At 37.8% G+C, this 57,671-nt stretch carries 51 protein-coding genes and 3 riboswitches (1 of these 54 only partly in view); of the genes, 14 read left to right on the top strand and 37 right to left on the bottom strand.

What is annotated here, in order from left to right:
* Nucleotides 1–327 carry the final stretch of a methyl-accepting chemotaxis protein gene (locus tag C1726_RS09855; protein ID WP_102272973.1) on the top strand. Its footprint begins 1,209 nt before the window's first position, so 327 of the gene's 1,536 nt are visible here — the last part of the coding sequence; the start codon falls outside the window, past its left edge; its stop codon occupies nt 325–327.
* A 4,444-nt stretch (nt 328–4,771) separates the two neighbouring features.
* Here C1726_RS09855 and C1726_RS09850 read toward each other — a convergent pair.
* From C1726_RS09850 to C1726_RS09820, 7 genes are all read right to left on the bottom strand, one after another.
* Nucleotides 4,772–5,584 carry a GNAT family N-acetyltransferase gene (locus tag C1726_RS09850; protein WP_102272972.1) on the bottom strand — a complete coding sequence of 271 codons (813 nt, stop codon included), beginning with the start codon at nt 5,582–5,584 and terminating at the stop codon, nt 4,772–4,774.
* Between the two features lie 62 nt (nt 5,585–5,646).
* The gene (dnaN, locus tag C1726_RS09845; RefSeq protein ID WP_102272971.1) at nt 5,647–6,777 is read right to left on the bottom strand and encodes a DNA polymerase III subunit beta; all 1,131 of its coding nucleotides are present in this window, start codon (nt 6,775–6,777) and stop codon (nt 5,647–5,649) included.
* Between the two features lie 128 nt (nt 6,778–6,905).
* Nucleotides 6,906–7,811 carry a hypothetical protein gene (locus C1726_RS09840; protein ID WP_102272970.1) on the bottom strand — a complete coding sequence of 302 codons (906 nt, stop codon included), beginning with the start codon at nt 7,809–7,811 and terminating at the stop codon, nt 6,906–6,908.
* Nucleotides 7,792–8,295, bottom strand: coding sequence for an RNA polymerase sigma factor (locus C1726_RS09835; protein ID WP_235822742.1), 504 nt, complete (start codon nt 8,293–8,295; stop codon nt 7,792–7,794). The genes C1726_RS09840 and C1726_RS09835 overlap by 20 nt, the downstream gene beginning before the upstream one ends.
* A 147-nt stretch (nt 8,296–8,442) precedes the next feature.
* Nucleotides 8,443–8,958 carry a DinB family protein gene (locus C1726_RS09830; RefSeq protein WP_102272968.1) on the bottom strand — a complete coding sequence of 172 codons (516 nt, stop codon included), beginning with the start codon at nt 8,956–8,958 and terminating at the stop codon, nt 8,443–8,445.
* Nucleotides 8,959–9,101: 143 nt separating this feature from the next.
* Nucleotides 9,102–10,640: a solute symporter family protein gene (locus C1726_RS09825; protein WP_102272967.1), complete on the bottom strand. Its 1,539-nt coding sequence runs from the start codon at nt 10,638–10,640 to the stop codon at nt 9,102–9,104.
* Nucleotides 10,637–10,984 carry a DUF485 domain-containing protein gene (locus tag C1726_RS09820; RefSeq protein WP_102272966.1) on the bottom strand — a complete coding sequence of 116 codons (348 nt, stop codon included), beginning with the start codon at nt 10,982–10,984 and terminating at the stop codon, nt 10,637–10,639. The genes C1726_RS09825 and C1726_RS09820 overlap by 4 nt, the downstream gene beginning before the upstream one ends.
* A 192-nt stretch (nt 10,985–11,176) precedes the next feature.
* On the opposite strand from C1726_RS09820, the gene C1726_RS09815 reads away from it, so the two are divergent.
* Entirely contained in the window at nt 11,177–12,850 is a 1,674-nt protein-coding gene (locus C1726_RS09815) for a hypothetical protein (protein WP_102272965.1), read from the top strand.
* A 93-nt stretch (nt 12,851–12,943) separates the two neighbouring features.
* On the opposite strand, the gene C1726_RS09810 is transcribed toward C1726_RS09815, so the two are convergent.
* Nucleotides 12,944–13,849, bottom strand: coding sequence for a LysR family transcriptional regulator (locus C1726_RS09810; protein WP_102272964.1), 906 nt, complete (start codon nt 13,847–13,849; stop codon nt 12,944–12,946).
* A 159-nt stretch (nt 13,850–14,008) separates the two neighbouring features.
* Here C1726_RS09810 and gdhA point away from each other — a divergent pair, with 159 nt between their 5' ends.
* On the top strand, nt 14,009–15,391 hold the full coding sequence (gdhA, locus tag C1726_RS09805; RefSeq protein ID WP_102272963.1) for an NADP-specific glutamate dehydrogenase: 1,383 nt from the start codon (nt 14,009–14,011) through the stop codon (nt 15,389–15,391).
* 76 nt (nt 15,392–15,467) lie between these two features.
* On the opposite strand, the gene C1726_RS09800 is transcribed toward gdhA, so the two are convergent.
* The gene (locus C1726_RS09800; RefSeq protein WP_102272962.1) at nt 15,468–16,664 is read right to left on the bottom strand and encodes a class I SAM-dependent rRNA methyltransferase; all 1,197 of its coding nucleotides are present in this window, start codon (nt 16,662–16,664) and stop codon (nt 15,468–15,470) included.
* A gap of 376 nt (nt 16,665–17,040) precedes the next feature.
* Between C1726_RS09800 and putP the strand changes: the two genes are divergently transcribed.
* Nucleotides 17,041–18,522 (top strand): sodium/proline symporter PutP, encoded by a 1,482-nt coding sequence (gene putP, locus C1726_RS09795; RefSeq protein WP_102272961.1) that lies wholly within the window; start codon nt 17,041–17,043, stop codon nt 18,520–18,522.
* A 195-nt stretch (nt 18,523–18,717) separates the two neighbouring features.
* On the opposite strand, the gene C1726_RS09790 is transcribed toward putP, so the two are convergent.
* The 7 genes from C1726_RS09790 to C1726_RS09760 all read right to left on the bottom strand — a co-directional run bounded on the left by C1726_RS09790 (nt 18,718) and on the right by C1726_RS09760 (nt 25,802).
* A complete protein-coding gene (locus tag C1726_RS09790; RefSeq protein WP_102272960.1) occupies nt 18,718–19,584 on the bottom strand; it encodes a peptidylprolyl isomerase in 867 nt (288 codons plus the stop codon).
* A 33-nt stretch (nt 19,585–19,617) separates the two neighbouring features.
* Nucleotides 19,618–20,820, bottom strand: a complete 1,203-nt coding sequence (locus C1726_RS09785; protein ID WP_102272959.1) for a S1C family serine protease — start codon at nt 20,818–20,820, stop codon at nt 19,618–19,620.
* Between the two features lie 171 nt (nt 20,821–20,991).
* Nucleotides 20,992–21,756: a MerR family transcriptional regulator gene (locus tag C1726_RS09780; protein ID WP_102272958.1), complete on the bottom strand. Its 765-nt coding sequence runs from the start codon at nt 21,754–21,756 to the stop codon at nt 20,992–20,994.
* A gap of 151 nt (nt 21,757–21,907) precedes the next feature.
* Nucleotides 21,908–23,326, bottom strand: a complete 1,419-nt coding sequence (locus C1726_RS09775) for a HAMP domain-containing sensor histidine kinase (protein ID WP_235822741.1) — start codon at nt 23,324–23,326, stop codon at nt 21,908–21,910.
* A complete protein-coding gene (locus tag C1726_RS09770) occupies nt 23,307–23,990 on the bottom strand; it encodes a response regulator transcription factor (RefSeq protein WP_102272956.1) in 684 nt (227 codons plus the stop codon). Before C1726_RS09770 ends, C1726_RS09775 begins: the two co-directional genes overlap by 20 nt.
* Before the next feature lie 179 nt (nt 23,991–24,169).
* The gene (locus C1726_RS09765; RefSeq protein WP_102272955.1) at nt 24,170–25,108 is read right to left on the bottom strand and encodes a copper amine oxidase N-terminal domain-containing protein; all 939 of its coding nucleotides are present in this window, start codon (nt 25,106–25,108) and stop codon (nt 24,170–24,172) included.
* An 88-nt stretch (nt 25,109–25,196) separates the two neighbouring features.
* The gene (locus C1726_RS09760) at nt 25,197–25,802 is read right to left on the bottom strand and encodes a transglutaminase-like domain-containing protein (RefSeq protein ID WP_102272954.1); all 606 of its coding nucleotides are present in this window, start codon (nt 25,800–25,802) and stop codon (nt 25,197–25,199) included.
* Between the two features lie 156 nt (nt 25,803–25,958).
* On the opposite strand from C1726_RS09760, the gene C1726_RS09755 reads away from it, so the two are divergent.
* Nucleotides 25,959–26,360: a MerR family transcriptional regulator gene (locus C1726_RS09755; protein ID WP_322090982.1), complete on the top strand. Its 402-nt coding sequence runs from the start codon at nt 25,959–25,961 to the stop codon at nt 26,358–26,360.
* Nucleotides 26,361–26,409: 49 nt separating this feature from the next.
* On the top strand, nt 26,410–27,702 hold the full coding sequence (locus C1726_RS09750) for a hemolysin family protein (protein WP_102272952.1): 1,293 nt from the start codon (nt 26,410–26,412) through the stop codon (nt 27,700–27,702).
* 57 nt (nt 27,703–27,759) lie between these two features.
* On the opposite strand, the gene C1726_RS09745 is transcribed toward C1726_RS09750, so the two are convergent.
* Entirely contained in the window at nt 27,760–29,496 is a 1,737-nt protein-coding gene (locus C1726_RS09745; RefSeq protein WP_102272951.1) for an ABC transporter ATP-binding protein, read from the bottom strand.
* Between the two features lie 205 nt (nt 29,497–29,701).
* On the opposite strand from C1726_RS09745, the gene C1726_RS09740 reads away from it, so the two are divergent.
* The 3 genes from C1726_RS09740 (at nt 29,702) to C1726_RS09730 (ending at nt 34,553) form a co-directional block, all read left to right on the top strand.
* Nucleotides 29,702–31,153, top strand: coding sequence for an ABC transporter permease (locus tag C1726_RS09740; RefSeq protein WP_102272950.1), 1,452 nt, complete (start codon nt 29,702–29,704; stop codon nt 31,151–31,153).
* 13 nt (nt 31,154–31,166) lie between these two features.
* On the top strand, nt 31,167–32,681 hold the full coding sequence (locus C1726_RS09735) for an ABC transporter permease (RefSeq protein WP_102272949.1): 1,515 nt from the start codon (nt 31,167–31,169) through the stop codon (nt 32,679–32,681).
* Nucleotides 32,682–32,783: 102 nt separating this feature from the next.
* Nucleotides 32,784–34,553, top strand: coding sequence for an ABC transporter substrate-binding protein (locus C1726_RS09730; protein ID WP_180968170.1), 1,770 nt, complete (start codon nt 32,784–32,786; stop codon nt 34,551–34,553).
* A gap of 50 nt (nt 34,554–34,603) precedes the next feature.
* Here the strand turns inward: C1726_RS09730 and guaC are convergent, their stop codons facing one another.
* Nucleotides 34,604–35,587 carry a GMP reductase gene (gene guaC, locus C1726_RS09725; protein ID WP_102272947.1) on the bottom strand — a complete coding sequence of 328 codons (984 nt, stop codon included), beginning with the start codon at nt 35,585–35,587 and terminating at the stop codon, nt 34,604–34,606.
* Between the two features lie 266 nt (nt 35,588–35,853).
* On the opposite strand from guaC, the gene C1726_RS09720 reads away from it, so the two are divergent.
* Nucleotides 35,854–36,345 (top strand): SRPBCC family protein, encoded by a 492-nt coding sequence (locus C1726_RS09720; protein ID WP_102272946.1) that lies wholly within the window; start codon nt 35,854–35,856, stop codon nt 36,343–36,345.
* A 50-nt stretch (nt 36,346–36,395) separates the two neighbouring features.
* On the opposite strand, the gene C1726_RS09715 is transcribed toward C1726_RS09720, so the two are convergent.
* The 8 genes from C1726_RS09715 to C1726_RS09680 all read right to left on the bottom strand — a co-directional run bounded on the left by C1726_RS09715 (nt 36,396) and on the right by C1726_RS09680 (nt 42,035).
* Nucleotides 36,396–36,578 (bottom strand): histidine kinase, encoded by a 183-nt coding sequence (locus C1726_RS09715; RefSeq protein WP_235822739.1) that lies wholly within the window; start codon nt 36,576–36,578, stop codon nt 36,396–36,398.
* 136 nt (nt 36,579–36,714) lie between these two features.
* Complete coding sequence (locus tag C1726_RS09710; RefSeq protein WP_102272945.1) at nt 36,715–37,227, bottom strand: CBO0543 family protein; 513 nt, start codon at nt 37,225–37,227, stop codon at nt 36,715–36,717.
* A gap of 139 nt (nt 37,228–37,366) precedes the next feature.
* Complete coding sequence (locus tag C1726_RS09705; protein WP_322090978.1) at nt 37,367–37,762, bottom strand: hypothetical protein; 396 nt, start codon at nt 37,760–37,762, stop codon at nt 37,367–37,369.
* A gap of 187 nt (nt 37,763–37,949) precedes the next feature.
* Nucleotides 37,950–38,894 carry an EamA family transporter gene (locus C1726_RS09700; RefSeq protein ID WP_102272944.1) on the bottom strand — a complete coding sequence of 315 codons (945 nt, stop codon included), beginning with the start codon at nt 38,892–38,894 and terminating at the stop codon, nt 37,950–37,952.
* A 199-nt stretch (nt 38,895–39,093) separates the two neighbouring features.
* Complete coding sequence (locus tag C1726_RS09695; RefSeq protein ID WP_102272943.1) at nt 39,094–39,453, bottom strand: protoglobin domain-containing protein; 360 nt, start codon at nt 39,451–39,453, stop codon at nt 39,094–39,096.
* A 216-nt stretch (nt 39,454–39,669) separates the two neighbouring features.
* Complete coding sequence (locus C1726_RS09690) at nt 39,670–39,867, bottom strand: hypothetical protein (protein WP_102272942.1); 198 nt, start codon at nt 39,865–39,867, stop codon at nt 39,670–39,672.
* A gap of 111 nt (nt 39,868–39,978) precedes the next feature.
* On the bottom strand, nt 39,979–40,653 hold the full coding sequence (locus C1726_RS09685; RefSeq protein ID WP_102272941.1) for a phosphatase PAP2 family protein: 675 nt from the start codon (nt 40,651–40,653) through the stop codon (nt 39,979–39,981).
* 149 nt (nt 40,654–40,802) lie between these two features.
* On the bottom strand, nt 40,803–42,035 hold the full coding sequence (locus tag C1726_RS09680) for an ATP-binding protein (RefSeq protein WP_102272940.1): 1,233 nt from the start codon (nt 42,033–42,035) through the stop codon (nt 40,803–40,805).
* A gap of 162 nt (nt 42,036–42,197) precedes the next feature.
* Nucleotides 42,198–42,297: riboswitch (SAM riboswitch) on the top strand.
* Nucleotides 42,298–42,398: 101 nt separating this feature from the next.
* Between C1726_RS09680 and C1726_RS09675 the strand changes: the two genes are divergently transcribed.
* On the top strand, nt 42,399–43,157 hold the full coding sequence (locus C1726_RS09675; protein ID WP_102272939.1) for a cyclase family protein: 759 nt from the start codon (nt 42,399–42,401) through the stop codon (nt 43,155–43,157).
* Between the two features lie 42 nt (nt 43,158–43,199).
* Here C1726_RS09675 and C1726_RS09670 read toward each other — a convergent pair whose 3' ends face one another.
* Together C1726_RS09670 and C1726_RS09665 are read right to left on the bottom strand one after the other, a co-directional pair.
* Nucleotides 43,200–43,637 (bottom strand): hypothetical protein, encoded by a 438-nt coding sequence (locus C1726_RS09670; RefSeq protein WP_235822738.1) that lies wholly within the window; start codon nt 43,635–43,637, stop codon nt 43,200–43,202.
* A gap of 10 nt (nt 43,638–43,647) precedes the next feature.
* Nucleotides 43,648–44,103: a hypothetical protein gene (locus C1726_RS09665; protein WP_180968155.1), complete on the bottom strand. Its 456-nt coding sequence runs from the start codon at nt 44,101–44,103 to the stop codon at nt 43,648–43,650.
* 177 nt (nt 44,104–44,280) lie between these two features.
* Between C1726_RS09665 and C1726_RS09660 the strand changes: the two genes are divergently transcribed.
* The gene (locus C1726_RS09660; protein WP_102272938.1) at nt 44,281–45,216 is read left to right on the top strand and encodes an MBL fold metallo-hydrolase; all 936 of its coding nucleotides are present in this window, start codon (nt 44,281–44,283) and stop codon (nt 45,214–45,216) included.
* A 66-nt stretch (nt 45,217–45,282) separates the two neighbouring features.
* Here C1726_RS09660 and C1726_RS09655 read toward each other — a convergent pair whose 3' ends face one another.
* From C1726_RS09655 to C1726_RS09635, 5 genes are all read right to left on the bottom strand, one after another.
* On the bottom strand, nt 45,283–45,921 hold the full coding sequence (locus C1726_RS09655; RefSeq protein WP_102272937.1) for a FusB/FusC family EF-G-binding protein: 639 nt from the start codon (nt 45,919–45,921) through the stop codon (nt 45,283–45,285).
* Between the two features lie 131 nt (nt 45,922–46,052).
* Nucleotides 46,053–46,316, bottom strand: a complete 264-nt coding sequence (locus C1726_RS09650) for a CD3324 family protein (protein WP_102272936.1) — start codon at nt 46,314–46,316, stop codon at nt 46,053–46,055.
* Nucleotides 46,317–46,577: 261 nt separating this feature from the next.
* The gene (locus tag C1726_RS09645; RefSeq protein ID WP_102272935.1) at nt 46,578–47,864 is read right to left on the bottom strand and encodes a S41 family peptidase; all 1,287 of its coding nucleotides are present in this window, start codon (nt 47,862–47,864) and stop codon (nt 46,578–46,580) included.
* 118 nt (nt 47,865–47,982) lie between these two features.
* Entirely contained in the window at nt 47,983–48,474 is a 492-nt protein-coding gene (locus tag C1726_RS09640; protein ID WP_102272934.1) for a DinB family protein, read from the bottom strand.
* A 74-nt stretch (nt 48,475–48,548) separates the two neighbouring features.
* Nucleotides 48,549–49,652, bottom strand: coding sequence for a citrate synthase/methylcitrate synthase (locus C1726_RS09635; protein ID WP_102272933.1), 1,104 nt, complete (start codon nt 49,650–49,652; stop codon nt 48,549–48,551).
* 114 nt (nt 49,653–49,766) lie between these two features.
* Here C1726_RS09635 and C1726_RS09630 point away from each other — a divergent pair, with 114 nt between their 5' ends.
* Nucleotides 49,767–50,645 carry a LysR family transcriptional regulator gene (locus C1726_RS09630; protein WP_102272932.1) on the top strand — a complete coding sequence of 293 codons (879 nt, stop codon included), beginning with the start codon at nt 49,767–49,769 and terminating at the stop codon, nt 50,643–50,645.
* Nucleotides 50,646–50,843: 198 nt separating this feature from the next.
* On the opposite strand, the gene C1726_RS09625 is transcribed toward C1726_RS09630, so the two are convergent.
* From C1726_RS09625 to C1726_RS09610, 4 genes are all read right to left on the bottom strand, one after another.
* Entirely contained in the window at nt 50,844–52,661 is a 1,818-nt protein-coding gene (locus C1726_RS09625) for an ABC transporter ATP-binding protein (RefSeq protein WP_102273255.1), read from the bottom strand.
* Nucleotides 52,648–54,393 (bottom strand): ABC transporter ATP-binding protein, encoded by a 1,746-nt coding sequence (locus C1726_RS09620; RefSeq protein ID WP_102272931.1) that lies wholly within the window; start codon nt 54,391–54,393, stop codon nt 52,648–52,650. The genes C1726_RS09625 and C1726_RS09620 overlap by 14 nt, the downstream gene beginning before the upstream one ends.
* Before the next feature lie 437 nt (nt 54,394–54,830).
* Nucleotides 54,831–55,604 carry a TerC family protein gene (locus C1726_RS09615; RefSeq protein ID WP_102272930.1) on the bottom strand — a complete coding sequence of 258 codons (774 nt, stop codon included), beginning with the start codon at nt 55,602–55,604 and terminating at the stop codon, nt 54,831–54,833.
* 337 nt (nt 55,605–55,941) lie between these two features.
* Nucleotides 55,942–56,085, bottom strand: a complete 144-nt coding sequence (locus C1726_RS09610; protein ID WP_180968154.1) for an FbpB family small basic protein — start codon at nt 56,083–56,085, stop codon at nt 55,942–55,944.
* 190 nt (nt 56,086–56,275) lie between these two features.
* Nucleotides 56,276–56,377, bottom strand: a riboswitch (glycine riboswitch).
* A 155-nt stretch (nt 56,378–56,532) separates the two neighbouring features.
* Nucleotides 56,533–56,577: riboswitch (PreQ1 riboswitch) on the top strand.
* An 8-nt stretch (nt 56,578–56,585) separates the two neighbouring features.
* On the opposite strand from C1726_RS09610, the gene C1726_RS09605 reads away from it, so the two are divergent.
* A complete protein-coding gene (locus C1726_RS09605; protein ID WP_102272929.1) occupies nt 56,586–57,071 on the top strand; it encodes a QueT transporter family protein in 486 nt (161 codons plus the stop codon).
* Nucleotides 57,072–57,671 lie beyond the last annotated feature (600 nt).

Genomic DNA, 57,671 nt, shown 5'->3' with positions numbered 1-57,671 from the left:
GTAATACATTCCGTAGGAGCCGGATTGGAGATTATCCACAATTCAAATACCCTATTCGGCGGTATATCTGAGGTGTCCAAAGAAGTTGCAGCTCAAATACAAGAAATATCTTCTCTTGCCATGGAACTGACAACATTTTCTGAAAAAGTTAACGCTTCAATGACTGACATGAGAGCATTCGCTGACCAATCGGCAACAATTACCCAGCAAGTAGCAGAAACTACCGATAAACAATATAAAATTACCGAAAGCTCTTATGCGGTATCCAATGATTTAAACAATTTAACAGCTGAATTGGACGACGTGATAACAAAGCTTAGAGAATAGATATATCCATACATGCAAAAAGCGATCCCCTTTTGGGTTCGCTTTTGTTTTGCTGAAGTTTAAGGTGACTTGAGTTATTCATGGCTACCAGTTTTTTCGTTCACTCATCATTTCGGGATTCATGAACCCTTCATGGCTACCAGTTTTTATGTTCACTCATCATTTCGGGCTCCATGAACCCTTCATGGCTACCGTTTTTATCGTTCACTCATCATTTCGGGATTCATGAACCCTTCATGGCTACCAGTTTTTCTGTTCACCTATCATTTCGGGATTCATAACCGCTTCATGGCTACCGGTTTTTTCGTTCACTCATCATTTCGGGCTCCATGAACCCTTCATGGCTACCGTTTTTATCGTTCACTCATCATTTCGGGATTCATGAACCCTTCATGGCTACCAGTTTTTTCGTTCACTCATCATTTCGGGATTCATGAGCGCTTCATGGCTACCGGTTTTTTCGTTCACTCATCATTTCGGGATTCATGAACCCTTCATGGCTACCAGTTTTTATGTTCACTCATCATTTCGGGCTTCATGAACCCTTCATGGCTACCAGTTTTTTCGTTCACTCATCATTTCGGGATTCATGAACCCTTCATGGCTACCAGTTTTTATGTTCACTCATCATTTCGGGCTCCATGAACCCTTCATGGCTACCGTTTTTATCGTTCACTCATCATTTCGGGATTCATGAACCCTTCATGGCTACCAGTTTTTCTGTTCACCTATCATTTCGGGATTCATAACCGCTTCATGGCTACCGGTTTTTTCGTTCACTCATCATTTCGGGCTCCATGAACCCTTCATGGCTACCGTTTTTATCGTTCACTCATCATTTCGGGATTCATGAACCCTTCATGGCTACCAGTTTTTTCGTTCACTCATCATTTCGGGATTCATGAGCGCTTCATGGCTACCGGTTTTTTCGTTCACTCATCATTTCGGGATTCATGAACCCTTCATGGCTACCAGTTTTTATGTTCACTCATCATTTCGGGCTTCATGAACCCTTCATGGCTACCAGTTTTTTCGTTCACTCATCATTTCGGGATTCATGAACCCTTCATGGCTACCAGTTTTTATGTTCACTCATCATTTCGGGCTCCATGAACCCTTCATGGCTACCGTTTTTATCGTTCACTCATCATTTCGGGATTCATGAACCCTTCATGGCTACCAGTTTTTCTGTTCACCTATCATTTCGGGATTCATAACCGCTTCATGGCTACCGGTTTTTTCGTTCACTCATCATTTCGGGCTCCATGAACCCTTCATGGCTACCGTTTTTATCGTTCACTCATCATTTCGGGATTCATGAACCCTTCATGGCTACCAGTTTTTTCGTTCACTCATCATTTCGGGATTCATGAGCGCTTCATGGCTACCGGTTTTTTCGTTCACTCATCATTTCGGGATTCATGAACCCTTCATGGCTACCAGTTTTTATGTTCACTCATCATTTCGGGCTTCATGAACCCTTCATGGCTACCAGTTTTTTCGTTCACTCATCATTTCGGGATTCATGAACCCTTCATGGCTACCAGTTTTTATGTTCACTCATCATTTCGGGCTCCATGAACCCTTCATGGCTACCGTTTTTATCGTTCACTCATCATTTCGGGATTCATGAACCCTTCATGGCTACCAGTTTTTCTGTTCACCTATCATTTCGGGATTCATAACCGCTTCATGGCTACCGGTTTTTTCGTTCACTCATCATTTCGGGCTCCATGAACCCTTCATGGCTACCGTTTTTATCGTTCACTCATCATTTCGGGATTCATGAACCCTTCATGGCTACCAGTTTTTTCGTTCACTCATCATTTCGGGATTCATGAGCGCTTCATGGCTACCGGTTTTTTCGTTCACTCATCATTTCGGGATTCATGAACCCTTCATGGCTACCAGTTTTTATGTTCACTCATCATTTCGGGCTTCATGAACCCTTCATGGCTACCAGTTTTTTCGTTCACTCATCATTTCGGGATTCATGAACCCTTCATGGCTACCAGTTTTTATGTTCACTCATCATTTCGGGCTCCATGAACCCTTCATGGCTACCGTTTTTATCGTTCACTCATCATTTCGGGATTCATGAACCCTTCATGGCTACCAGTTTTTCTGTTCACCTATCATTTCGGGATTCATAACCGCTTCATGGCTACCGGTTTTTTCGTTCACTCATCATTTCGGGCTCCATGAACCCTTCATGGCTACCGTTTTTATCGTTCACTCATCATTTCGGGATTCATGAACCCTTCATGGCTACCAGTTTTTTCGTTCACTCATCATTTCGGGATTCATGAGCGCTTCATGGCTACCGGTTTTTTCGTTCACTCATCATTTCGGGATTCATGAACCCTTCATGGCTACCAGTTTTTATGTTCACTCATCATTTCGGGCTTCATGAACCCTTCATGGCTACCAGTTTTTTCGTTCACTCATCATTTCGGGATTCATGAACCCTTCATGGCTACCAGTTTTTATGTTCACTCATCATTTCGGGCTCCATGAACCCTTCATGGCTACCGTTTTTATCGTTCACTCATCATTTCGGGATTCATGAACCCTTCATGGCTACCAGTTTTTCTGTTCACCTATCATTTCGGGATTCATAACCGCTTCATGGCTACCGGTTTTTTCGTTCACTCATCATTTCGGGCTCCATGAACCCTTCATGGCTACCGTTTTTATCGTTCACTCATCATTTCGGGATTCATGAACCCTTCATGGCTACCAGTTTTTTCGTTCACTCATCATTTCGGGATTCATGAGCGCTTCATGGCTACCGGTTTTTTCGTTCACTCATCATTTCGGGATTCATGAACCCTTCATGGCTACCAGTTTTTATGTTCACTCATCATTTCGGGCTTCATGAACCCTTCATGGCTACCAGTTTTTTCGTTCACTCATCATTTCGGGATTCATGAACCCTTCATGGCTACCAGTTTTTATGTTCACTCATCATTTCGGGCTCCATGAACCCTTCATGGCTACCGTTTTTATCGTTCACTCATCATTTCGGGATTCATGAACCCTTCATGGCTACCAGTTTTTCTGTTCACCTATCATTTCGGGATTCATAACCGCTTCATGGCTACCGGTTTTTTCGTTCACTCATCATTTCGGGCTCCATGAACCCTTCATGGCTACCGTTTTTATCGTTCACTCATCATTTCGGGATTCATGAACCCTTCATGGCTACCAGTTTTTTCGTTCACTCATCATTTCGGGATTCATGAGCGCTTCATGGCTACCGGTTTTTTCGTTCACTCATCATTTCGGGATTCATGAACCCTTCATGGCTACCAGTTTTTATGTTCACTCATCATTTCGGGCTTCATGAACCCTTCATGGCTACCAGTTTTTTCGTTCACTCATCATTTCGGGATTCATGAACCCTTCATGGCTACCAGTTTTTATGTTCACTCATCATTTCGGGCTCCATGAACCCTTCATGGCTACCGTTTTTATCGTTCACTCATCATTTCGGGATTCATGAACCCTTCATGGCTACCAGTTTTTCTGTTCACCTATCATTTCGGGATTCATAACCGCTTCATGGCTACCGGTTTTTTCGTTCACTCATCATTTCGGGCTCCATGAACCCTTCATGGCTACCGTTTTTATCGTTCACTCATCATTTCGGGATTCATGAACCCTTCATGGCTACCAGTTTTTTCGTTCACTCATCATTTCGGGATTCATGAGCGCTTCATGGCTACCGGTTTTTTCGTTCACTCATCATTTCGGGATTCATGAACCCTTCATGGCTACCAGTTTTTATGTTCACTCATCATTTCGGGCTTCATGAACCCTTCATGGCTACCAGTTTTTTCGTTCACTCATCATTTCGGGATTCATGAACCCTTCATGGCTACCAGTTTTTATGTTCACTCATCATTTCGGGCTCCATGAACCCTTCATGGCTACCGTTTTTATCGTTCACTCATCATTTCGGGCTTCATGACCGCTTCATGGCTACCGGTTTTTTCGTTCACTCATCATTTCGGGATTCATGACCGCTTCATGGCTACCGTTTTTTTCGTTCACTCATCATTTCGGGATTCATGACCGCTTCATGGCTACCAGTTTTTATGTTCACTCATCATTTCGGGCTTCATGAACCCTTCATGGCTACCAGTTTTTATGTTCACTCATCATTTCGGGCTTCATGAACCCTTCATGGCTACCAGTTTTTTCGTTCACTCATCATTTCGGGCTCCATGACCCCTTCATGGCTACCGGTTTTTTCGTTCACTCATCATTTCGGGATTCATGAACCCTTCATGGCTACCGTTTTTATCGTTCACTCATCACTTCGGTCTCCATGACCCCTCCATGGCTACCAGTTTTTTGTTAACCTATCATTTCGGGCTCCATGAACCCTTCATGGCTACAATTTTTTCGTTCTTCTTAGATTTCAAGTTTCATACCCAAACTACGATTCTCTCTGCACCCATATTGCTTTAGTATATGCTATCTTCATTCCGGCTCTTTCCATATTATTTTGGCTAATGCTTGCATACTTTGCTTGACCAACAGCTAGATCGCACGTTTGAAAAGCTGCATGTTGAAGGCATTTATGAATTAGAGCCTGATGCACTCCTTTATTTCTAAATTGCGGAATAGTTGCCGCTGCTGCGAGAGTAGAAATTTTATCCTGCACAAAAATGACCCCAATGCCTGCAGGCTCATCTTCAACCGCAGCAAGATAAAAGGTCCAATTATCAAACCCATAAAGAACAGCATTGTTTTGAGCGATTCCTTCCTTAACGAAATCTGGGAGACCAAAGCTCTTTATATAAATGTCAGCGAAAAGATCAAACTCATTTTTATTTAGCCTACGAATAGCTATATCCGTTGCTTCAGGTTCCTGATCAGGCAAAGCTGATGTATATAAACTTGAATGAAAATCCTTTTGGTAAAATCCCTTTTCCGAAAGGATGGTTAATAACTCCGGAGATACATTTGCAGGGGTTAGTTCAAACCGCGCTGGAATATTCCTTTTATTATAGAAATCTATGATATCATCAATATACCTCTCATCCCCATCAGCTAGTCCCTTCACCGTATTGAAAGATGGTCCAGGTATCATTTTCACAGTAAACGCGGTTGCATTTCCAAATTTCTCAATTTGAACATCCATCGGATTATTAAAAATCCCTTGCACCGCACTTAATCTAGAATGTAGAGCATCTATTTCTGATTGCTCAATTCGATGGGCTAAGTTTTCATTCAAAACTACTGTCATCTTTATCACTCCCTAGTCAAATTTATCACTTTACTATTTCAATTAATCAGTGCCCATTTAACTTAATAAGTCCGCACTGGTGAAATCAGATGAAGATGAAAAGGATTATTTACAGGCTCAATTAAAACTGGTCTCATCGGACCGCCAAAGCTTATTCTGATCTCTTCTTCTTTTATTGCCTTTAAAGCATCAATGAAAAAGCTTCCATCAAGCGAGATACTTAAATCTGTCTCTCCCTTAATCATCTTAATCGTTTGTGTTTCTTCTATTTTCCCTATTTCTGTTGAGTTAGAAGAAATTTTCATTATAGAGCCATCTATGATTTCAAGATTTACATTGTTATTTTTCCATTCATTTGCAAAAAGACAGGCTCTATCAATCCCTTTCAATAGCTGATTAGTGTCCATAATGATTATTGTCTTTGATTCCTTTGGCAATAAGCCTGAAACGTTAGGATAGTTCCCTTCGATGAGCCTTGAAAAAAGTGAGATAGTATTTGACTTAAACACGATATAATTATCTGTTATATAAATATGTATTGGACCTGCTTCATTTTTAAATAGCTTGGTTAACTCGTTTAGGCTAGAACTCGGAACAATGAAGGAACCATTTACATCTGTCCTTATAGGAATTTCTCTAAATGCTAACCGTTGGGAATTAGTTGCTGCACAGGAAAGATGTTTTTCATTGAATGACAAATTTACTCCTGTAAGGACGGGTCTCGACTCACTTTTAGAAACTGCAAATGACGTCTGATTGATTATTTCTATTAATTCCATGCTTGAGATTTTAATACATGTAGTCTCATCAATTTGAGGAAGTCTTGGATACTCTTCAGAATGAAAGCCGTTTAGGGTGGTAATAATCTCATCAGACTGAATGGTAACTAATTGTTTTTCGTTTACTTTTAAATGGATATCTTTAGGCAGCTTTCTGGCAATTTCACTTAAATATTTTGCCGATACTACAACACTGCCTGTATCATAAACTTCCAATACTTTTTCATCATCCATCATTAAAGGAATAATTTTTTCAATAACAATATCAGAATTGCTTCCGACAAGAATTAAGCAATTACTATTGGCAACGATTTTAATACCTGACAAAATAGATAAAGTTGTTTTTAGTGAAATTGCTTTACTGACATCTGTAATTGCTTTGTTAAAACATTCATTATTTATTACAAATTCCATAGTCCACCTCATAAAATTAATTAGTAAACTAATTCGACAAAATGTCTGAAAATTCCTGTTCTTCCTTCCTCATTATAAATGCGTCTCTACGATTTGTAGAAACGCATTTATTCGTTCATGCTTTTACACTATTCTTCTTCTCTATTCGGATAATCAAACTCATAAATTAATTCTCTTCCTGCCCATCTGATACTTATCTCTACATTCCCATCTAATGAAACGAATGTATGTCTTTGTCCATCTGATGCTGTCTTTTTCCAGCCGGATGCAAGAATGGTTTCTATATATTTCGAATACGCCTTATTAGACCCTTCATCCCAATAATAGATTTCCTTATATGAGGTAATTGAGTATGGCTTCAATCCAACTGGAAATGGCATGCTTCCATAACCGTGGTTGACATATAGCTGCTCATCATGACTGTATGGCTTCTTGCCCTCAAATGCCAGCGTTGACATCGCATGAAAAATTTCTGCATATTCAAGCTTCGGATAATCAAAAGTGAAGTAAATCCATTTATCCTTATTCGGAATGAAAAAATGGTATCTTAGTGCCGTATCCATCATTTTCACATGCTCAATATACATCGTTGTTGGATAGGGGAATTGTTCCAGCTCCTCCTCAACAAACATTGGCAATTGTTCCGTGATAGTTTTCATCTCTTCTTCGGTTACTTCCTGCACTGTTCCGACGGGGACTGATTGCTTTTCTTGAAAAAGCTCCAAACCTTCGTCTGCTTTCTTGCTATAGACATCCTCAAGCGCCCAACTAAATTTCTCATAATCGATAGAGGGATTTGCAGCTGTTTGCGGCTCTCCACTTTCCTGAAAAATCAGCCAAAAGAAGCTTCCACTAATTAGAACAAGAAGACAAGCCGTTATTATTTCTTTCAGCGGAAGAAACATGTTAGGTGATTTTTGTGCATGTTCCTCTTGAATCGTTTGCCAAATTCTTTTCTTTATTTGATCTTTTTCATGACTTGGAGGTTTAAATTGCTGGAGCTGCTTCCATTGGTCATCTAAATGTTTGCTCAATTCGCCCACCTCCTTCTTCCTTCCTGTTCATTATTCTAAGTGAATGCATTGCTCTTGATAACGTTTTGCGCACCTTTGCTTCAGACCAATCTAGAATGTCTGAGATTTCTTTTGTGGAGCAATCCTCAACCATTTTTAAAATGATTACCATCCGATAGTTCGGCTTTAATTTTTGAATATCACTCATCAGTTCAAGCACAGCTTCTTTATGCTCAAACAGCTGCTCCACATTTAAAGAAGATGGGATATCCTTTTCAAATGGGAATAATTTTCTCCGCTTTCGTTTACGGATTTCGTCTAAAACTAAATGCCTGGCAATGCTAAAAAGCCATGTTTTTACACTGGAGCGCTGATCGAATCGTTCCATTGCTGTATATGCACGAACAAACGTATCATGTACGAAATCCTCACAAAGCTGTTTATCACCGAGCATATATAAGATAAAACGGTAAACATCATCATAATAGGATTCATACCATTCCATCACGAGATGCCTTCTCTTATTATCCAAATCTCACTCACCTACTTTTAACTGTCATACCGATTAGTCGCATAGGACACATTTTTGTGACACTTTTTTCTTAACAAAAAAACTGCCAAAGCAAGTTTAGCAGTTTTTCGTTCATAACAATTATAATAAATAGCGCTCTTTCAACAATTGACGGTGATGTCGCTCATGTCCAGCTATAATATATGCAAGTGCACGGACTGAAACATCTACATCATTTGCACTCCCTATTCTAGCCCATACTTGATTATCCAGCCCCTTCAGCAATTGAATCGTTGATTGCCGAACTGCCCTTAAATTTTCAATATGCTCTTTAATAGGCAAGCGATCAAAGGATGCATTAATTACATAGGGATTTTCATCAAAACCAGGCAGCGATAAAGTTTCCCCACGGGCAATGCAAAGTAAACGATATGCCATAATCCGCTCTGTATCTGCTACATGCCCAATGACTTCCTTTACACTCCATTTTCCATCCGCATATCGAAATAGGCTCTGTTTTTCAGAGATGTCTTGCAGAAGCTGAATCGTTTCCTCCACTTGCTCCATTAATATATGTATGATGTCTCCATCCGGAACTAAACCAACATATCCGGAATAATAAGGGGCATATTCATTTGCTTCTGGTCTAGACTGCATGTAAACCATCCTCTCATTAAAAAAATTTACTGTCTAGTATTATCTCATTCTCTTACTTCTTACTCTTTTCCTTCTTAATATAGATAAATTTTTTGAAATAAAAAAAGGCAAGGTACAAAATTTCTGTACTTGCCCCTCTTTTTTTAATTTAATGGTGCACGGTAACCAGTATTTGCTTTGACCTTTACCTCTGCATATCGTTTTGCATCCTGTTTGCTGGAAACGAGGGTACCAATAACTGAACCGATAAAACCAATTGGAACAGACAGCAAGGCAGGATTTGTTAATGGAAAAATAGGATTACCTGTAAATAATGCTGCCCCCTCAACTGGAGAGATAACACTTGGACTAATCGCTACAAGAATAAGAGCAGATACAAGACCCGAGATCATTCCTGTCATTGCCCCAGCTGTATTAAAACGCTTCCAATAAATTGTGAAAATGATAACAGGCAGGTTTGCACTGGCAGCCACACAAAAGGCTAGTGAGACGAGAAAGGCAACATTTAAATTTTGTGCAAAAAGTGCTAACAAAATAGAAAACACAGAAACACCCAATGAGGCATATTTAGCAGCTAGCATCTGTTCCCTTTCCGTTGCTTTTCCTCTTTTAATGATTTGTCCATAAATATCATGAGCAAATGCTGAAGCACCTGATAAAACTAAGCCAGCAACTACAGCCAAAATCGTTGCAAATGCTACTGCAGAAACAAATGACATGAGGATATCTCCGCCTAACACCTTCGCAAGTAATGGGGCAGCCATATTCCCAGCTGCATTACTCGCTTGAATAACATCCGCACCAACAAATGCTGCAGCACCAAAACCTAAGAATATTGTCATGACATAAAATATGCCAACGATCCAAGTCGCCCAAATAACGGAGCTTCTTGCTGTTTTTGCATCTCTTACAGTGAAAAATCTCATTAGTATATGTGGGAGTCCCGCTGTTCCAAACACAAGCGCGATCATGAGGGAAATTGTATCTAGTGGCACCTTGTATTTTACACCTGGATTTAAGTAGGCTTCGCCTAACGGTGTCGCTGTTTTCATGGTGGTAAACATTTCGAATATATTGAAGTTGAAACGAGAAAGTACCAAAAAAGAAATAATAATTGTACCAAGCATTAACAGAACAGCCTTAATAATTTGCACCCAGCTTGTTGCTGTCATGCCTCCAAATAAAACATAAACTGTCATCATGATTCCAACAATTAATACTGCCAGCCAATAATCAATCCCGAATAATAGCTTGATTAAAGCACCTGCACCAACTAATTGGGCAATCATATAAAAAATAACAATTGTAATCGTATTTAAAGCGGCAGTTGCTCTTACTTTTTTAGCATCAAAACGGGAGTTAATCATATCCGCTAAGGTATATTTTCCAAGATTTCGCAGCGGTTCCGCTACAATAAATAAAACGACTAAGTATGCAACAAGATAACCTATACTAAATAAGAACCCATCAAATCCGCTTAATGCAATCGCTCCAGCAATTCCAAGGAAAGAAGCAGCAGATAAATAGTCTCCTGAAATAGCCAGACCATTTTGCCAGCCTGTTAATCCTCCCCCAGCCGTATAAAATTCATTTGCTGTATTTGTCCTTTTCGCAGCATAGTAAGTAATGGCTAGTGTCATGGCAACTATTAATAAAAATAAAACAACTACCGTAATATTCACTTTGCTTCTCTCCTATCCAACTCATCTTCCTTCCAGACCTTTTCCGCCATACGATCAAACACAGCTGATTTTTTCATATATATCGTTGCCATTACCCAGGTCATAACGAATAACAGCAGTGCATATATCCATGCCCATGATATGTCCCCAATTGCAGCGTTGTCCAGTGCATTTGTATAGGAAATTAAAATTGGAAATAATAAATACAGTCCTAGAAATACAATAATTGATGGAACTAAAAATTTTTTCTTAGCAGCCATCAGTTCCTGAAAATGACTTGTATGAACAAGTTTCTCAAAATCCTCCCCCTTTTTTGAATTGCTTTTTTGAACCGATTTCCCCATTATTCCATCCCCTTTGTTTCAATTATATTCTAAATAATTAGAATATAAATAAAATTTAATAAAATATAGGACAACTGTCAATTTTTATTTCATATTTATGTCTAAAGTAATGGCACTACTAATCTAAAGATGAAACTTTACTAGTATCCTATCCGTATATAAGGCAATGAAAAATCTTAAAAGGGTGATCAAATGGGACATATGTTATTATTTTCACTAATAATTGGATTAGCCTCTGCACTTGTGCTAATCCCATTTTCAAAAAGTAAAACCGAGGATAAAAAACAGCCAAAGACTAAGTTTCTTCTCGCAGCCATTCTCCTCTTAATCCTAGGCGTTTTTGTCTTCTATTATGCAACAAATCTTGATCGGAATTTGTCTTCGCTATGGATATTAGCAGTCATCATTACTGCCGCTGGCGCAGTGCTTTCCGCTGGGAAAGAAAGAATGATTAAAGCAGTCTTGTTTTTAGCAAGCCTAGCCGTTGCAATTTTTTTCCTTTCCGCCTTTTTATTTAACGCGGATGAAAAATATGAAATGGCCAAAATGAATGTAAAATCAGAAATTGAAACATTTGACGAAAATGAAACACCAGCAAGTGTTCCTCCACAGTTTGCAAGGAATAAAATGAAGAAGGCATTTGGACAAGTTCCAAATACAAGCTATTATGAGCTCGGAAATCTCCAAATTCAAAAAGTAAATGGAGAATATGTCTATATTGCTCCTGTTGAATTTTCCGGCTTTTTCAAATGGCTGAATGGAGATGAAACACCAGGCTATTTTACAATCAGTGCAACTGATTCCTCCGCAAATCCCAAATTCATGAAAGCAGAGATGATTTATACTCCATCCTCCTATTTTAGTAAAAATATTGAACGCCATATTCGGATGCAGTATCCAGAGTATATCTTTCATGGAGATGTTCAATTAGAAATTGATGATGAAGGGAAACCTCATTATATTCGTTCATACGGGGAATTTGTTTCAGCGCGTAATGGATTTGATGTGAAAGGAATCGTTGCTGTTGATCCAAAATCGGGAGAAACAAGGGACTATCCATTAAAAGATGTACCGTCATTCATTGACGGAGCTGTTTCTCCAGAAGTAGTCAGTCTGCAAAATAGCTATTTTGGCAATTATATTCACGGATTTTGGAATAGTAAGTTTGGCAAAAAAGATGTTAAGCTTCCATCAGATGAAGGAACCGAAGCAAATGTCAGCCCCATTTTTGATGAAAATGGAGAAATGTTCTACTTCACAGATTTTACTAGCCCGAAAGAGGGGGTAGACTCGATGCTTGGCTACTCGTTAACAAACTCAAGAACAGGGGAAGCCATTTATTACACAGGAAACCTTGAAGAGTCCTACATGGATTCACAAGGTACACTGCAAATTATCGAGAAAAAGTTTATTGAAAAGAAATGGAGTGGCGAAATGCCTGTTCTCTATAATTTCTACGGAGAAGCTAGCTGGCTAACACCGGTATTGGATGCAAATGGATTTCTGCAAAATTACTTTATTGTTTCTGCTTCTAACCCAGAAATTTCCGTTTATGCATCGACTCCAAATGAAGCATTGAAGATGTATAAAACCGCATTGCAAAGAGGCGGCGGAACGGTCGATGGCAGCTCTAAGGCAGAGGAAAAAGAAATAAGCGGAACAGTCGTAAGGGTATATAAAGAAAAAAATGGCGATTTCACAACAATTTCTTTCTTATTAAATAACAGTAAAAGCTATGTGATTTCTTCTGAAATAAGCCCAATGGCAATTTACTTGCAGGAGGGCGATCCAGTAAAAGTTAAATACCTAGATACAGGTGAATCATTTTTGCCTGCAAAAGAATTAGTGATTGAAGGATTGGAATAATTTATTAAGAAAAACACGATGGTGCTCTATTAGCCAGCCATCGTGTTTTTTACTGTCCACTGGAAAAATGTCCATAAATGCACTTGACCTTGTTTAGTTTTGGAAGCTCCCCAGCATATGGAAAAATTCAATTGTAAATTCATGAAATAGCTTAGCTGTCGGCAGCATTTCCCTGTCGGTTGGGATAATTACGCCAACCGTTCGAGTAACTTGAGGGTCAGTAACTGGAATTTTCACTGTTTGGCGCGGCAAGCTATCGATTAATGTAATTTCTGGAATAACGGTCACTCCGAGTCCAGCAGAAACCAAGCCTTTAATTGCGTCAATGTCTTCTCCTTCAAACGAAACATTGGGCTGAAAGCCTTGCTGCTGACAGGCATTCATAATGATCTCACGCAGAATATACCCGTTAGGAAATAGAACGAAAGAATCGTCTCTCAGCTGGCTTAAATTTAATGACTTTTTATCTGCATGTTTATGCCTATTCGGCAGCAGGGCAACCATTTTTTCAGTAAATAAAATATGCCCATGCACCTTCTTTTCTTCCTTCGGCACTGGGCCAAGAAGGGCCATATCCATTTCCCCTTTAATTACCCCATCAATAAGAGAATGGTAGGAACCTTGACGAAGCTGATATTTCACATCGGGATGCTTCCTGCTAAATGCAGAAATAACAGTCGGCAATGTATAAGCAGCCAAACTGCTCGGAAAGCCAATGCGAATCGTCCCCTTTTCAGGATCTAAATATTCGTCTACTTCACGCCTGGCATTCTCGATCACAGTCATTGCTTCTTCCATATGCTCCAAAAATATTTTTCCTATCGGGGTTAGACGAACATTTCTCCCCTCACGAAAAAATAAATCAACCCCTAATTCCATTTCTAAATTAAAGATTTGCCTGCTGACAGCTGATTGTGCAACGTGTAAGGCTACTGCTGCCTCTGTCACATGCTCTCTTTTTGCAACCTCCATAAAATATTGAATCTGCCGTAATTCCAATACGTTCCCCTCTTTCGCTATTCATCTCATACAGGCATTAGTCTTATCTATTATTCATATTGTTCAGATTATTTTCCTATTATAAAATTTTCTTATTAGAAAATCCAACTTTTTGAGTAATTATACAGTTTCATTTCTATATAGGGGGCTTGATCAGCTATGCAAACATTGGAAGAAGTGAAGAACAGTGAAACAAATACGGCTCTGGAATATGTAAATAATGTGTTTGAAGTAGTCAAATTGCGTAATCCATTCGAATACGAATTTCATCAAGCAGTTGAGGAGATTTTTGACTCCCTCGTACCTGTCTTTTCCAAACACCCCAAATACATGAATCATGGAATCCTTGAAAGAATCGTAGAGCCGGAAAGAGTCATTACCTTTCGTGTACCTTGGACAGATGATACCGGTAAAGTTCAGGTAAACCGCGGATTTAGAGTTCAATACAGCAGCACAATTGGTCCATATAAAGGAGGCATTCGCTTCCATCCTTCCGTAAATGCCAGCATTATTAAATTCCTCGGTTTTGAACAAATCTTCAAAAACTCCTTAACTGGTCAGCCAATAGGCGGTGGAAAAGGAGGAGCTGATTTTGATCCTAAGGGAAAGTCTGACGGTGAAATCATGCGTTTTACACAAAGCTTTATGACAGAATTAAGTAAATATATCGGTCCTGATATCGATGTTCCTGCAGGTGACATCGGTGTCGGCGCAAAAGAGATCGGATATATGTTCGGACAGTACAAGAGACTTCGCGGTGCATATGAAGCTGGTGTCTTAACAGGTAAAGGAGTCGGTTATGGAGGCAGTTTAGGACGAAAAGAAGCAACAGGCTATGGCACAGTTTATTTCGTTGAAGAGATGCTGGCAGATAAAGGTCTTAGCTTCGAAGGAAGCACCGTTATTGTTTCAGGATCAGGCAATGTCTCTATTTATGCGATGGAAAAGGCCATTCACTTAGGTGCAAAGGTTGTTGCCTGCAGTGACTCAAACGGCTATGTTTATGATGAAAATGGGATTGATCTTGAAACGGTGAAACGATTAAAGGAACAGGAAGGAAAACGTATTTACGAGTATATCCATGAGCATCCGCATGCCCAATATGTCGAAGGCTGTTCTGGAATTTGGTCCATTCCATGTGACATTGCTCTGCCTTGTGCTACGCAAAATGAAATTGATGACTGCTCGGCAAAAGTCCTTGTTGCCAATGGAATAAAGGCTGTTGGTGAAGGGGCAAATATGCCGTCCACATTGGCAGCCATTAACGTGTTTCTGAAAAGTGATATTCTTTTTGCACCTGCAAAAGCAGCCAACGCTGGCGGTGTCGCTGTGTCCTCCTTAGAAATGGCGCAAAATAGCGCAAGATTATCCTGGACATTTGAGGAAGTAGATGAAAAACTTCGTGAAATTATGACTGCTATTTACCGCAATAGTATGAAGGCTGCGGAAGAATATGGCTATCCCGGCAATCTTGTTGTCGGTGCGAATATTGCAGGCTTCATCCGAGTGGCTGACGCGATGATCGTACAAGGGGTTGTATAGAAATGCGCAAGACTTTTATAATAGCAGAAAGAAAGGTGTATGCTTTTAAGCTTGCACCTTTTTTCTTGCTTATACATTATGAAAGTTTCTTGATAATAGCTACTTTAAGATAATTTCCTTCTTTAAATTCCTTCATTACCTTAAAATCCTCAGGAAGGCTGTATTCCTCAAGAATTTTATATTTTCCGCCTGTTTCTCTAAAAGCTTTATCAATAAACTCTTTAAATTTTTGCATATTAAAGGTACTGCAATTAGATGAAGCAACGATAATCCCATTCTTAGCTGTAATTTGAATGGCTTGCTCAAGGAGTGCCGGATAATCCTTTCCCGCACTAAATGTATGCTTTTTCGAACGGGCGAAGCTTGGCGGGTCAAGAATAACCATGTCAAACGATAAATGCTTTCGAACAGCATATTTAAAATAATTGAAAACATCCTCAACAATAATGTCTTGCGCTTCATAATCAATCCCATTGATACTAAACTGTTCAATGGTCTTGCTTTTGCTGCGATTAGCGAGATCAACACTTGTGGTTTTCGCAGCACCTCCTAGAGCTGCTGCTACGGAGAAGGCTCCTGTATATGAAAATGTGTTTAATACTGTTTTTCCTTCCGCATACTTATCTCGAATAATCTTTCTTACATCCCTCTGATCCAAGAATACGCCGACCATCGCTCCATCATTTAAATAAACAGCATAATTGATGCCATTTTCCTTTACAATCAACGGGAAGTTAGCCCGCTCCCCTGTCACGAAGTCATCATCATCAATATATGTACCCTTAACAGCAAAACGTTTCTTCTCATAAATCCCTTTCACATCAGCCACGTTTATTAATGCTTGAATAATAGCATCCTTAAAATGATAAATTCCTTCACTATACCAGGTCACTAAGTAAAACCCAGTAAAGTAATCAATCGTTAGACCGCCAACTCCATCGCCCTCACCATTAAAAATCCGGAATGCGGTTGTTTCTTCATTTTCAAATAGAATCCTCCGGTTATCTATCGCCATTTTAATCTTCTTTTCAAAAAAATGCTGATCAATCACTTCCTGCTGATTTCTGCTTAAAATCCAGCCTCTTCCTTTATTTTGTTTCCCATAATACCCTTTTGCAAGGAAACGATTCTTCTCGTCAATAAGATCAATAAGTGTTCCTTCTTTTACTCCATTCGGAAATTCTTCGATTGCATTCTCAGTCACAAGCGGAAATCCAGCTTGAAACTTTTTACTTTGTGAAGATTTTACTTTTATTTGGATTGCTCTATACATACGTTCACCCGATCTACTATTTTTATCGATAAAGTCTTACCCATCATATCAATAAACACCATGAGAGTAAAAATTTCTTAATAAAAGGATTGTCTAATTATTATATAAAAATAATAATAACTCTCGAATTTTATGTGGTATTATATTTTCTATTTATAAAATTTTAATGTTTAATAACATAAAATTATGCATAATAAAACATATATTCTAATACTAAAATCAAGGAAATTAAGTTAATCAAGGCTTTTTTTAAAAAAAATATGTATTTTTTATTAACTTTTACCATCGCATTTTTCGACAGGGGATGTTAGAATATTTATAGTTTTAATTCTATTCTATTTATAGTTTATCTTTTTATTTAAAGGAGGAAATGCAAATGACAGATTCGGGCCTTCAATTAATCTCTATCGGAATTTATATGGTCGCTATGTTATTAATCGGCTGGTATGCATACCGAAAAACAAGCAATTTAACTGATTACATGCTCGGAGGACGTTCACTGGGACCTGCAGTAACTGCCTTGAGTGCTGGGGCAGCCGATATGAGCGGATGGCTATTAATGGGGTTACCTGGCGGAATCTATGTAAGCGGTTTAGCTGATGCTTGGATCGCTATTGGTTTAACACTTGGTGCTTATGCAAACTGGTTTTTTGTTGCACCTCGTCTGCGAAGCTATACTCAAGTCGCAAACGACTCCATCACCATTCCAGGGTATTTAGAAAACCGTTTTAAAGATTCAACAAAATTATTAAGAATTGTTTCCGGAATCGTCATTCTAGTTTTCTTTACGTTCTATGTTTCTTCAGGAATGGTGTCAGGAGCAGTATTCTTTGAAAGTTCATTTAATGTTAACTATCATCTTGGTCTGTTGATTGTTTCAGGTGTTGTTGTTGCCTATACATTGTTTGGCGGTTTCCTTGCTGTTAGTTACACAGATTTCATACAAGGCCTAATGATGCTGCTCGCCTTAATTCTCGTACCAGCATTGGCACTTTCTCATACAGGCGGGTTCAGCGGTACTTTTGAATCGATTCGGGCAATTGATCCAACATTGCTTGATTTCTTCAAAGGAACGACAACATTAGGAATTATCTCTGCCATGGCATGGGGACTTGGCTATTTTGGTCAGCCGCATATTATTGTTCGCTTTATGGCGATTACATCGGTTAAAGAAACAAAAAGCGCTCGCCGTATAGGGATGGGCTGGATGATCTTCTCTTTATTAGGTGCAGTATTTATGGCTTTAATCGGACTTGCTTTTTTCCACCAGAATACGCAGTATACATTGGATAATCCAGAGGCAGTCTTCCTAGTATTAGGGCAAATCGTATTCCATCCATTATTTGCCGGATTCTTACTAGCTGCAGTACTTGCTGCTATTATGAGCACTGTATCTTCACAATTAATTGTTACTTCAAGCGCATTAACAGAAGACTTATACAAAACGTTATTTAAGAAAAACGCTTCAGATAAAGAGCTTGTATTCTTTGGCAGAATGGCTGTTTTAGTAGTTGCAATCGTTGCAGCACTACTAGCATTAGAGCAAGATAATACGATTTTAAGCCTTGTGGCATATGCTTGGGCAGGATTTGGAGCTTCTTTTGGTCCTGTTATTCTTCTAAGCTTATTCTGGAAGAGGATGACCAATTGGGGTGCACTTGTAGGAATGATTGCTGGTGCAGTGACTGTTATCATTTGGAAGCAGGTTGGACTTGGCGACACACTTTATGAAATTGTGCCTGGCTTTGCAATCAACTTAATTCTCTCTGTCATTGTCAGCTTAATCACTTATCGTCACAATCCAACTATTGAAAAAGAATTTGATGAAAGTGTTCGACTGCTAAAAAGTGAATCCTAAAGGATTAAGAAAGAGCATGGGGAAAATCATTCTCCATGCTCTTCTTCTGTGTGAAAAATAAATGGTCGGTCTGATTAATTGAACAAGCCTTTATATACGAAGTAAAACCCGTACAGTTGAAATTAGGCAGACCGACATTTACATACCTGGTTGTGAGCAGATACTCATGTATGTTTTTTTGTATGCTATAGTCCATTAGACTTCTAAAAAGTTTTCAATTTCATACTCTTCAAACTTCTCATCCAGCCAGGCTGTATATTCTGTTTCCATTTTTGAGTCAAACAATGCTGTTTTGATATCCTCTTTTACATCCTCAAAGACAGCTTCTTTCGCTTCTTTTTTATCAGAAACCTTAATGATGTGGTATCCATGCTCTGTCTTGACTGGATGACTGATTTTTCCTACTTCTAAAGCGAAGGCAGCGTCCTCAAACTCTTGAACCATTTCTCCGCGTGCAAAATAGCCTAGATCCCCGCCTGACTCACTGTTAGATGCATCCGTTGAATATTCGGCAGCTAATTCAGCGAAATCTTCCCCTTCTTCAAGTTTTTTATGAACCTCATTAGCGGCAGCTTCATCTTCTACTAGAATATGGCTTGCCTGAACCTGTTCAGCCTGTGCATAACTTTCCTTGTTATCTTCAAAGTACTCTTTCATTTCCTCATCAGAAATATCGATTCTTGGTTCTAGCAATTTCTTTGTTATTAAGTACTTCTCAATATCTTTTTCAACAGCAGCCATTTTCACGCCACTGTTTGCAAGTATTTCCTGAAATGCGTCTTTCCCGCCATATGACTCCATATACGCAGTCATTTCTTTATCAAGCTCTTCCTTGCTTACTTTAATCTTTTCCTTTTTCTTTTCTTGATTTATTATTTTCTCTGTTATTAATGAATCTAGTGCTTGAGATCCGTACTGAGAAACAAGCAGCTCATTTAGCTCTTTTTCACTTATTTTCTCCCCATTTACACTAGCAACATTCTTTTCTGACATAGAAAGGAATGTCACTAAAAGGGCAATGGCAAAAATAGCTGCTCCCGAAATCCAAAGTATTTTCTTCATTCTCTTCTCCTTTACTTGGTAGATTTGCTCGATTTATTGATTACTAGTTAACGTTGCCTCCACGGTTTCCAGCTTTCCTTTACGGTAAAACTCAATTTTCACTTTATCGCAAACTGAATATTTAGTGTATAAATATTTCCGTAGATCATTGGCACTGGCAATTTTATTCCCGCCTATGGAAACAAGAATATCTTCTTCTTGTAGTCCTGCTTTCCCAGCTGCTGAATCTGGATCAACAGTTGTTACAATGGCTCCTTTTGTAACATCGTTCGGTAAATTTTGCAAATAAAACGATGGGATTTCTTCAAGGTCTGCTAACCCCACTCCTAAATAAGGGCGAATCACTTTCCCGTTTTTTATCAGTTCGTTAATAATCGTTTGTACATCATTGATTGGTATTGCAAACCCTAATCCCTCAACACCACTTTCAGAAATCTTTAAACTATTAATCCCCACTAATTCACCTGATCCATTTATTAGTGCTCCGCCGCTGTTGCCGGGATTGATGGCTGCATCTGTTTGAATAACTTCTAAATCCCATTCCCCTGCAGATGTTGATACAGCAATCGTTCGATCAACCGCACTTACGATTCCTTGTGTAACCGTTCTTGATAAATCAAGACCAAGCGGATTTCCAATCGCTAATACTTGATCACCTGCCCGCAGTGATGAGGAATCTCCAAACGCTAATGTTTCCACATTTATATCACCAGTTATTTTCAAGACAGCAATGTCTGTTAACGGATCAGTTCCAATTAATTCAGCCTTTACCTTTTTCCCATCATGGAGAGATACTTCAATTTCATTGGCATTTTCAATGACATGATTATTTGTGACAATGTATGCAGCATCACTCGTCTTCTTAAAAATTACTCCTGAGCCGGTACCTCCTCCTACAGCACTCGTTTGATTAAACCGGTTGGTTTGCTGCTGCATATTCTCAATGCCAACAATCGCCTTTGATGCCTGTTCAACCATATCTGCGATGGAATTTGCAGATACCTGCTGTACATTTAATTTACCGCTTGTTTGCGTGTCGGTATGCTCTTCTGAAACGATTGCTTTTGGCGCTGCCTCGCTCGCATTTGAATTTGGCAAGTACGGCAGGGCTGTCAGTGTTAAAGCAGATCCAATCACTCCAGCCAAAACAGTTGATACAACACCCTTTAATTTGGACCTCTTCACCTGTTTCACTTCCATACGGTTTCCTTCATTAAATCGGTCTTGATCATTCATCGTGAACCCTTCTTTCATTTGTATTTAATCAAGTTTTTCAACTTTCGAAGAATATGTTTTATATGTCTTACAAGACATACTTTAAGGGATCAATGTGTCAGGAAGATGTCAGGATTTTTTCGAACAAAAAAAAACGACTGGATATTTCTATCCAATCGTTTTTTTGTGCTTCTATTTTTTCATGCCAGTGTAAATATGAATGGCATCTCTTAAAAACTCCGCCGTCCCTGGCTGTTCCTTATCATAATAGGCAGTAAATCTTTCATCATCCACATACATTTGTGCAAGACCTGCATGTGCCTCCTTGCTGTATTCATTCCAATAGAAGCATAGCCACTGCTTATGCAGCTCAGCCGCCTTTTGAGCAATATCACTGGCAGGATCGCCTAATGCAAATGCTTGAGCTAAACTTTCTTTGACTTGCTTCTCAAGGCTTGTAACTTTTTCATAGTCCTCCTGTGACATGTTCATCACTTTTGCATTTGATTTTTCTACCGTATCTTCCCCATACTTTTCACGAATTTCTTTCCCATATTTCTTTTCATTTTCATCGATCATTTTCTTCTTAAACCCTTCAAACTTTTCTTTATCAGACATTTTCATTCTCCCTTCTGTTAAAGCAATTGTTTTATCTACATTAGCAATTAATATATCCAGTTGTTCTTTCTTTTCCAGGAGTTTTTCGCGATGCTCCTTAAGTGCCTTAGCTCCATCAAACGAAGGTGCCGTGACGATGTTTTTGATGCTGTCTAGATCAACACCTAATTCCCTGTAAAATAAAATTTGCTGCAATCGATCGACTTCTGCTTGCCCATATATCCGGTATCCCGATGAATTAATTCTTGCCGGCTTAAGAATATCGATTTCATCGTAATACCTAAGGGTTCTCGCACTTACTCCTGCTAGTTGAGCTAATTTCTGCACGGTATATTCCATTCGCTCACCTCCATGAATTAACCTTACACCTTTACGCAACGTGAAGGTCAATGGTTTTTTTATTATTTTTAAGTATTTAAAGAAAACTATTAATAAAAAAAGATGCCCGCTCAAGTAGAGCAAAGGCATCAAAATTTTACATTATTTTTCACTAACTCATCAAAGGCAAGGTTATGCGAAATGTTGTACCTGACGAAGTGCTTTCAATGAGCACCAGATCTCCTCCATGTGATTGAGCGATCATCTTGCTGAATGGCAATCCTAGCCCAAGCCCTCTAATCTTATACTTTTTCCCTTCTCCTCTAAAAAATCGTTCAAAGATTAGGTCTTGTTCAGCAACAGGAATTCCGCTGCCCGAGTCCTTTATATCAATGGTAAGCTCGTTGTTCATTTCAGCAAGGGTTACTATTATCTTTCCCTTTCCATCAATAGCATGTCCCGCATTATTCAGCAGGTTTGTAATAATCTGCTGAAGTCGAATGGGATCAATCTGTACCACTCGGTCCTTCTTAAGAGGAGTAAAGATCAAATCAACCAATTCATCCTCCTGAATAACTTCCCATTGATGAATAAAATCAGCCATAAACTCGTTGATTGAATGATTCTCTTTATTGATCGGGATTGCATTCGCTGCAAATGAATTAAAAGCTAGTAAATCTTCTACCATTTTTTTCATTTTTGTCGTTTCATTTAATGACAGCGCCAAAAATTCCTTTGCATCCTCTCCTGTAACGACTTCATCATTAAGTGCCTGCAATAGCCCGCTAATTGATGTAACAGGTGTTTTCAATTCATGTGTCACCCCTGCCAGCAATTCTGTACGGAGAGTTTCCAATGTTTGCAGACGGTTAGACATTTCCTTGAATGATTGAACAAGGTCATATACTTCCTGCTCCCTCATATCATCCGGAAGATGAATATTATAATCGCCTGCTTGAACTTGTTTGGCGGCTCTTGCCACATCTTTAATCGGATTGGCAAGCCTGCGTGAGAGAAAATAAATCGCTGCCCAGCCTAACAGAGCAAGGCTTATAATCATGATTGCCAACTGTCTGTATTCTTGATTGACACGCGTTAAGTTATCCTCTAATTCAATAATGACAACCCAGCCAAATGAATAATCCTGTGTGACAATCGGTGCCTTCACCACATAAAAATCCCGCCCAGTTTCCTCCAATCTCAGCTTCTGAACATTCTCTTCATTCTGCAAGATGACACGGGGAAACTGCTGAAATACTTGCTTAGACGATCGATTACTCGAAAGAATGGTACCTGCTGTATCAACGATATAAATGGATGGATCACTTTCAATATTCATAAACCTTCCGCGGTCGGTAAGGGATCCTGGCACATCTCCTTTAGACGGACGACCTTCACTAATATCAACAAACCGATCTGCAATTTCCTCTGCCATCAGCTTAGTCATATCTAACCGATTTTCAAGCGTTGTATGCCGAATCCATAAAGCTGAAATGATGGCAATAACAACCAAACCAATACAAAGCGTGATTAAATAACGGCTCGTCCAATATCGCAGCAACGAGATTCGCTTATTGTTTTTTATTAACACAAAATTGATACCCCAATCCTCGAAGTGTTTTAATTTCACCATCTGACTCTGGCCATTTATAAAGTGATTTTCTCAATCTCTTAATTGCTAAATCAACAGCACGGTCACTTCCCTCATACTCCCAGCCCCACACATGCTCAATCAGCTGATCTCTTGTAAACGTTTGATTAGGGTTATCTGCTAAAAACAGGAGCAAGGATAAGTCACGCGGCGTCAATTCAATCTCTTCTTCATTTATGGTTACCCGATGTGACTTGAGATCAATTTGTAATTGACCAAAGCTCTTCACTGGTCCATCATCCGTTTGCGAGCGTCTTAGAACGGCGTTTACTCTCGCAACGACCTCCTCCGCAATAAAAGGTTTGGAAATGTAATCGTCTGCCCCTTCATTTAATCCTGTTAGCCGGTAATTGACGTCACCAAGTGCAGTTAGCATGATGACGGGACAATTACTTTGCTGGCGAATTTCTTTTAATATCGTCCAGCCATCCTTCCCAGGAAGCATCACATCTAATAGAACAAGTGCTGGTTTATGTTCATAAAATTTCTCTATCGCTTCATTTCCATTAAAAGCCTGTATTGTCTTGAAATTTGCCTTTTTTAAATATACTTTTAGCACTTGGCTAATCGGGATTTCATCTTCTACTATTAAAATGGTTTTCACATTCTCATCTCCCCACATAAAAAAGTGAAGTTTGTAAATATATTATTTATGATAACGCCTGCAATTAACTATTGTCTATGAACCCTTTCCTTTTATCATAGCGAGTATATAAGTCAGTCAAATGTCAGCGCATAAAAAAAGACCGTCATCCGACGATCTTTTTGGTTTAGCTATATTGCTTATTGATTATTTAATAATATTTCAAGAATTTCTTCAGAAACAAAAGGCTCATCATTAATAACAGCAGGTACAACTTCAAATGATCTTAAGCTGCGATTAAGGCTATATTTCTCTTTTCCGATAAAGATTTGAATAGTCTGGTTCTGTATACTTAATTCTACCGCAGCGTTTTTGCTGTCCCATTTTACTTTATATCCTAAGTGCTCTGCGACCTTTTTAATTGGCAATAGCTTCATTCCATCTTTTATATAGTAATCATCGCCAACAACCTCTTGCACTTGTTCGAACAATTGGTCTCGATTATCCCATGCGATTATTTTCTTTGGTGTTGTTTGCGCTGGAATGCTTTTAGTTGAGATGTCATAAAAGACGATTAGCTCTTTACCCTGAAGTTTTTCCTTCTTCACTTTATCCCCTTGTTTATTCAAGAGAATCGTCTCTTCATCAATATTCAGTTTAAGTTCATTATCAAGACTAATATACTGATCATCGAACTTTGAAACCTTTACCTGTCCCATTTCTTTCCCATTTACTACAATAATTTCAGGGGTAACCCTTGGTGGATAAATCATGATCATCGGCTTATTTTTATCATAGTAAGCAGTGATCGTTAATCCTTTAACTAAATCATCTTTGTCAAAAGCATCTGTTGTATCACTATTGAACAAAAGAACCTTATCAGATAGCGGGAAATGCATCTCTAAAGAATCATCTTTATTTTCCACAATCAATGTAAGAGATTCTTTATCCTTTTTCACATCTGTAATTAGTCCTGAAAATTTCATGAAATCAGTCGAATCAACAGATTGAATATCCTTTTGCTTTGCAAAGTCATTTTGAGTTTCTTTTAACAAATGACTAGATGCAACCGCAGAATTTGTACTTATCACTAATCCAGTGATTAAAGTTGCTGTTACTAGCGCTGATAGTTTTTTCATTTTTTACCACCTTCATTTATTTAGTTTCATTAAAGTAGGCGAATAAAAAAAGAAAAAGTTACACTTTTTGTTAGATTTTATCAAGATTTCAAATAGATTCAGGGCGCTTATAAAAAAGTTCCCTGCAATCTAGGGAGTTTTTCATAGATTGAATCACACTATCAAGGGGATGACCATATATGTAAGGATAATCAAATTCATCTAATTCACTGCGGATTGGGTAAGCAAGTTTTTCAGGGCTTATGCTAAATTCTGAATACACTCCAGCTTTATTGCCGCGGGGATCCACACGAAACCATTGATCCACATCCTCCAAATAAAGAGCATTTAAACCATGCAAAGCATAACCAGATTCACTTGTGCCTTTTCTAGTCACACGCTGATAGCAAAAACCAGCTGGTATATTCATTCCTCTTAATAATGCCGCAAGCAAATGTGCCTTAGCAAAGCATATGCCCTCTGATTTCTCCAATGTTTCCGATGCTGTTATAGTAATCTCCATACTTTCAATATCAAAGGAATGCTGAATAGAATCCCTCACAAAATGAAATGCCATTTCTGCCCTTTCACTTTTTGTTTTTCCTGCATGCTGAAATTCTGCAATCTTCTTCTGAATTAGCGGATGGCGAAAGTTTATAACCCCAGTTTCGTCTAAATATACCTTTTGATCATCTTCGGTAATGATTAGATGCATACAGATCCCCCCATTATTTTTCGTTCATTATATATTGAAAGAATGAAAACTTCTGTGATTAGCATCAAACACAGCCCGATGCATATTAGTTGAAAACTGTTAATTTAACTAGTAATATAACCCTATAACCATAACGTTACAGTTTGGAGGGTTCATATTGGGAATGCGAAATTAAAAATTGGTGAGTTAGCTGAGATCACTAATGTGACAAAGAGAACAATCGACCATTATACAAACCTCGGCTTGTTGAAAGCAGAACGTTCCAGCTCAAATTATCGTTATTATGATCATTCGTCAATTGAACGCTTAAACTTTATTGAACAATGTAAAAAGGAAGGCATGCCATTAGTTGAGATTAGGAAAAAAATCTTAGAAAAAGACGCTGAGGAAATTGATATTCAAGAACTCAGATTGAAAATGAAAGGGCTAGAAAAAGATGTTTCTGAGGTTTTAGCCTCCCTTGATAAAGGGGATATACAGAAACTTGAATTTGTCAAAAAAAATATTTCACACGAAAGTCTGTCATTGATTCAGACATTGCTTTTACTCTTAAACTAACTTTTTAAAATACTGGGAGGTGTACGTCTTACAAAGGTAAGACTACATATTGACAACTATTAATCTACTTTTAATTATCATTTTAATTGCGTTAACCGCGTTTTTCGTAGCAACTGAATTTGCTATGGTAAAAGTACGTGCTTCAAGATTGGATCAGCTTATTGCTGAAGGAAACAAAGGAGCAATAGCCGCCAAAAAAGTTGTTACTCATCTGGATGAATATTTATCTGCATGCCAGTTAGGAATCACGGTTACAGCACTTGGGATTGGCTGGCTGGGTGAACCTACAGTACAAAAGCTATTGCATCCGGTTTTCGAACAATTACACCTGAACGAATCTGTTTCACATATTTTATCCTTTGTCATTGCCTTTGCTATCGTAACATTTTTGCATGTAGTTGTAGGGGAACTAGCTCCTAAAACCTTTGCCATTCAGAAGGCTGAAACCATTACGATACTTTTTGCTTCTCCAATCATTTGGTTTTACCGAATCATGTATCCATTCATTTGGTTCTTAAATGGCTCTGCTCGTGTGCTGGTTGGAATTTTTGGTTTAAAGCCTGCTTCAGAACATGAAGTAGCCCATTCGGAAGAAGAACTGCGCATTTTGTTATCTGAAAGCTATAAAAGCGGAGAAATTAATAAGAACGAGTTAAAGTATGTGAATAACATCTTTGAATTCGATGAAAGAATTGCAAAAGAAATTATGGTTCCACGTACTGAAATCGTGACTATTTCGATTAATGATTCGATTGATGAAGTTGTAAATATTATTACTACAGAAAACTATACACGCTACCCAGTCATTGATGGGGATAAGGATAATATTCTTGGATTTATGAATGTGAAGGAATTATTATCATCTATCATGAAAAATAAAGATCTTCATTTAAAGAAGGAATCATTTATCAATCCCATCATCCGAGTAATTGAGACAATTCCAATCCATGACTTATTAGTAAAAATGCAAAAAGAACGTATCCATATTGCCATCCTTATGGATGAATATGGCGGTACATCTGGATTAGTTACAGTTGAAGATATTATCGAAGAAATCGTCGGAGAAATCCGAGATGAATTCGATGAAGATGAAGTTCCTAACATTCGTAAATTAAAGGAAAATCATTATATCATCGGTGCGAAACTACTTATTAATGATGTAAATCATTTGCTTGGTACAGCAATGTCCAATGAAGAAATTGATACAATTGGAGGCTGGTTTCTGACCCAAAACATTGAGGCAAAATTGGGAACAGAAATAGAAACAGAGGGTTATGTATTTAAAGTTCATGAAATCGATGGTCATCATATTCAATATTTAGAAGTGAAGAAAATAATATAATAAAAATCCGATTGAACGAATTTCAGCTGTTCAATCGGATTTTTTAGTTTTTTTGCTTCACACCGGAATAGCCACCCAATGTCCCTTCGAAACTTCTACTAACTTAGAATTTTTCAATTGATATTTGTCTTCCTCCGTTTGTTCTTCCATTAGTACCCTTTTCTTCAGCTTCTCAACCTTAGGATCAGGGATAGGTATCGCAGAAAGCAGTGATTTCGTATAGGCATGCTGCGGGTTTGCATACAGCTCTTCACTTTCTGCAAGCTCCACAATTTTGCCTGCATACATAACCGCTACACGGTCACTAATATGTTTAACCATTGAAAGATCATGGGCAATAAATAAGTAAGTCAGCCCTAAACGATGCTGTAAATCCTCTAACAGCTTGACTACTTGCGATTGAATAGAAACATCGAGTGCAGACAATGGCTCGTCACAAACAATAAATTTCGGTTCCACTGCAAGCGCACGGGCAATGCCAATCCGCTGACGCTGACCGCCTGAAAATTCATGTGGATACCGTTCGGCATGAGCCGCCTCAAGCCCAACCATTTCAAGCAATTCTTCTACTCTCCTCTTCCGTTCTTCCTTGCTGCTGCTTAGCTTATGAACATCCAATGCCTGACCAATAATATCAAGTACCTTAAAGCGTGGATTGAGTGAAGCATATGGATCCTGGAAGATCATCTGCATATGGCGGCGCATTAATTTCATCTCGTTTTTTGACAAACGGTTTACAGGCATTCCCTGATATAATACATCTCCGCCTGTTGGCTCATGAAGCCGCAAAATCGCACGCCCTGTCGTTGACTTACCAGAACCCGACTCCCCAACAAGACCTAGGGTTTCCCCTGCTCGAATGTGGAAACTGATATCATCTACTGCTTTTAACACAGTTCCTTTCCCCATATTAAAGTGCTGCTTTAATGATTTTACCTCAAGAAGAGGCTCGTTCGAATCTCTTCCTGACAAAATAAGCGGGGCAGGCTTTTGCTTTTTCTTCTCATCAAGACGCGGCAATGCATGCAAGAGCTTCATTGTATATGGATGCTTCGGATTTTCAAAGATTTCTTCCGTTGTTCCAGTTTCAACAATTTCTCCCTCCTTCATGACTGCTACCCGATCACACATGCCAGCAACAACACCAAGATCATGTGTAATTAAGATGATGGAAGTGCCAAAGCGCTCCTGCATATCCTTCATCAAATTTAATATTTGCGCTTGAATAGTCACGTCAAGTGCAGTTGTCGGTTCATCCGCAATCAGTAGTGTTGGACGGCAGGCAAGTGCAATCGCAATCATCACCCGCTGCCTCATGCCACCAGAAAATTCATGCGGATATTGATTATAGCGCACCTCGCTGTTACGAATCCCAACAAGTCTTAGAATGTCAATCGCTTGTTTTTTCGCCTCTTTCTTAGACAGCTTTTGATGCTTCATTAGGCTTTCAGCTATTTGCTTGCCGATTCGGATTGTCGGATTAAGAGAGGTCATTGGGTCCTGGAAAATCATCCCGATATCCCGGCCGCGAATCCCTTCCATCTCCTTTTCCGTTTTATTTGCAAGATTATCACCAAGAAAAGTAATTTCCCCTCCTTTTAAATAGGAAGGAGGGGATGGAAGCAGGCGCATAATTGAACGAGCGGTTACACTTTTCCCGCTGCCCGATTCCCCGACAATTCCTAACGTCTCTCCCTTTTTCACTTCAAAACTCACTCCACGAACAGCCTCAAACTCATGATCTCGAGAAAGAAAGGATACACGTAAATCTTTCACCTGTAAAATAGTTTCCAAAACTCACACCTGCCAATTATTTATATTTATCGGAAATAATTGAATTTCATCATGCATATATTTTCTTAAAATAAGCTTGGTTAAATATATTATGAAATATTTTCAATTAAAACTACTTATTGACTTTTATATTATCCTAGAAATAAAATATACTATACAGGTCGGAATAATGCAATTTAAAATGAGAGGAGGAAATTAGCAGCTTATGGATGCAGTTAACACTAGCCAGTCTCAAAAAAGATTCAATCTGTCAGCAGCCATTTGCCAGTCATATAGTAAAATACAGCAGCATCCATCCTATAAATATTTGATTTTACTATTGGGATTACCAGTTCATTTGATTGTCTTGTTAGTCTATCTTTCTAAGAAAAAAAATGATTCTTACACTTCAATACTTATAGAAATGAAGAAATCCCTGCTGATATCTGGCTATAAAGAAGAATTGATGCTGGAATATAAAGAGCAAATACGAAGAAAACAGGCTTTTTTTGGAGAGAAAGCAGGAGAAAAGGATTCTGACAAAATAGCAAAGCAATGGGCAGAAGAGCAGTTCCAAAAAACTCTAGTTGAAAAGACGAATTCACAGCTTGAACAGTTAGGCGAGAAAAAAGTCACCTTTGAAGATACCTTTCAAGCTCTCGTACGAAACCCGCTTTTCTTAGTTATTACTTTTATACCGGGATTGCCTATGTATCTATTTATTCTTTTGTATAGCAACGCTTACCTAAAATACATTTTCGATCGGCTAATTATGAGTCTGTTTGTCATTATTGGGGTTGTATTTCTTGTATTTACAATCTTGCACTTATCGCCATTTGATCCTGCAGCAAACATTCTTGGCGAAACAGCAACAAAAGAACAAATAGCTGCCTTTAATCATTTATATGGTCTTGATCAGTCTTATTTTTCTCAATTATGGAATGCGTTGAAAGGAATTGCAACATTTGATCTTGGAACATCCTTTACAGGAAACGAAGATGTTGCCTCAAGTATTGCAAGGAAATTCCCGATCACGCTGACTCTTGCAGTGATCTCACTCGCTATGGCAATCATAATTGCCATTCCAGTTGGGATTATTTCCGCAACTAAGCCAAATTCGTTTTTAGATTATACATTTATGTTTATTGCTCTTATTGGATTATCGATACCAAACTTTTGGCAGGGACTTATATTCATTTTAAACTTCTCCATTAAACTAAAATGGCTTCCGGCAACCTTTAGCCCTGAAAATTGGTTATCTATTATTATGCCAGCAGTCGTATTAGGCACGGGATTAACAGCATCGATTGCACGAATGATGCGTTCATCCACACTTGAGGTAATTAATGAAGATTATATTATCACGGCTAAAGCAAAAGGGCTCAGCCAGCGCCAAGTTCTTTGGAAACATGCAGTGGGCAATGCAATGATACCTGTCATCACCGTCATTGGTCTCCTGTTTGGAGGGATGCTCGGAGGCGCAGCTGTAACCGAGAAAGTCTTTAATATTAGCGGGATTGGAAGTTACATTGTTGATAAGCAATTTATACCTGATATTCCTAGTATTTTGGGCGGAGTTGTCTATATTGCGATTACCATTTCATTAGTCAATTTATTCGTTGATATCTTGTATGCCTTCTTCGATCCTCGCATCCGTTCGAAAATGAAACAATATTAAAGCAGGTGGAATGATGTCCAAGATAAAGGAATTACCTAGTTATCAAAAAAAACATGCACTAAAGTTATCATCCGAATATATGCAGGCAAGCTTTACTTCGATTGTTTCACTTGTACTCACAGTGATTTTACTGCTATCATGCTATGATTTTTCAGCACAAACAATGAAACCTTTTGTTTTCAGCGCGTTTGCAGTATATGCACTTTTTACTTGCATACAGGTTGTCATCACCTTTTTGATAAAAAAGGATCTTCAACAATTTGGCTATCTGCAAACCAGAACAAGAAAATGGGGGTATATTCAGCTGCTAAGTATAGCAACTGGGAATATCTTCATTGTAACCTCAGCCGCTCAATTGATTAAGGAGAAAAAGACAACCGAATATACGATAGCCGTATATATGTTAGTTACACAAATCTTTATTATTGGTGTTTCAGCCCTTAATCTATTTAAGCCCTATGTAGCAGATACGTTTTTATTTGGAATGTTTTCACTTAGTGGAATCACTATTTTCCAGCTGATCGTTCTTATCCTAGTGATCAAATTTATTACTGAAGGGAATCCGATCCCACGCCAGATGGTGTATATCGCGTTTCCGCTTATGCTAACCGCTCTAACCGGAAACCTCTTTGGTCTTTTGCTGGGATGGAACCTAATAAGCAAAATTCGGAATAGCAACAAAGAAAGCACTGGGCAATGGATTATCATTTGGGAGAAAATCTCAAGGAATACAACATCAATGCTAAGTCTCTTTTTTATAGTTTTTGTATTTTCTATTTCTGTGTGCAGCTATCTAACTTTTGATTACTCAATGGCAGTGGAGAATAATTACAGCGCAACACTCCAATCTCCAAGTCTAGCATACCCGCTTGGTACTGATAATTTCGGAAGAGATTTATTTTCAAGAATCATCTTCGGAGCCCGAATCTCCCTGATTGTAGGAGTGATTTCTACGGCAATCCCTTTCATTATCGGCGGAATACTTGGAGCCATTTCCGGTTATTATGGTCAGCGCACAGATAATATCATAATGCGTTTGCTTGATGTTTTGTACGCCATTCCAGGCATTTTATTGGCAATCGTTATAATCGCTGCTTTTGGATCAAACACGATCACTTTAATTCTAGCACTTAGTGTAGGTTCAATCCCAACTTATGCGAGAACGATGCGCGCAAACGTCTTAATGGTATCAAACTATGAATATGTTGATTCCGCCCGTGCACTTGGAACGAGCACCTTATCCATCATTTTTAAGCATATTGTGCCAAATTCAATGGCGCCAATGATTGTTAAATCCACTCTGACGATTGGAAGTGCAGTCATCGCCACGAGCAGCTTAAGCTACCTCGGTCTAGGAATTGAGCCTCATATACCAGAGTGGGGAAATATTTTAAAACTAGGAAGCACGTATCTTGAGTCCCATTCCTATCTAGCAATCTATCCGGGTCTTGCCATTATTGCACTCGTTCTTTCCTTTAACTTTTTAGGAGATGGATTACGAGATGCCCTTGATCCAAAAATAGACTAAATAAGAACAAAGCTATATTAGCTTTTAAATATTAATAGAACCATATAGGAGGAACCTATTGTGAAAAAAACATTTATTCCCCTTCTGTTTGCTTTCATACTAATGTTAGCAGGCTGTGTGAACACAAAGTCAGATGTAGAAGAAGGAAAGAAGTCTAAAAATGATGGTGTCACAAATGATGAAAAGGTTGAAATTGAGATTCTTGGAATGAGCAGCAGTGAAGATGATATAAACATTGTCCGAGACCAGCTTGTGAAAAATGGCTTCAATGTTAAGCTAAATATGCAGCCAGACTACGGCAGCTTTAAAGCACAGCAGGATGCAGGAAACTATGATGTTGCTTTATCCAGCTGGACAACGGTAACAGGAAACCCTGATTATGCCGTCCGCTCTCTTTTCAAATCTGGCGGTGATTACAGTATCATGGCAGATGAAGAAGTAGACAAACTAATTGATTTAGCAAGCACTCAAACACCTGAAGAGTATGCTGATACTTACAAGCAATTAGAACAGCGCCTAGTCTTTGATAAGGCATATATTGCTCCATTATATATTTCCTATAAGGCACAAGGAATAAACAAAGATGTTTTAAATGTGGATACTGTACGTCTTTCAAAATCACGTGCGCTTGCATGGGAAACAATCGATTTTAAAGATACTGCGAAGCGCGATACTGATCCGCTGATTTTACAGCAATCGATCTCCACCCTAACATCGCTTGACCCGATCAAAGGAAATGATGGCTCAATCAATACGCTTAATACAAATATGTATGTACGCCTAATTAATCTGACAGATGATGATAAAATTACATCTGAAGGGTCTTTATCACATAACCATAGCATCGCAGAAGGAAACTCAGAATATTACTTCCTATTAAGGGATGATATAAATTTTGCAAAAATTACTGATAAAAAAGCAGTTGATACTGGAGAACGTGTCGGTGCAGATGATGTTATCTTCTCATTAAATCGCGCTAAAGATAAGGACTCTGTTCCAGATCACCGCACATACAGTCTGCACGAGCATATTAAGGATGCTGAAGTCGTTACAGATCTTAGTGCACTTGATGTGAAGACATCAGGCGGTGACAAAACTGTAAAAGAGGCACTTGAGGATGGACTTGATGTGAAGATATCTGAGCTTGTAGCTGATAAAACACAAGCAAATAATAAAGAAGGTAAATACCAAGTTGTTAAAATGACTACAACAGAACCATTCCCGCAAGTACTAAACTATCTAGCACACCAATCTGCAGGGATTGTTTCCAAGAAACAGGTTGAAAGCATCAATACGTATGATGTCGCTTCATTTGATGTAAACAAAGACATTCCATATGGCGACCAAAACACGGTGACTGAAGGCGATAAATACAATAATACACTGTATGCAAGCGGTCCATACATCTTATCTTATAAAAACGATTATGAAGCTGTTTTCTATAAGAACCCAGGTTATATGAAAGGCACAGAAAACGAGCCGAAAATTTCAAATATAACTGTTCGTTTTATCCAAGATGCAGATAGTGCACTTTCCGCACTGCGCAACGGAGAAATTCATATGTACTATGGAGTTCCTGAAACAAAATACGATGTAGTAGAGAATGACAGCAAGCTGCATCTGCAGCGAATTGAAAGCAACGGAGTCAGCTACTTGCTCTTTAACACAGCAAATCGTGAAGTCGCAAAAAGTGATGATTTAAGAAAAGCTGTACTATACTCCATCAACCAAGATGAAATTCTAAGCTATTATCAAAACAATAAAATTAAAGCTGTATCTACTGTAAGCCCAATCGTAAATACAGGAAATGAGCTTAAAGCTGATCCTGCGAAAGCAGAGGAGTTTTTAAATAAGTATAAAGCAAGCAAATAATACGAAGAAAGAGCAGCCGATATGGCTGCCCTTTTCTTGTTATAGATCAATTAATATACCTTATCTCCGTTAAAGATGGAATTCTTCACAACTACATAGTCAACATTGCGGATGGCATCCAGCTTATTTCCTCCAGCATAAGAGATAGAAGATTGGAGATCCTGTTCCATTTCAATCAATGTATCTTCTAATAAACCTTTATGCTCTACATACATTTTCTTGCCTTCTACATTCTTCTTTTCACCTTTTTGGAATTCAGAAGCCGAACCAAAATATTCTTTGTACAGCTTGCCATCTTTTTCAATCGTCTCACCTGGAGATTCTTCATGTCCAGCAAATAAAGACCCGATCATGACCATCGTCGCACCAAATCTTACTGATTTTGCGATATCTCCATGTGTACGAATGCCGCCGTCAGCAATAATTGGTTTACTAGCAGCTTTTGCACACCAGCGAAGCGCAGCTAACTGCCAGCCGCCAGTTCCGAATCCTGTTTTAATTTTTGTAATGCATACCTTTCCTGGCCCAATGCCAACCTTTGTTGCATCTGCCCCAGCATGCTCTAATTCTCTTACTGCTTCAGGTGTTCCCACATTACCAGCAATAACAAAGCTTTCTGGCAAATGATTCTTAATATGTTTAATCATCTCAATCACTGCATTTGAATGACCATGAGCAATATCGATTGTAATATAATCTGGTACAAGCTGTTCTTCAGCTAATTGTTGGATAAAGCGGTATTCTTCTTCTTTAACACCAACACTAATAGATGCAATAAGTCCACGTGATTTCATATCTTGAATAAATGATATTCTTTTTTCCGGTTCAAAACGGTGCATGACATAAAAATAACCATTTTCAGCTAAGTAAACTGAAATTTTTTCGTCAATAATCGTTTGCATATTAGCAGGCACGACTGGCAGCTTAAATGTATGCTTGCCCAGCTTAACAGTTGTATCACATTCAGAACGGCTATTTACAATACACTTCGCCGGAATTAATTGAATATCTTCGTAATCAAACACATTTTCCATCTATTACACCCCTAAACACGAATATTATATTTAATTGGAATAAAAAACGTTCGTACAATAGGTAATTTACATGATTATTATTCGTATGTCAAAGCTTTTTTATGTTTGCTATGAGGATAATGTTTCCTAGCAGCTTTAAATCAGTCTATTTCTCCATATCAAAGAGATTAACTAACCATAAATACATGTTAATTCAGAATATTCTTTCTAGTTTTTCTAACAAATGGTAAAATAAAATGTGAATATTTTTATAGGGGGAGTCCAAATTGAAGACTATTTCCAATGAGGTTGGCATCACTAATACGATTATTATTCATGTACCATTAAGTTTAGTTTGGCATGCATGGACTATTTCTGAACGTGTTTCACTGTGGTTTGCACCAGAAACAATTATAGAAGCTAAAGAAGGCGGAGCGTTTGAGCTATATTTTGTTCCCGGAAATCGAACAGGAATGAATACTAGAGGATGTAAGGTTATTAAGTTGGTTGATCAGGAAGAGCTGCAGTTCACGTGGAAAGGACCAGATCAATTCGAAGAGGTAATGAATAAAGAAGAAGAATTAACGTCTGTAAAAGTGAATCTTGGAGCGATTGATGAAGGATCTACAAAAGTCATTATTGAACATACCGGATTTAAGAATGAAGATCGTTGGGCGGAAGCAATCAAATGGCATCAAACGGCTTGGTCAGGGGTCCTCAGCAGCTTAAAATCAGCTCTTGAAAAAGGCGAAGGAGAATTATGCTGTCAGCCTAATTAGAATAAAAGTCAACTATAGAATCCCAGCTTAGCTGGGATTCCCTTGCGTAATCAATTCTTCTCTTTATCTACATTAAATAAGAAATAGGAGATTCCTCCAGATAATATGGCAGCACCTGCAGAGATTAGTATTCTAATTTGGAGATCAATCTCGGAATAATCCTTCCCTAGCATCCACATAGCTAGAACAGCTACAAGAATCATAATCGGGATGACAAACGTTAACTTATTCAAAATGAAAACTTCCTTTCGCTTTTTATACTACATTAAGCATACTCCACTGTTATATTATAATAAAATAATCCGATTACGACTTGTTTTACTATAATTTAAAAATGCGATCTTCATTATTGAAGAAACGCATTTTCATCTATTTACATCTTGTTTGTTCATTCATTTCTTTATTATCTGCAGGGACCCTGAAAAACCAATTGTGAAAAACACGTGAAATATAATAAGTAACCCATATCGATGAAAAACTCCAATACCATCCCCATTTTTTGTATGTAATCAATTTTGTATACTTCTCAATAAAAAATTCAAGAACGGTAAGTATAGATGTATTTGCGAAATAGTAGAGAAATTTAATCCTTCTATTTCTATTCACAGGATAATATAAATTAAACAATGCACATAAAGATGGATAAACGAAATACTCAAAAGTAAAGCTCGACTTAGTGGCATTTTTAAAGAAAAGCCGGAATGGATATTTTATTTTACCTGTTTGGACAACCAGGAGCCCGAAAAGCCAAGTCATTAATTGTTTAAATAAAAAGGGTGGAATTGCCTCGCGAAGTCTTTTTCTTGGCAAAAATAGAAGCAATAATATTGAAGTGATTACCCATGTTGATATTTCCAGTCTCTTCTCGATTTTATACCCCATAACGGTCCCTCCCATTATGGTTAATTTCCCCAATAATGCTCCCTTCATGTATAAAACACAAATCCTTAAAATAAAAAATATCAGTCCAAACAGATTTTTTTTGGACTGATCACTCTCTTATAGTTCAAGTTACATTCTATTACTCCACTCGTTTTACGTAAATCGCCTGTGAAGAGCTAGTTTTAATACAGCCTTCTAAATCTGACACTTTTAACAATCCTAGATTTATTGCTGACTTTATTTTCTCCTCATCCGGCTTCTTTTGAATTAAATCAAGGAAATTCAATTCTTCGAGCCGATTAACCGTGTCCTCTTGTACATACTTTTCTGTCACTCTTACTTGCCTTTGTAATTTATAATCGCCGATAGATATGTCCCCTCTTGCATCCTTGCCGACTGCCATGTCAAAGTATTGATTAAATACTTTCTTTAGCTCATTTAATTCTGTTTCAATTTCCTTTTTCTTAAGATTTAACTCATGGTAATTAGCAAGCATCTCTCTCGTAATTAAAGATCCAACATTATTTTTCAGCACGATCCCCTCATTCCATTAATGATAGTTCATCATATTGTGAAATAAGAAAAAATATTCCCCTTAATTAGTCCCATGTATCATGCAATGTGATATTAGCGCTAGTTTATGCGGTACCGTGAAAACGCCTTTTACTAAGCACAAAAAAACTACCTTTCCACGATTAGGTAGTTTTTTTAAAATTACATGCCTATGCACTCAATGATGTCACATTCGAATCTTCTTTATTTTTCACAAAAGATAATATGATAATTGTGCTTATAATACATACTGTCCCAAGCCACTCTTCTAATCCAAAGGATATATGGAGCCACACAACAGATAAAAATGCGGCTGATAACGGTTCAACGCTGGCTAATATACTTGTTTCTGAAGCGCTTATATATTTAAGGCTTTCTAAATAGCAATAAAAAGCAATAATTGTTCCAAAAATGATGATAAAGAGAACAGCTAAGAGGGCATTAAACGACCATTGACCAACAAATTTCCAAGGCGGATGAATGAGGCTAAAAGATAATCCCCCTATCAGCATCCCCCATCCAATGACAATGGCTGATCCCCATCTAGCAAGAAGCCTAAGAGGCTGCAAAGTATAGTAAGCTAATGCCACAGCAGAAGTTAGTCCCCAAAATAAGGCAATGCCTGAAATGGATAGACTGCTCATGCTCCCCTTTGTCACGAGTAAGAAGGTTCCTAAAAGAGCCAAAATAACTGCAATTAATTCTTTTATAGTCGGAAGTCTCTTTGCTTTGATAGCAATGAAGCATGAAATCATCGCAGGAGCTAAATACTGCAGGACAGTAGCTGTTGCCGCATTAGAATGTTTAATAGCCGCAAAAAAGGTGTACTGAACGGCGAGCATTCCAAAAATACTAAATAGTATTAGGCTTGACACATCCTTTTTATCTTTCCAGATGTCCCATATTTTCTTTTCACTCTTTAAACTTGCCAAGAATAAGAGAATGGTTCCGGAAATGAGCAATCGTACAACAACCAGCCATTCTGGGCTAAATCCACTGTATTGAAACAGATATTGGGCAACTGTACCAGATATCCCCCATAATACTGCCCCAATCAAAACCATCATGATTCCCTTTGTCCTCATAGAAGCGACCACCAATTTTTGCGCATACATAAGCTTCCCTCTAATAAATGACTTTTTAACTTTCAGTTTAATTAATATGTAGTATATCACATCTTCATATTTCAGCTACCTCATTTTCAAGTAAATCCATGCCACAAAGAAAAAACAAATTTCATACGCTGCAAGCAAGCACTAACCTTCCTTATAAAATGAAAAAGCCAGAAGAATCTTCCTTCTGGCAAAGGTTGAATTATTTATTAATTAAATGATTCATTAATCCCCTAATTTTCTCCACTAAGATCAGCTTTATCGAGTCTTCTATTTCCAATTCATTTATTGTTTCTTCCATTGTACGCATCCAGATTCCAGCTCGCTCTGGTGTTGTTTGGAATGGGTGTCTTTCATTTACTTGTTTGATATTTTTTTCATCATCCGCCGGTGAATCATCTGTAACCAATCGGCTAATAAATGAACGCTGTCTGCTTTTAAGAAGTTCAATATCTACCCCTCTTTCAGCGAACATTGCACTGTAATACGAATCCTTTATTAACTTACTATAAAAACGGTCAACTAATTCATCAATTTTCTCTTGATCTAAAGTGTTCGCCATATATAATACTCCCCTATTCTTATTCATATTTTCAATATTATTATAGTGAATATATAAAAATTATACTGTGAGATAAAACACACCATATTTAATTGAATGCTATTGATTTCCGCTTACAATCAACATATAGGATAATCAACATGCAGCTTTAACAATTAAAATAAAAAGACCCTTTGCTTCTCTGCAAAGAGTCTGAATAGAAATCAACGAGAATGATTACTCCCCGATTTTCTTAAGTTCTAATTTACATTTTCTGCAATTAATTGAATGAATGTCTTTAAAAAGAATAGACCTATATAATTCTTTCCGATTCGTTAGCGTATCATCTCGATATTGTGCTCCGCAAATACAGGCAGATTCATTCATAACACCATGAACTTTTCCCTTTTTACATATAACAGTCGGATATATCATTATTACCCCTTCTTTATTCCAATCTACTGGCTACAATATTAGACGTGGATTAAGAGTAAAAGGTTTCCTTCGAAAATTATTAGCAGAAATTGGTTGTATTAATTATTACTTTCAACCTCTGCTAGTCGAGCTTTTATAGCTAAGTCTTCTACTGTGACTGTCTTGATACTTCTGAAAGATCCAAATAGCCATTCCCAGCCAGCATCCGCTTGCAAAATAACCAGCTACAATATCACTCGGATAATGAACTCCTAAATAAATACGGCTTATTCCAATAGTAAATATCATTAATGCACTGATAATGATTAATACTGTTCGACCAGCCCTTGAAGGGATATGCCGCCACAGAAGAAAAGATATTACTGTATATACTGTAAAGGCATTCATCGCGTGCCCGCTCGGAAAACTGTAGCTTTCGATCTCAATCAGCCGGTGCAGCTCAGGACGAGCCCGCTGAAAGGTGTATTTTAATAGTTGATTGAGAAGGGCGGATCCAATAATTGCAGTAATAAATAAGATTAATTCTATTCTATGTTTAAGAACTACGTATAAGAAAATAATGACAAGTATCGCTAAAACAATAACCGATTTCGTGTCGCCGATAAAAGTAAAAATCTTCATAGCGACGGTTAAGGATGGATTTTCCATTCCTTGAACAAAAGAAATAACCACACTGTCAAAATGAACAATTTTATTGGTACTAACAATAAATGCCATGAAGCTGAACGCCAAAAGAAAGATTATACTTATAATAATAGGGATCGAAAGCTGTGATTTATCAGTCATCCTAACCAGTCACCTCAAATATTTATTTGTTCATATATAGGGTGACAATTATCAGTTCTTTTATTTATGCCAGCAGCTTAAAATGAACTAAAAAAGTGCGCTAGCCCTAATAGATTTAACAAACAATTTTATTTCCATAAATAAATCAATCATTGAACAATAGGCAATATCACTTTCACCGTTGTCCCCTTATTTAATACACTATCAATTTTTAGTTCTCCTTGATGGTCTTCTATAATTTTTTTCGTAACGATAAGCCCAAGACCTGTTCCATCATCTTTTGTTGTATAAAATGGAATAAATAGCTTATCCAACTCTGATTGATCGATGCCACACCCTTGATCAATAAAACTGATCGAGATTTCATTCTTTGATTCATGCTTTAAAAGAATCTTGAACATTCCACCAATATTCATTGAATCGAGGCCATTTTTTATAAGGTTAATAAACACCTGCTTTATCTGATTTTCCACACACTCAATTAGAGGAATCGAATCGTCCATTTCTACTGAAAACGAAATATTTTTTTCAGTAGCCTGTTGTTTCGTTATCGATATCACATAGGAGATAATATCTTTAACACAGCTCTTTTGGAACTGAGTAGATTTGGGTTTTCCAAGTACTAAGAGATCATTTACAATTAAATCTATCCGTTCAATTTCCTGTTCCATAATTGAGAAATATTTTTGATCCTGAATATATTTTTCTTTTTGAAGCTGAGTGAATCCCTTTAATGAAGCAAGGGGATTTCTTATTTCATGCCCAATTGAGGTTGCCATCTGTCCGATAAATGCAAGCTTTTCCTTATGCCTTAATTCCTCGTTTGCAGAGGTTAATGCATGAATATAAGAAAAAAAACGATTTAATAAAATGTAGGCAATCACTGAAAAGGTAATAATTAAAGCAACAGGAATAACCACTACCAATGAATGAATAACTATGCCAACAACTAAATACCTTAAAATAGAAACGACAGTAACAATCCAATAGAAACATTTATTAATAAAAATGGGCGAAAATAAAATGAGAATTAGCTCAGCAGCATTCCCGCTTCGATACACGCCATATTCAGCTGAATACATAATAATATCACTTATTGCTGTAAGTATCATATAAACAAAAATGTAAATATACTTAATTGCTTGCTGCTTTTCCATCCTAACTAAATAATAGGCAACAGGGATTAACCCAAAGATAACCACATAATTCCAATAGCCGAATGGGATATTTAATCCTGGAGCTGAATGCATAATATACTTTGGATACAAATAGTAGTAAAAAAAGTCATATAAAACTAAGGTTATATAAAAGGTTAATAAATAAACTTTTAGTGCACGCTTCTCTTCATGAAGCAGCCAAGTATTGATATTCTGTTTTTTCATACTTATCCTCACAAAAATAGATTATATTTATTATAACCCTTAGGTATAAAAAATCGACAAATTCCTACTTTTATCCTACTTTTTATCTATTCGGAAGATTCTATTTTTTGCTTGACATTATTAATTGTTAGATGTAGGGTATTTATAAATAAATATGCATTTTTCTTATCCAGAGAGGTGGAGGGACTGGCCCATTGATACCTCAGCAACAGACTAGAATGTACTGTGCTAATTCCAGAAGCGTCATGCTTGAAGATAAGAAGAGCCGTAAGCGTGAAAGCCAAACCTCTTCTTGTTTAAAGAAGGGGTTTTTGTAATTTTACATAAAAAACCCCTTAATACAAATTTAATGAGGTGATCTGTATGTCAAATGAGTTAACTAAAGTAACAAACGAACTGCACCAAGCCATTCTGCTGCTTAAGAAAAAAGAATGGGTTGATTTAACCCACACATTCGGTCCTAGCTCCCCACATTTTTCAGCCTTTGATTCGGCTGAATTTCAGACATTATTTAATCATGATGATGGTTTTTTCGCACAAAGCTTTAAATTTGCTGGACAGTACGGGACACATATAGATGCACCGATTCATTTCGTCCGGAATACAAGGTATCTAGATGAATTGGGATTAAAAGAATTGGTTCTGCCGCTTGTTGTCATTGATCGATCAAAGGAAGCTGCTTTAAATAACGACTTTACTTTAACTGTCGATGATATTTATGATTTTGAAGAGGTGCACGGAAAGATCGAGGAAGGTTCATTTGTAGCCCTCCGTACAGATTGGAGCAAACGCTGGCCAGATAAAGAAGCATTCGAAAATAAAGATGCCGAAGGCCAAAATCATGCCCCTGGCTGGTCAGTCGATGCACTCCGATTCTTAATAGAGGAAAGAAATATCAAAGCTGTTGGTCATGAAACATTTGATACTGATTCAAGCATAGACTTTCAAAGAAACGGAAAACTTTTAGCAGAATATTACATTCTTGAGCAGGATACGTATCAAATAGAATTATTAGCAAACTTAGACAAAGTACCTGCAAAAGGTGCAGTCATCTTTAATATTGTCCCAAAACCGGAAAAAGCCTCTGGATTTCCTGTTAGGTCTTTTGCAATCTTGCCATAATAGGAAATGTAAAAAGGCAATGCTTTTGATAGGCATTGCCCTTTAAGTTTTCTTTTTATTTATTCGGAGCATTATTATAATTGCTCCAACAATCAATACAACAAAGAACAGAACGATAATGACATTCTCCATCCAATAATTTGGTGCTTTATGAATAAATACTGCTTTATGCCATACATTTTCTCCTACTTCAACAGCGATGGCTATTTTTGGGGAAATGCCTGTAACTTCATAATACTTCGTGCCTTTTGGATACATATTTGATGCATCGCCAAAATATTCTCCGGTCATATCGTTCGTGCCTCTTCTCACTTTTCCTATGACGTCTCCGATATCACCTACCTTTTCATCAGTTACTTCATATACATTTCCGTTCCATACAACAAAAGGATATGCCCAGTCCAATGCTTGAACAGATAATGGACCTGTATAAATGAAACACAAAAGAAATAAGATGATTTTTTCACAAATAGATTTCATCTTTCTTCTCCTATTCAACCTCCAAAGCAAATGCATAAAAAGCATCGCCATTGGATACATTTTCTTGCTTCTCATCCATCCACCATACCCCATATGAATAATAATATATCCCCTTTTGCGCAGGCGCTGTAAACCCATAATCCTCAACAAAAACCTCTACTTCTTCCAATTCCTCATTTATTTGCAGGAGATGAATACTATTTGGCAATGGTTTGTAATCCATTACAAGTTTTATCCTCTCACCAGGTTTTACTTTAACAGGCACTTCTCCCTCTAACATTTCCACTGGTCCAGCCGTGTCGACGCACGAATTTCCCCAGCAGTATGTGCCTAGTTTTGTATCATATTCCTCTTTAGCAACTTCAATGAAGACTTCCGGAGGTTTAGATGAAAAAAAAACACCGTTCGAACAGCCTGTGAGAGTAAATAGCGGTATGCAAAAAGTAACAAATATCCATTTTTTCACATTGATTCCTCCTGTTTAATAAATAGACGTTTTTTTCTAAAGAAAGTTGCTTATTCACAATAAAAACAACCCATGCTAAACTTCTATTGTCAGAATTTAACGAATAATTAACATGGATCCATGTCAGAAATTAGCTGTCGATTCAAAATAGGCCATATCGTAAGGGAGGGAATTGAAATGAATGGAATTTTCCAAAGCAAACACTTTAAACTTGAAAAGTTGAGAGCTAATGTTTATGCTGCAATAGCAAAAGAAGGCGGAGGAGCTGCAGCAAATGCAGGGTTTGTGGATTTAGGAGAAAAAGTGATCGTTTTTGATACATTTAATACACAACAAGCGTCACAAGATTTAAAGCACCTTGCGGAATCAATCACAAATCACCCTGTTACATGGGTAATTAATAGTCATTGGCATGGTGACCATATTAGAGGGAACCAAACATTTAAAGATCGGATTATTATTTCAAGCGAATCCACATACACAAAAATGAAAGACATTTACCCTTCAAGGATTGCTGCCCAGAAAAATGATATAGATGGACTTACAAATTACATCCAATCATTAAAGGACCATTTTATTCAAAACACAGAGACTCAATTACAATATCAAATTAATTTCTTAAGCGAACTAAAAAGCTCTTTGCCTACTCTGGAATTATCTTTACCTAACCAAACGTTTATTGATGAAATAACTTTTCACGGACAAAAACAGAGTGCAACACTTTTCACATTAGGCGGGGGACATTCTTTATGTGATGCAATGCTATACATTCCAGATGAGAAAGTAATATTTATGGGAGATCTATTATTTGTAAATTGTCATCCGACCTTTTTTGAGGAAACGGATCTTGCTCATTGGATCAATATATTAAAAAAGGTTGATTTTATGGAATTTGATGTGGCAGTTCCGGGACACGGTTCAGCAGGTACAAAAGAGGATATCCTAAAGGTCATCCATTATATATCTGATTTAACTGCCCTAGTTAGAGAAGGTCACCCGATTGAAGAAATTAAAATTCCTGCTAAGTATAGTAATTGGGGTTCATCAGAGGTTTTTCAGCAAAATATAAAAATAGTAGAGGCTTTATTAAACAAGGGAACTTCTATAATGTGAAGTTCCCTTGTTTTAATCACTAAAAGACAATACCTTCCTAGTAAACGAAAGAATCATTTAACTTATTTAACCTTTCATCCCTTTGATAAAATCCTCTAACTTGTCTAGCGATTTAATATTTTGATTGCATTTTTGACTATCTTGGCAAATATAGTTTCCTCTTCTTATATATGTTCCTTGCTCTGAGCCCTTTGTTTCCATAATAAACATGCCTAATTCTTCGTGGCCATGACAAATCGCGCATATGCCTTTTTTGCTAATATTTTTAAAAGAACCATGAAGTCCAACGATTTTCTCGTTTTGCACGGCTACGATATACTTTTTAGTTGAGCCTGTATCATTCCATCCAATATAAGATATTTCCTTTCGATCCATCTGATCTATCGGAGGTACTTTTAACTTCTTAGCCTTAGGAAATAACTTTTTTATTGATTGTTCACTCATATCTTTAAAAGGGATCACATACTGATTTAGTTGTGATAAAAATACCTCTGCTTGCTCTTTCTCTCTAATTTCAACGATCGGATTGAATACTTGTCTTTGCTCTTCACTAAGATCATCGAACAAATGGATTATCTTTTCATCAGTGAGGGTTTTCAATGCCTTAAGAACCCCTTTATCATTGACGGTCGTAAATCCATTAATGAGTATTTGTAATTGATTTTTAATATAGTTAAATTGATCACTTCTAATGAAGGGCTCCATTCTTTTCCACTCCTGTTCAAAAACATATTTCTATTTAACTTTAAAAGGTACACAACAAGCATTCAATGGAAAAATTGATTAGGAAATAAAAACGCCATAGAAAAAAGCACTGATGATAGGATATCAGTGCTTCATTTAGAGTATACAATTTTTTTTATTGTTTCGGATGAAAGATAATATTCTTCAGCTAATTGATCAATGGGTATTCCACCTTTAAACGCAGTTCTAATGGCAGAATTTCTTTCATCAATGGCCTTTCTCGTACCAGAACGCGTTCCCCATTTACGATGGGATGCTTTCTTTTTCGGAATATAAATCGTCTCACCTTGAATATATTTTTGTATTTCTATAATTAAACTTTCAGGTAAAATTGCGTTTGCTTTTACATTTTTCATTTCTGGTTAGCCCCTCATTTATTTTTTTCAAAATAAGGTGCAAAGCCAAATGAATTAGAAAAGCGTACTTGGGCGATTTTTGAATTCAAAGTCTACCCCATGCAAAGTATCGCCTTTCCAAAATTAGGCTTTGCATGAGATGCTGCAGAATCTGGCCATCTTATCGCCAATTCGATCACCTCCTAGTGTAGATTTTAATTATATTATAATAAAAGAACACTCCTCATTGCTAATGGAACATTTTGATCCAAACTCTTCTGCCTAATTTTCCTTGATCAGTTCAATTACTTTCTCTAACTGAATATCTTTATTTGAAACAATTGATTCCCTTGTTTTAGGGACTAAATAGTCTGGATAAATCGCTTCTTTGTAGGTCGTGGAAAGGATAAATTCTTTTGTTGATAAAGACAATTTTATCTGACTATTTGGAAGGACTGTACCGTACCCTTCTCCAAATGAAGAAGGTGCATTTCCTGTAGGTTCACCAACAAGTATACCGATATTATTGTCTTGTATGACACTCGCAAACATATTAGCTGAACTAAATGTATTATTACTTATAAGTACAAAAGTGTTTCCTGTAAAATTCGAGAAATTATTAATCTTTGAAGAATGTATATGATTTATAAAGGCATCAATAACTGCAGAATCCCCCCCTGGATTTTTCCGTAAATCAATAACAATATTCTCTATTCCATCCCTTTTAACTTCTTTAAAAAAGAGACTTACACTTTTCCGGTACTCCCTTGTATCATCACATGCATGTAAATAATAGTATCCAAGATCATTTTCGTGGTCTAAGGACCAGCCAAATGTATTTGAATCGTTGAACCGTTTATACGAACTATACCAGTTATCCTCTGCATCACTTATTTGCACATCTGCTACATCTTTATTTACAAGGGGAATTCTTACCTTCCTTTTTTTTCCCTGAATGTTTTCTACAGTTACTACTACATGATTATGTTTAATCAACGAGAGCTTCTTCAAATAATATTCATCTTTAATTAAAAAATTCGCTCGAAACCTTTTCCAGTAAGGGTTTTCCGCCGAAACGAATTTTCCTAAATCCTTAACAATTTCATCAACTTCCATTCCGCCTAAGCGGACAATGAGATCCCCTTTTTCAACCCCATATCCACTTTCCAAAACTGTCCACCCCTCTTCCGTCCAATCAAGAAGTAATGGCAGTCTTTTTCGATCATCTAGCATCACTAGACCAGTATGGGCATCTTCCATTTCCGCGACAAACTCTTGAAGGATAAAATAAAAATCTGAAGTGCTTTTTTCTGAATCCAGTTCATTTTTTATTTCAGCAATCCGCTTATCCCAAACTTCCTTTGTCATATTTCTTGCTGGATCTGGGTGCTTTGCTAGGATTTCATCTATTAAAAATTGAAAGTCCTCCTGCATTTCCTCTGGCTTTAGCATCACAACCGGATTTTCTTCCTTTTGCCCCCAAATATACCAGCTAAAACAGATAAGAAAGAATAACACACCTATTCCTGCAGCCATTCTGCTCTTATTTTGCTTCCTTTCTAATTTCACCGCCCCCACCCCCTTGATACATATATTACCAATTATACCGACTGTATATAACGCAATTTTCAAACTTATATGACAAAAAATCGACTGTTTATCCTCAACAGTCGATTCAATATTATTATTACTTATTTTGTTCAGGCAAAGGGATAATTCCTCTTCTAATAAAATTTGCAGAGATTGGTTTCTTCCCGATTTCTCTCGCCCAGACAGAAATTTGGCCGATATGATGAATTTCGTGAGCTATAACATGACGCATCACTTCACCCCAGGTAAAGATTTCCGTTCGCCCATCTGGAAAAGAATCATGGAGGAGATTGCTTTCCATGCCTACATCCCAATTTCTCACAAATTCTTCTACTTCCACGCGGAATTTTGCATCAAGCCCTCTTACCTTTTGCAAACTGTTATACTCTTCAAAGCTTTCCTGAAAATCAGGCTTGCCTTGAAGAAGGCGAATCCAGCTCCATTCAACATCAATGATGTGAAAAAGTGTATGCAGGATCCCTCCTACCCCACCCGTTCGGGCTAAAAGAAGCTCCTCCTCTGCAACATCTTCACACCATTGATACCAATCTTCCCTTATCAACCAATTATACTGAAACAACGCTTGCATGAAATCACTCCTGATTGTCTAAAAATTCTAAATATACAAGACAAATTTTATCATAAGTAGGTTTTCTCCGACACTTATATTAACTCTTCTTTCTTATAAACTGGACCAATATATTTTGATTGCGGCCGAAAGATAACATTGTTTTCTGCTTGTTCTAAAATATGGGCGCTCCAGCCGACTATTCGGCTTGCCGTGAAGGTTGGGGTGAATAATTCCTTTTCCATTTTAACAGCTTTCATAATCGCTGCTGCATAAAATTCTACATTTGTATAAAGTGACCTGCCTGGCTTTACCTCTTCAAGAATTTGCACGCCCAGCTTTTCTACTTTCATAGAGAGATCAAGCCACTCATCTTCACCTGAAAATGCCAGGAGTTTCGATTTCAAAGCAACAGATCTAGGATCAACTGTTTTATAAATTCGATGTCCAAATCCCATCAGCTTTTCTCCACGATTTAATTTATTTCTAATAACCGTTTCTGCATCGCCCTGTTCATGTACTTCATTTAAAAGAGAGATTACTTCAGATGGTGCGCCTCCATGAAGCGGCCCCTTCATCGTCCCAATTGCAGAGGTAATCGCTGAAACTAAATCAGACTCAGTAGATGCCGTTACTCTTGCCGAGAATGTAGAGGCATTCATCCCATGCTCCATCGTTAAAATCATATATGTTTCCAGTGCATGAACATGAGCTTTCAGAGGAACTTCTCCATTTAGCATGTAAAGATAGTTCTCTACATGATTTAGTTCAGGCTTTGGCGGGATAAATGTTTTTCCTTCTAGATGTCTTTTTCGATAGGCAATGATTGCTGGGGCCATGGCTGTTATTCTTATTGCCTGTTCAATGGTCGGCTTCCAGCTATAGTCACTTCTTCCTTCAGCAGAAATCACCGTTCTCAACACACTCATCATATTCATGTCAGCGGGCAAGCTTCTAATTAAGTCAATCATATAGCTAGGAAGTTCTCGGTTATCTATTAATGAAGCTTTTAATTCACTTAGCTGCCTATCTGTAGGAAACTCCGCATTCCAAAGAAGATACGCTGTTTCCTCAAAGGAATAGGTTTCTGTGATCTCCCCAATTTCATATCCCCGGTAAATCAGCTGTCCCTTTTCTCCGTCCACATGGCTAATCTTTGTTTCAGCTGCAATTATACCTTTTAAACCGTAATGGATCATTTTTCATTTCTCCTTTCCTTATTTAGGTAAATTATATAAAATAAATATAATTAAAAAAATTAAATGTTTTTAAATATTTTGATTTATTTTTTTAATCAAAAGGAGGGTTAGCGGTTGGAGTTTAGCTGGATCAATACATTTTTAGTTGCCGCTAAAAATGGCAATTTTAGAAGAACAGCAGAATTATTATATATTTCACAGCCTTCTGTAACCGTTCATATTCAAAATCTCGAGAAAGAATTAGGTGTTCAGCTATTTGAAAGAGAAGGCAGAAAAATGAAACTAACAGAGGAGGGCAGGAGATACATTCCACATGCAGAAAAATTGATAGAGATATACCAAAGGGGGATAGAGGATTTGCAATCCTTTAGTCAGGGGTATACTTCAAAGCTATCGCTCGCTATCTCTCCATTGATCGCTGATACCATCCTTCCGTTTGTTCTAAAAAAATATATGACTATCCATCCTCATGTAGAGATTTCAGTAATGGTTCTTGAATCCCTAGATATTGAAAAAGCTGTGCTAAATGACGAAATTGATATTGGGCTTTCCTGTCTTCATAGCACGAATCCAGAATTATATTGCGAAGTTTTGTTTAAGGATGAAGTGAAATTAATTGCCCAGCATGATGGATTGGATGCGGAATCCGCTCCACCATTGGATGAAGAAGAAGTGCTGTTGAAAAATTATCTGCTAACAGATAATCATCCCGTCTACTGGGAGATTCTAAGCCGTGAAGTAAAATACAAGTTCCCATCCGTGAAAATGATGAAGGTCTCTCAAATTCATATTACTAAAAGATTTATCGTTGAAGGATTGGGCGTTTCTTTCTTGCCAGTTTCAACAGTCAGACGGGAATTAATAGAAGGGTGGCTGCTGGAAGTTCCCTGCAGTACTATTACACTGCCAGAAGCCCATACTTATGCGATTATGAAATATAATCATTCCATGCAAAAGGAATTTATGAGGTTTTTAATGAATTATCGGCTTTAGGTCAGGCAAATATGAACCTATATTTCTTTTTTCTGTTTTATTTCATCACTTTCACCCTTATTTCAGTCAGATTTTGATTTATTCGGTCACTTCCTTTCATATTCCGGTCAGATTTTCATTTTTTCGGTCAAATTCACTAATTTTCCGGTCAATCCCCAAAAAGGACCGCTCTTCATTGAAGAACAGTCCCTCTATTCTTTAGTTTTCAAACTGAAGCTTGTACATATCATAATAAAATCCGTGCAGGGCTAATAGTTCCTCGTGATTTCCCTTCTCCACAATCTCCCCATCACGGATAACGAGTATCATATCTGCATTTTCTACCGTTTTTAACCGATGGGCGATGATGAAGCTAGTTTTTCCTTTCGTGAGCGCACTAATGCCTTTTTGAATTTCAATTTCTGTCCTTGTATCAATACTTGATGTCGCCTCATCCAATATTAAAATATCTGAATCTGCTAAAATCGCTCTTGCGATGGCTATTAGCTGCTTTTGCCCCTGGCTTAAATTTGTTCCGCCAGATTCGATTCTAGTTTCATAGCGAGCGGGCAAATGTTTAATAAACCCATGTGCTGACGCTAGCTTTGCCGCGTGAATCACTTCTTCATCGGCAGCATCAAGCCTTCCATAACGGATATTTTCCATAATCGGTCCTGAGAATAAATACGTATCCTGCAGGACAATTCCTATCTTTGAACGCAAGGACTGAATTTTGTAGTCTTTAATATTTCTGCCATCAATGCAAATTTCACCAGTTTCCACATCATAAAAACGTGACAAAAGATTAATGATTGTTGTTTTGCCTGAGCCAGTTGGACCGACTAGCGCAATTGTTTGACCAGCTTTAGCCTCAAGACTGATATTTTTTAGAATACTTTTTTGACCTCCATAGCCAAAGGAAACACCTGAAAATGCTACATCTCCTTTAAATGAGCCAGCTTCAATCGCCTGTTCACTGTCCTTAAGATCAGGAATTTCATCCATTATTTCAAATACGCGTTCAGCACCTGCAATTGCCGATTGAAACGTATTAATTAGGTTAGACATTTGATTGATCGGTCTATAAAATTGCCGAGAAAACGTTACAAATGACGCAAGAACCCCAATAGTTGTCATCCCGCTTATCGCCATCAATGCACCTGCAGCAATTACGATTCCTAGCCCTAGATTGTTTATAAAGTTATTGACAGGTCCTAGAAATCCCGAAGAAATATCAGCCATCATAGCAGAATTTCGCAATCTTTCATTTGCATCTGAAAATTTATTGTAGACTTCCTTTTCTTTCCCGAATAAAGTAATGACTTCAATACCGGAGATTGATTCCTCTACCGTCCCATTCATATCCCCAAGATCTCGCTGCCTTTTAATAAAATTACTGCTGCTGAATGTAATAATTTTATTCGTTGCAAAAAACATCAGCGGAATGACTAGCAGCGTTACAAGTGCAAGCATCCAATTAAGCGTCAGCATCGCAATCATCACACCAGCAACAGTCAGCACAGAGGAAAAAATCTGAATGACACTTTGGCTCAACGCACTATTCAAATTCTCGATATCATTGGTCACCCGGCTCATTAATTCCCCGTAAGCCCGCTTATCGAAAAACTTCAATGAAAGTGCCTGAAAGTGATTAAATAAATCCTGCCTTAGCATTTGAATCGTTTTTAAAGAAACATTGACCATTATGTACGTTTGGAGCCATGTAAACAGAGATGCAGCTAAATAAACAACTCCAAGCAGTCCCGCCATACGAATTGTTCCGCTAATATCTTTTGGCATAATATAATGATCAATAATAAACCCGATTAGCAGCGGTCCCAGCAGCCCGAGCACAGTTGAAATGAGAACCATCGTTATCGCGAGAATCATCGCTGTTTTTTGTTTCTTCATATATTGCCAGATTCTTTTAATTGTTCCTTTTCTGTCCTTCGGCTTTACGATTGGCCCGCTCATTCTTCCAGGACCATTGCCAAACCGAATCGATTTCTCTGTTTGAGCAGTGCTACCTTTTTGCATACTCACTAAGCACCCCTCCTTGCGTTACAAAAATTTCCCGATAAATCATATTTGATGCAAGAAGCTCCTGATGGGTGCCCATTCCTGCAATCTCTCCATCATCTATAACAATGATTTGATCTGCGTCTTTTATTGAAGAGATTTTTGATGAAATAATGATCTTGGTCGACTCTGCATATTCTTGCTTTAATGCGCTCTGAATGGCAGACTCCGAGACTGCATCAACTGCTGAGGTAGAATCATCAAGAATCAAAATAGATGGCTTCCTAATAAACGCCCTTGCAATAGAGAGTCTTTGTTTTTGCCCTCCCGAAAGATTCGTTGCGCCTTGTGTTAATGAATGGTTATAGCCATCATCAAGTTTCTTTATAAACTCTCTTGCACAGGCATTCTCAGCTGCTTGATTTAATTCTTCTGCTTTTGCATGTTCCTTTCCATAATGCAAATTCTCTTCTATACTTCCGGAAAATAAAATCGCTTTTTGCGAAACAACACCGATTGCCTCTCGAAGAGTCTGCAGCTTATATGTTTTAATGTCCTTTCCATCAATCAGAATACTGCCTTTGTCTACATCATAAAGCCTTGGAATAAGCTTTGTCAGCGTGGACTTGCCGCTTCCCGTTGACCCGATTATGCCCAATGTTTGTCCATTACTCACCTGGAATGAAATGTTCTTTAATACGTATTCTCCATTTTTGCTATAGCTGTAACTCACATGGCGGAACTCAACATCTCCGGCAATTTTTTCAGGAGCATACGGATCACTTGGCTCTTTAATGTCTAATTCCATGCCAAGCACCTCTTGAACCCTTTCTGCAGATGGAAAGGCTCTCGTAATTTGCATGAGCACATTACTGCTTGACATTAAGCCATTCAAAATAATATTTAAATAGTTAATAAACGCGAGAATGACACCTACCTGAATGGAGCCATTATTTACTTTTATGACACCCATCCAAAGAGCTGCAATGATTCCCATATTGACTAAAAAGAGCAAAATCGGCATTAATAAAGCTATTAACTGCTCCGCAGAAATATTCACCCTCGTCAGCTCATTATTTGCATTGGCAAACTTTTGCTTCTCAAATGCCTGTCTGCCAAATGCTTTTACTACTCTCATCCCTGCCAGATTTTCTTGCAATCTCGTATTTACTTTATCAATGGCTTCCTGTACCTTTTTAAATAAGGCACCTGACTTCTTCGTAAATAGAATAATAACGAAGATTAGGATTGGAACAACAGCTGCAAGAATCGGAAATAGCTCCCGCGCTGTAAAAAAGACAATAATAATACTGCCGATAAAAAGAAGCGGGCCTCTCACAAAAATTTTCAGGGTCATCATAACCGCTCTTTGCAGAGACGAAATATCATTGGTGACAATGGTGATTAGCTTTCCTGTGCCAAATGCATCAATATTTCTGCTTGAAAACTGCTCAATCCTTTGAAAAACATCCCTTCTCATGTCTGCAGCAAAATGAACAGCAGCCCTCGTGCTATATATCGAGCATCCTATTCCTCCCGCAAGACCGATGATTGCTGCTCCAACCATGAAAAGACCCATTTTGACTGTATAACCAGTGTTATTATTGGCTATTCCATCATCAATAATATGCTGCATCAATGTCGGCTGAATCAAATCCATTGCCACTTCCACAAACATAAAAAATGGCCCTAATATAGCAAACAGCCAATAGGGCCTCATAAAAGACAATAACGCTTTTAATGCCTGCATGTTTTTCCCCTGCCTAACTATTTCACTAATAAGAAAAGCGGATGCGCCTTGATCATCGCCGTACAAACGCAGAAGGTCTCCGTAATCTAGCTGCGTCTCCTTGCCCCTCGAGGTCATAAGATGTACTGCTCTGTGGCAAAATACGCCACGCCTCAGTCCATCTTATGCTTGTCGGGGCTAAACAGTCGCCTCGCCTTTTAATAACTGAGATAAAGGAAACACGGTGAGCGTGAGCGAACCGTTGATGACTTATCGTTGGGAGGGTACCTGAAGTTTGATAGGCGATAGGACGCTTGTGCTAGACAATTCTCTAGCACCAAAGTTATGCTTTCTTATCTTTCAAAAAAACCGAAAAAGGTATTTTTATATAAGTTGATTATACCATTTTCCGGTTTTTTCTAGGCTGTGAAAATCAGGAGCTACATTGTAAAACTATTTTATTCTTTAACAGAAGTTTCTTTTTTCTTCTTTGATAAAAACCAGCCGCCAATCGCAATCAAAATTAATACTGCATAGAAGGTAATTTTCCATTCTGGCGACTTTGCAAAGCCTTCTGGAAGCACAGATAACGCAGGGTGTGAAAGTGTATAAACCGATAATTTCACCCCAACCCATCCGACGATGAGGAAAGCTGCAATTTCCAAGCCCGGTCTTGCATGAAGTAATTTAACAAAAAAGTTTGCAGCGTAGCGCATAATAATTAATCCAATGAAACCTCCGGCGAAGATGACTAGAAACTTTCCTCCATCTAGTCCGCCAATATTCGGCAGCCCTGAATCTGGAAGAGCAATGGCTAATGCGACTGCTGCAAGTATAGAATCAACCGCAAAGGCGATATCCGCTAATTCCACCTTAAAAACTGTCATCCAAAAACCTGCTTTTTTCTTTCCCTTCTCAATGGTTGCCTTTTCTTCTCCTTTTTTGATTATTACTTTTCTAAAAATATGATTGACGGCAATAAACAGCAAGTAAAGCGCTCCGATCGCTTGAACTTGCCAAACATCAACGAGGAATGAAATGGCAAATAAGGAACCAAATCGAAAGACAAATGCGCCTGCAAGCCCATAAAATAATGCTTTCCTTCGTTCCTCTTCCGGCAGGTGCTTAACCATAATCGCTAAAACCAATGCATTATCTGCTGCCAAAAGCCCCTCCAGCGCAATTAATAATAATAATACTCCACCGTATTCTAGTAAAATTGCTAGTTCCATGAAAACATCATCCTTCCAAAATAGATATTTAATCAAATAAGTAAGTGGAAGAGGCTTTGTCAAAAACAGAAAAAGCCTTTACCACAATGGTAAAGGCCCTAAAAAAACAATAAAGACCCTTACCTAAAATTGGTAAAGGTCTTGCTAACAACGTGTATGTTGCCAACAAAGCCGAGAGTTAATCACTCTGAAATGACGACTTTGCTGTAAAAGCTACTCCCCTTTAGGAGTTACTATTTGATTGATTACTATTATTGTAATCAACCTGCTGTTATATTGTCAACAAAATTATTATTCTTGAGTTTGAATTTTTATTGAATGATTGTTAGGAAGTTACCTAAATTGCCTTAGCTTCTTTTTTTCTTTTCATATATTTGTCATCAATCCGTTTTTCAATTTTCTCAAGCTGTTCACGATCCCTTAAAAGCTCTTCTTTATTATTTCTAATCAGATTGGATAACGTCATTCTTTTCCTAGTCATCTCTACATCTCCTCCCTCATGCTGCATTCGTAAGGAAAATTCATTTAATTACTAAACGCTTATACTATAAAAAAGGACAGAAAAGGTGTAGTAATCTCTACCCTTCCCTGTCCTTTGTACCTGAGAGTTTCATCCCATTAATGGGTCCCCTTTGGTGCCGTACAAATGTATACGAGCTCTCCAGAGATGCGTCCTAATTGTGGTTCTTCTACCTGAGAGATTTGTTCCAAGGGTCTTTTCGGAACTTGCCCCTTCGGTGGCCTATAGCAATGCACTCTCCCACAAAAGTCATCCGCTCATATTGAATTTTCATTATATTTAAAATAATACTTATTTACTGAAATGTCAAGCGAAAGGGTCTTTTGTAGGAAGTTGTAGAAAAACCCTGCTATTTTAGTAAATTGACAAATTAGTTCCTTTACAGTAAAATTAAATTCTTTGAGCGATGCTCACGTGGTTCGAGAACCTCCCACGAAAAAAAACTAAGGAGAGAATAGATTATGAATGTGAAAACAATTGTAGGTAATGGAATTTTAGCAGCTTTATATATTGCTGTTTCCATGCTCATCCAGCCCTTTGGGTTTACGGCAGTCCAATTTCGGGTATCCGAAATGTTCAATCATCTAGTGGTCTTCAATAAGAAATATATTTACGGAATGATTCTAGGTGTATTTTTGACCAATTTGTTATTTTCACCAATGAAAGCATATGATCTTATTTTCGGAGTCGGACATTCGTTAATTTCATTATTAATCACGATTGTTTGCTGCCGTTATATTAAGAACATCTGGGTTCGAATGGTTGTAAATACTGTCGTCTTTACTTTTATGATGTGGATCATCGCGCTTGAACTTAACTTAGCTTTCGGGCTGCCATTCGGATTTACTTGGGTCACAACTGCCATTGGTGAGTTTGTTGTCATGGCCGTAGGAATTCCATTAATGTATGCATTAAACAAACGAGTGAAATTTGAGAAATTAATATAAAAACTCATTATATAGCATGTGAAATCTTAAAAAATTTCACATGCTATTTTTTATTTATAAAGCATAATTACCATGCAGCTTAATATGATAGCAATCGAGTAAATGTTTTACAATTTGATATTTTTCTTTTTTAAAATAGACGTGTAAGAGGTAATTTATACTAAACTAGAATGGATTATTCTTTATTTGCTATGATGATCTACATGCTTTCATTCCCTTGATGAAAGACTCTTTACAGGCTAACCGGACATGATCGGGACTTCATAACCTTGATAAAAGGACTTTTTACAAGCTATCCGGACATGATCGAGACTTCATAACCTTGATGAAGGACTTTTTACAAGCTATCCGGACATGATCGGGACTTCATAACCTTGATGAAGGACTTTTTACTAGTATTCGAACATGAATTGGCCTTCATAACCTTGATGATGGACTCTTTTCAAGCTATCCCACCGAATTCGGGCTTTCATTTCCTTGATAAAGAACTCTTTACAAGCTAACCGGACATGATTGGACTTTCATAACCTTGATGAGGGACTTTTTACAAGCTATCCGGACATGATCGAGACTTCATAACCTTGATGAAGGACTTTTTAC

The sequence above is a fragment of the Cytobacillus massiliigabonensis genome (genome assembly GCF_900199725.1).
GTDB lineage: Bacteria > Bacillota > Bacilli > Bacillales > Cytobacillaceae > Cytobacillus > Cytobacillus massiliigabonensis.
This window is presented reverse-complemented; position numbering and strand designations above follow the sequence as displayed.

Excerpts from the sequence above, each read along its gene's own strand:
- C1726_RS09620 (WP_102272931.1), bottom strand. The coding sequence starts at position 54,393 with ATGCAGGCATTAAAAGCGTTATTGTCTTTTATGAGGCCCTATTGGCTG.
- C1726_RS09690 (WP_102272942.1), bottom strand. The coding sequence starts at position 39,867 with ATGATATATCCGACTGTTATATGTAAAAAGGGAAAAGTTCATGGTGTT.
- C1726_RS09820 (WP_102272966.1), bottom strand. The coding sequence starts at position 10,984 with ATGGGGAAATCGGTTCAAAAAAGCAATTCAAAAAAGGGGGAGGATTTT.
- C1726_RS09785 (WP_102272959.1), bottom strand. The coding sequence starts at position 20,820 with ATGAATGATCAAGACCGATTTAATGAAGGAAACCGTATGGAAGTGAAA.
- C1726_RS09850 (WP_102272972.1), bottom strand. The coding sequence starts at position 5,584 with ATGACAGTAGTTTTGAATGAAAACTTAGCCCATCGAATTGAGCAATCA.
- putP (WP_102272961.1), top strand. The coding sequence starts at position 17,041 with ATGACAGATTCGGGCCTTCAATTAATCTCTATCGGAATTTATATGGTC.
- C1726_RS09710 (WP_102272945.1), bottom strand. The coding sequence starts at position 37,227 with ATGGGGTATAAAATCGAGAAGAGACTGGAAATATCAACATGGGTAATC.
- gdhA (WP_102272963.1), top strand. The coding sequence starts at position 14,009 with ATGCAAACATTGGAAGAAGTGAAGAACAGTGAAACAAATACGGCTCTG.
- C1726_RS09800 (WP_102272962.1), bottom strand. The coding sequence starts at position 16,664 with ATGTATAGAGCAATCCAAATAAAAGTAAAATCTTCACAAAGTAAAAAG.
- C1726_RS09625 (WP_102273255.1), bottom strand. The coding sequence starts at position 52,661 with ATGCAAAAAGGTAGCACTGCTCAAACAGAGAAATCGATTCGGTTTGGC.
- C1726_RS09685 (WP_102272941.1), bottom strand. The coding sequence starts at position 40,653 with ATGACTGATAAATCACAGCTTTCGATCCCTATTATTATAAGTATAATC.
- C1726_RS09830 (WP_102272968.1), bottom strand. The coding sequence starts at position 8,958 with ATGCAGTCTAGACCAGAAGCAAATGAATATGCCCCTTATTATTCCGGA.
- C1726_RS09695 (WP_102272943.1), bottom strand. The coding sequence starts at position 39,453 with ATGGCGAACACTTTAGATCAAGAGAAAATTGATGAATTAGTTGACCGT.
- guaC (WP_102272947.1), bottom strand. The coding sequence starts at position 35,587 with ATGGAAAATGTGTTTGATTACGAAGATATTCAATTAATTCCGGCGAAG.
- C1726_RS09765 (WP_102272955.1), bottom strand. The coding sequence starts at position 25,108 with ATGAAAAAACTATCAGCGCTAGTAACAGCAACTTTAATCACTGGATTA.
- C1726_RS09660 (WP_102272938.1), top strand. The coding sequence starts at position 44,281 with ATGAATGGAATTTTCCAAAGCAAACACTTTAAACTTGAAAAGTTGAGA.
- C1726_RS09615 (WP_102272930.1), bottom strand. The coding sequence starts at position 55,604 with ATGGAACTAGCAATTTTACTAGAATACGGTGGAGTATTATTATTATTA.
- C1726_RS09815 (WP_102272965.1), top strand. The coding sequence starts at position 11,177 with ATGGGACATATGTTATTATTTTCACTAATAATTGGATTAGCCTCTGCA.
- C1726_RS09760 (WP_102272954.1), bottom strand. The coding sequence starts at position 25,802 with ATGCATCTAATCATTACCGAAGATGATCAAAAGGTATATTTAGACGAA.
- C1726_RS09635 (WP_102272933.1), bottom strand. The coding sequence starts at position 49,652 with ATGATCCATTACGGTTTAAAAGGTATAATTGCAGCTGAAACAAAGATT.
- C1726_RS09680 (WP_102272940.1), bottom strand. The coding sequence starts at position 42,035 with ATGAAAAAACAGAATATCAATACTTGGCTGCTTCATGAAGAGAAGCGT.
- C1726_RS09650 (WP_102272936.1), bottom strand. The coding sequence starts at position 46,316 with ATGAAAAATGTAAAAGCAAACGCAATTTTACCTGAAAGTTTAATTATA.
- C1726_RS09675 (WP_102272939.1), top strand. The coding sequence starts at position 42,399 with ATGTCAAATGAGTTAACTAAAGTAACAAACGAACTGCACCAAGCCATT.
- C1726_RS09640 (WP_102272934.1), bottom strand. The coding sequence starts at position 48,474 with ATGCAAGCGTTGTTTCAGTATAATTGGTTGATAAGGGAAGATTGGTAT.
- dnaN (WP_102272971.1), bottom strand. The coding sequence starts at position 6,777 with ATGGAATTTGTAATAAATAATGAATGTTTTAACAAAGCAATTACAGAT.
- C1726_RS09670 (WP_235822738.1), bottom strand. The coding sequence starts at position 43,637 with ATGAAATCTATTTGTGAAAAAATCATCTTATTTCTTTTGTGTTTCATT.
- C1726_RS09740 (WP_102272950.1), top strand. The coding sequence starts at position 29,702 with ATGGATGCAGTTAACACTAGCCAGTCTCAAAAAAGATTCAATCTGTCA.
- C1726_RS09605 (WP_102272929.1), top strand. The coding sequence starts at position 56,586 with ATGAATGTGAAAACAATTGTAGGTAATGGAATTTTAGCAGCTTTATAT.
- C1726_RS09735 (WP_102272949.1), top strand. The coding sequence starts at position 31,167 with ATGTCCAAGATAAAGGAATTACCTAGTTATCAAAAAAAACATGCACTA.
- C1726_RS09655 (WP_102272937.1), bottom strand. The coding sequence starts at position 45,921 with ATGGAGCCCTTCATTAGAAGTGATCAATTTAACTATATTAAAAATCAA.
- C1726_RS09730 (WP_180968170.1), top strand. The coding sequence starts at position 32,784 with ATGTTAGCAGGCTGTGTGAACACAAAGTCAGATGTAGAAGAAGGAAAG.
- C1726_RS09780 (WP_102272958.1), bottom strand. The coding sequence starts at position 21,756 with ATGGAATATACCGTGCAGAAATTAGCTCAACTAGCAGGAGTAAGTGCG.
- C1726_RS09700 (WP_102272944.1), bottom strand. The coding sequence starts at position 38,894 with ATGTATGCGCAAAAATTGGTGGTCGCTTCTATGAGGACAAAGGGAATC.
- C1726_RS09835 (WP_235822742.1), bottom strand. The coding sequence starts at position 8,295 with ATGGAATGGTATGAATCCTATTATGATGATGTTTACCGTTTTATCTTA.
- C1726_RS09610 (WP_180968154.1), bottom strand. The coding sequence starts at position 56,085 with ATGACTAGGAAAAGAATGACGTTATCCAATCTGATTAGAAATAATAAA.
- C1726_RS09790 (WP_102272960.1), bottom strand. The coding sequence starts at position 19,584 with ATGAAGAAAATACTTTGGATTTCGGGAGCAGCTATTTTTGCCATTGCC.